Genomic DNA, 57,671 nt, shown 5'->3' with positions numbered 1-57,671 from the left:
TTTATTTACAAGGTCCACATCAAATCAGTGCTTTAGAAAATGACTGGGAATATCAGCATCACTATTACGCTGACACCATTTTCTATCTCATTTCCAATCAAACTACATCCAAAAGGATCTCAAATACAGAACGAACTAATCTAAATACCCAAGGCAGCTTATTTCAGATTCAAGTAAAAAAAGAAGAAAACACCAACCTTCTTTCATCAGGAAGGAATTGGTACGGTAATCCATTTTTTAGTGGTCAGGCATACAACCATGCTTTTACAATTGTAGCAGGACACACTGGGCAAGGGATGATCAAAACCAAGGTAATGGCCCAATCCCTACAAACAAGCCAATTCAATCTCCTGATCAATGGACAAAATAGAACAAACTTCACCATCCCTTCGATTCCCAATGCTATTTATGGAATCAAAGGACGTGAGGAAACAGTTAGGATTTCTCTGAATCCTGGAAATAGCTCTACAATCAATTTTCAGCTTAATTACCAAACTTCTGATGTAAATGGTGGGGGCTACATGGATTATGTTTCGTTGGCCATCCCCTACTCCAATAACAATCTGCCAAATGGTGTATTTTATCATTTGTCCAATGATCCTATTCCAATTTCTCCAGTTTCTGGAAAGAATATTTTCCTGCTGAAAGATATCTACCAAACAAAGTTTGTCTCAGAACCTACATTGATTCAAGCAGGTGAAAAAGCTATAGTATTTAGTTCTAGTGAGTCTAAATCAATTTCCCAATTCAAGCAAGCTAATTTGGATTTGAGGTCAAATCCAATTAATCAGTCTTTGGTGATCATCACTAACAATCAACTGAAACAAGAAGCTGACAGACTTGCCAACCATAAAAATAGCTTTGGAATTAGTACAAAAGTGGTGGTTTTACAGGACATCTTTGATGCTTTTGGGTATGGAACATATGACATCACAGCAATTCGCAATTTCCTCTCTTATCATTACAACGCAAGTGGTCAGGTTAGAAACGTACTGTTTTTTGGAAAGGGAACATTTGATTACAAAACAAAAATCACCGGAGGAAGACCAAACCTAGTCCCTTCTTACAGTTCTAGAAACAGCCTCAATCCCTTAGCTACCTATTCATCAGATGACTATTTTGGTTTCTTGGAACTAGGTCAAGGTGAATGGGAAGAGAGCAGCAATGGCGACGAAATCCTCAAAATTGGAGTTGGAAGAATCCCAGCTATCTCTATCTTGGAAGCAAAAGAAATGGTGGACAAAATCATTGCTTACGAGCTTAAATCCAACAATCCAGGAGAATGGAAAAGAAAGATTGCCTTATTTACAGATGATGCTGATAACAATATCCACCTCAATGACGCTGAAAGTCATGCAGCCTTTTTATCGAAAAATCATCCGGAGTATCTTTTAGAGAAAGTCTACTTAGATAGATTCGAGCAAATTAGATCTGCTGGAAGACAAACCTCTCCGCAAGCCAAAGAAGCCCTAACCCAAACTATTGAAGATGGGGTTTTGATCTTCAATTATATCGGCCATGGAAATGAAACCACCTTAACCGCCGAGCGCGTATTTCAGACATCAGACTTGAGAGATTGGATAGAAAATCCTCTGCTCCCCTTATTTGTAACTGCAACCTGTGAATTTGGAAGACATGACAGTCCATTTCTCAGATCAGGTGCTGAGGAAATGCTTTTTGCAGAAAGAAAAGGAGCTATTGGGCTTTTGACTACTGGCAGACCCGTATTTAGCAGTATCAATTTCGCCTTGAACAAAGCTTTTATAGAAAATGTCTTCCAAAAAGAAAATGGTGAAACGCTGGATCTTGGGGAGATTTTCAAAAGGACTAAAAACAACAGTCTCAATGGAGCCCTCAATAGAAATTTCTCCTTGCTTGGCGATCCCTCTATGAAACTCGCAACACCCGAGTTAGAAACTAAAATTGATGAAATTAAAGACATCGATTTTGAAATAGAAACAGATACCTTGAGAGCAATGGCAAAAGCGGTTATTCGTGGCAGAATAATCGATCCGCTCACCAATTCAGTTATCACAAATGCCTCGGGGATGTATAATGCAACTCTGTTTGATAAAAAAATACAAGTTAAAACTTTGGGAGACGAGAGTTCGCCGATAAACTTTATTGAAGAAGGAAATGTGCTTTATCAGGGCACCGGAGACATTACAGATGGTGTTTTTAAATTAGAACTTTTTATTCCCCAAAACATCAATTATGAATTTGGAGAGGGAATTATCAGGATATTCGCTGAACTCGAAGATGGGCAAGAAGGCATGGGGGCTGAGAAAATAATTGTTGGCGGGACAAACCCAACTGAAATTCTTGACACAGTTGGTCCTGAAATAGAATTGCTATTCGGAAATGAATACGGAGAGGATCTAGAAGTTTTTCAAGGTAGCAATATCAAATTACTTGCTAAGTTGAGTGATCAAAGTGGTATCAATATTTCTCCAAACAATATTGGGCAAGACATCCTTTTACGAATCAATGATAATGATCCAATCCCACTCAATAACTTGTATATTTCTACAGGAAATACTTTCACGAACGGGGAAATCAGAGTTCCAATAGAAGGTTTGCAGGAAGGTATAAATGTCATCTCTCTAGAGGCATGGGACAATGTGGGTAACAGCTCAATCTCAACAAAAGAAATTCTCGTAGATGGAAGCCAATCGGTTAAAATTTTAAAAAGTACTACCTACCCAAATCCTAGCGATAAGGTAAGTAACTTTAGGATAGAACATAACAGAGCTGGGGAAAACTTAATTTTATATTTGCGTGTTTTCTCAACATCGGGTCATGAAATATATCAAGCAAGCAAACGTTATGTGAGAGCTAATAATATACTAGACGATTTCGCATGGATTTTTTTCCATTCGAAAACCAAATATCCCGTAAAAGGAACTTATATTTACGAATTACAGCTCGTGTCAGAATTAGACAATACTTCAGATAAAAAGAGCGGCAAAATAATGATTAAATGAAAATATCGGTAAGCCATTCATTCAAAGCACTTTTTCTTCCCTTGGTATGTCTTTTGACTTACGAAGCGACAGCTCAAAACTCGACCATCATCTCAGGTCAAGACCCCAATAGACGTGTAATTACAACTGCTGTTCCTTTTTTAAATTTTGCTCCAGACAGTAGACATTCTGCCATGGGAGATGTTGGTGTAGCTACTTCACCTGATGCAAATTCTGCACATTGGAATGCAGGGAAACTTGCTTTTATCAAAGATGACATGGGCTTCTCCCTCTCTTATTCCCCTTGGCTAGGAAGATTAGTAAATGATATGTCAGTCAGTTACCTGACAGGCTATAAAAAAATAGATGAAAACTCAGCCTTTGGATTTGATCTTCGCTATTTCAATATGGGTGACATCCAATTGACTGACCAAAGAGGAGAAGAATTAGGAGAATTCAACCCAAGAGATATCGCTATTGGTGGTACCTACTCTAGAAGGTTGTCCGAAAATTTAGGCTTAGGTATCTCAGCAAGATTTATACATTCAAATTTATCAGGAAACATTTCTTCCTCAGGTGGCTCAGAAAGTAGACCTGGTGTAACTGTTGGTACCGATGTGGGATTATTTTACACCAAAGATGTACTTGCAGGAAGCAAAGAAGGAGTTTGGTCTTGGGGAGTGTCTATTACAAACATTGGCCCTAAGCTAACCTACAACAGTGCTGAAGACTTAGATTATATCCCAACCAATTTTAGAATTGGTACGGCCTATCAAATCAAAATGGATGAATTCAACTCTATCACATTTGCACTTGATTTCAATAAGTTGATGGTTCCAACGCCTCCTATTTACAGAACAAACGAAGATGGAACACTTTTCAGAGATTCAAATGGCAACTTAGAAGTTTCTGAAGGAAAAGATCCAAATAGACCCCTTATCGCAGGTATGTTTGGTTCATTTGCAGATGCACCGGGAGGGTTCAGTGAAGAAATGCAGGAAATGATGATTTCTTTTGGTGTTGAATATCTCTACAATGAGAAACTAGCATTGAGAACAGGATATTTCCACGAAAACATCAACAAAGGCGGTAGACGCTATTTCACCATGGGTGTTGGCTTCAACTATAAATCACTCGGATTCGACTTTTCTTACTTAGTTCCTCAAGTTCAAAACCATCCTCTTGCAGAGACACTTAGACTTTCTCTCGCATACAACATTTCAAAATAATGACATTAGACAGAAGTAAATCTCCTGAATTTCAAATTCCAGAAGATATTTCCTTACAAAACCCAATCAAGCGGACTCTTCAAAATGGAGTCCACTTGTATTTTATACCTACACCTGATATTGATGCCATTCGCTTAGAAATCAATACTGATACACAGAGATCATTAGGATTAGTGGATAAAAAGCTCACTTCCTTTTTTACACTTAACATGATAATGGAAGGGACAAACAACCTTTCTGCGTCAGAGTTGGACGATTTTTTTGACCACTATGCCAGCGAAGTAGATGTGAGTTCTGGGTTTGAGAACAATAGCATAGCACTTCTGACCACAAAAAAACATTTCTCTGAAGTACTTCCTGTATTCAGATCTTTGTTGACAGAAGCTACATTTCCGGAAAAAGAGCTTGCTAAGAGGAAATCACAAAAAGCCTTGAGCATAAGTCTTCAGAGAGAACAAAATGCAGCAAGGGCAAGTCAGCTATTCAGGAAGCAGCTTTTTGGAGAAGACCATCCTTATGGATTGATCTCTGAAGAATACGATGTTGAAATAATTGAAAGATCTGACCTAGTAGACTATTATCAAAACTCTCTTTGGTTCAATCCAGAAATATTTCTTACAGGAAATGTAGACGAAGTTGAATTGAATTTGATTGCTGATGCTTTGGGTTCTTTGGAGGCGAATTTTACCGAAAGAGAATTCCCTGCTTTTCAAAATGTGCCAAAAACCAGAGAATACGAAGAAAAAGAAAAGTCCCTTCAGTCTACAATTAGAATTGGCTGTCATTTGATCCCAAAAAGTCATCCTGACTATCATGCGCTTTCTGTTTTTAACACCATACTAGGTGGATATTTTGGTTCACGATTGATCAAAAACATTCGTGAAGAGAAAGGCCACACGTATGGGATATACAGCAGCATTGGGAGTTTGAAGAGTGCTGACTACTGGGTAGTCATGGCAGATGTTCAAAAGCAATATCTAGAAGAAGTCATCACTGAAATCTATAAGGAAATAGACCTTCTCAAAACTGAATTAGTCGGGATTGATGAATTGGAAACTGTCAGAAACTATATGATTGGAAACTTCCTTTCTAATTTCAGTTCTCCTTTTGATCTGATTGGAAGATTTAAGAGTATTCATCAGGCAGGTTTAGACCATTCATTCTATGAAGAAAAACTAGACTTCATCAGAAAATTCACTGCCCAAGATATTTTAGAAGTCGGCCAAAAATATTTGGATAAAGCTGATATGGTTGAGGTGATTGTCGGCTAATGTTGTCTTTTCAAGAACGTATAAATTCCTGATAAATTAACCTTTGATTTTGCCCAGAGTTTGAACAGGTTGTACTTAAACCCAGTATTTCCTAGCTCCTTGGCAAGATTTAAGAATCCTTGTGCCACCTCAAAGTTTGCAGACCAAAGTGCATGTTTAGCTTCAAACATGGCCCTAGAAAGCAAGGCTTGATTTTCTTCCTTTGTAAGATTCAATTCAAAGATTTTCTGACAAACCCGAAGTGTCGATGGTAACATTTTCGAAACTTTGGGTTGGTATTGCTGATAGGAAAATGAATCGGAATGAAGTCGTTTTTTGACTCCTATATGGTTTGAAAAAACTGCGGGAAATTTCCTTGAGAGCCTCACCAAAACATCAAAGTCTTCATAGACCAGTGACTCATCATACCCACCGATTCCCTTTAACTTTTCTCCATCAAAAATCAAGGACACTGATAAAATGGGATTCCCCTTGACGATTTCAATGTAAATATCACCCTCTTTTACCCTTTGGGTTAAAATGCCACTTTGATCCCTTTGATAAAAAGCCTCTGCTTTTTGACCTGCTTTAAATAACTCAACATCCGAAAAACAAAATCCTGAATCAGGGTTTTCGGCTAATCTTGCAACACTTTTTGTCAAATGCCCGGGTAAAATCAAATCATCTCCAGAAAGATCCATGATATACTTTCCCTGACTGATAGCGAGCCCTTTATTGAACATTTGGCAATAAGGCAATGGCGTTTTTTGATGAATCACCTTTATAGGTAAAGTTCCGTTTTCAGCAACCCATTTTTTGATCAACTTAGCAGAATCATCCTCACTCCCATTTTCGAGAATAATCAATTCGTAATTTTGATAGTCTTGATTTTTCACACTTTCCAAAGCCTCTACCACATAATCTTCCTGATTGAAAACTGTGCAAATGATTGAAACAAGAGAAGAAGTGTTCATACCTACAATTCCTTAGACCAAGTAGATTTATTTGACCAAGTGTCAGCAAATTTATTCTTAAAGTAAATCAACTTATGATTGGGCTTTCCCTCCAAATCTGAGGAGCCTAAATCAAGGAAAGAAACTTTCTTTTCCATTGCCAATTTGAGCAAATAGACCATAAGTAATTCTCCTGTCAAACGAAGCTGATTTTTGGGATTGATGGCTGAATAAAAATAATACAAACTATCAGAAGTCAATTTAACCGCAATAGCATGCGCAACTGCTTCCCCTTCATGGAGGATCGTAATCACAAAATATCGCTCAGGAAAATTAGAAACCTGCTGAATCAATTTATTCTCCTCGATAGAAACGTCATGTCCTCTGGTATTTTTCCATTTGGCTATATCCTCCAAAAAATTGAAGCTTTGAATATTTCCAGTTGTAACATTATATTTTTGTTCTTTTGCTTTTTTATTATATTTAGAATAAAGCTGATTGAAAGTATTCTTAATAGACTTTTTCCCGGCTAAAATCTGATGATTCAAGACTTTCGTAAGCACAAATCCTTGGCTGAACAACAAATATCCAATCAAGTCTGATTTGTTCCCATATACAGAAGGTGCCTGAGTAACTTTAAAATTCTTAACACCGATACTTCTTAAATTCTCTGTCAAAAAATTAATGAAATCGGAAATGACGTCTGAATGTATAGCTTCATCAATCCAAAATCCACCAAAGGGACTTTTGGGTAGAGACTCCGCTTGTCCATGGGCATCAATAGAAATGAAAATTTCTGCCTTGGTAATTTCTTTTTTTATCAGTTTTCCATACAAATAATTCACAGCATCTCCAGGAACAAAACTCTGTAAGAAATAATCATGGGAGCTTTGTTCGAAGGTATCAAGGGCGAAACTAACCTGACCGTCCATGTCTTTTTTAAAGTGCATCAAATTCATTTTTATCTCTGATATAATCACTTTCCGAAAATTTTCTATTCGATAATCCAAGGAGAACAGCTCCTTTACCAAATATAACTTCCGACCAATACATCGCAGGTAAAATCAATGCTTGATTTGGGGAGTTGAGTGAGAATGACAATACCTCTCCACTTTTTTCTAAACTCACTTCCAAGGCCCCCTGAAGTGCAATTAACACTTGCATCTCTTCTTTATGCGCATGAACACCCCGTTTTCCTCCTTCAGGAACACCTGTTATCCAAAAGGAACGTGCTATTGAAAAGGGAAATTCTCCACTTTCCTCTAAAAAATGAAGATCTCCCGAGTCGCTAATGACTCCCTTTAAAAGGATAATTTCAGGTTTTGAAAATTGATTCATGTCAATTCAAAATTAAAACAATATTTAAGATTAGTGCCTGTCTAAAATTTCTATTTTGTTAATTTTGGGTTAATTCAAAGAAAACGCACCAAGACACATCAATCTTGAGAGGAATAAAACTATGGAGGATACCTATCTCACCTTATCAAAAACTTCAGAAGGACTTTATAAAGAAAAGGGGAGTAAATTTTTAGCTTTTGCTTATCCTGTCAGTGATGAAGAAGGCGTAAAAGAAATATTGGATCAGCTCAGAAAACAATATTACGACGCTAGACATCATTGCTACGCCTATATTTTAGGAAAAAATCAAGAACAATATCGAGCAAATGATGACGGTGAACCAAATCACTCAGCGGGAGATCCAATCCTCGGTCAAATCCGGTCAAATGAATTGACAAATACGCTTATTGTAGTGATCCGCTATTTTGGAGGAACAAAACTGGGTGTTGGTGGATTGATCACAGCCTACAAAACCGCCGCAGCGGAGGCTATTGAGAACAATGAAATCATTGAAGCAATCGTCAAGAGAAAGATAATGCTAGAATTTGACTATTTGGCAATGAATGATGTAATGCGGCTTGTAAAAGACTTTGATTTGGAAATCATTGATCAATCATTCGATAATACTTGCCAGATGAATGTATTAGTAAGAGAAGGCGCTTATGAAAGCTTTAGTATCAAGATTGATGATATCGATCAAGCAAAGGAAATTAGCAATTAAACAGCTCGTCTAGATAACCTTGGTATTGAAGTTTTTTATAAATTTCTAGGCATACCCAAGCATCCGTTGCTGCATAGAGCATTTGTTTTTCTGTAAGTGTTGGCGCTTCCCAATTGGAAACTTGCTCTGATTTGGAGATTCTAATTTCCAAAACCATCGCCGCTAAATTTCTCACTCCGATATTCTGGAAACCAACCTTTTTTAATTGGTCATTCAAATCAAAAAAGCTTGCAGGTGTAAAATCCTCTGCATGCTTCCGCAATGCTCGTAAATCATCTAAAACTGCTGCACCGATTTTCAAAACCTTTGGGTTTTCCATGATTTTTTGAATCCCCTTTGGTAGTCCAATTTCATTCAACCTAATCAAAAACGCTACATCTGGGGTAGAAAGCTGAAGGAGAGAAACGTAATTATAAACTCCTTTTCGAAATGCTGGTTTGGTTTCTGTATCGAAACCAATCAAATCGTGCATTGACAATTCATCAATAACTTCTTGAACTTGATCCAAAGAATTCACTAAGACAATTTCTCCTTCAAATTGCCCTAATTCTAATTCATTCACTTGATCTTTTGTGATACTCTTCAAAATCATACAGAAAACTCCTTTTTGATCTCAATCATTTCTTCTTCAGAATAGTAATTTATGCCTAATTTCAAATAGCCATACATTATCGTCATGAATGGACTAATGATATTAAAAAAACAATAGGGTGCATAGGTCAAAGTAGCCACACCTAAAACAGATGCTTGAGTAGCTCCACATGTATTCCATGGAACAAGAACAGATGTCACTGTGGCACTATCTTCTAATGTCCTACTCAAATTCTCTGGCTTCAATCCTCTCTTTCTATAAATATCAGCATACATTCTACCTGGTACCAATATGGCTAAATATTGATCCGAGGTTGTCACATTGAAAAACATACAAGTAGCAGCTGTAGAAGCGACAAGTGATCCAACTGAATGTACTTTTCTTATGACAGCCTCAGCTAAGACAGAGAGCATCTTACTTTCTTCCATTATCCCACCAAAGATCATCGCACAAATGATCAGCCATATTGTATTGAGCATCCCAGACATACCGCCAGTGATCAAAAGCTCATTTACGATATCATTGGAGGTCACTATGCTGATATCTCCATAGAGTGCCATCATGACTGCTTTGAAAGAATTGTAAGCATAACCCATCCCTTCTTCCCCAGCGATTGTATAAATAATCTGTGGTTGGAAAATAATAGCAAAAACTCCACCTAGCAATGCTCCGACCAATAAAGCTGGAACTGCGGGTACTTTTTTGACAATTAATCCAATCACTACTAATGGTACCAAAAACAACCAACCTGAAATATTAAATTTCTCTGTAATTACATTTGAAATACCTTTGACTTGCTCTACAGAACCTTCAGCACCTGAAGTAAAACCTATAACTCCAAAAATCACCAAAGTGATTAAAATCGATGGAACAGTGGTTTTGGTCATGTGCCTAATATGCGTAAACAAATCTGTCCCCGCCATTGCAGGTGCCAGATTGGTAGTATCTGAGAGTGGGGACATTTTATCCCCAAAATATGCTCCAGAAATAATTGATCCTGCTATAATTCCTTCACTAAATCCTAGAGCCTTTCCAATTCCAAGTAGCGCTACACCAACTGTTGCCACAGTGGTCCAGCTCGAACCTGTTGCAATAGAAACCACTGCACTAACCAAACAAGCCGCAATCAAGAAAATCGTAGGGTTTAAAACTTGTAAGCCATAATATATCATAGCTGGAACAATACCACTCAACATCCACGTACCTGCCAATGAACCAATTAATAACAAAATTAGAATACTCGACATAGCGGCACTGATACTTTTTACAATACCATCTTGTAGAACTTCCCACTTGATATTCAGTCTGAAAACAGCAACCATTGCAGCTACAGCTGAGGAAATCACCAGAACTATTTGATTGGAGCCATCTAGACCATCAGTACCAAAAATCCAAATATTGATTACAAGTAAAATAATTAAAAATAGAATGGGAAATATCGATTCGAGGATCGTTGGTTCTTTACGTATCTTAGCCATTAAATACTTTTTGGAGTTTTTAGAAGTTTGAAATTAATAAAATTTTGGAACATTTCACCTCTTAAAAATGACTAAGCATCTCGGTGGCTGTCTCCCAGCCTATCGCAACTCCCATTCCTCCCAACCTCACTCCAATACAAACATCTTCTGCTAGCATTTTGACAATGGGTTGTTTTGTCTCGCCAAAAGCCATAATACCAGTCCATTCCATCTCTAATTCAAACTTTTGATTAGGTAAAATCTCTTTAGCAATTAAATCTAAGAGATAAGATTTGACCTTTGGATTGATTTCAAATTGATTCGTTTGTTCTCCTTCAAAATCAATATTTCTACCTCCTCCAATCATCAGTCTATTTCCATACACTTTTCTGAAATAGACATATCCCTTGTCATAATGAAATGAACCTGACCATGGAATTTCATTTTCTAATGGCTTACTGACCAAAATCAATCCTCGTCCAGGTTTGATGTCTAAATCAGGAACAAGAGTTTTTGTAAATGCATTGGTACAGATTGCAATTTGTTTAGCTTGGAAACTAATGAGCTTATTCTCTGAGAATGGACTTCCAACACGTATTGATTTTTCAATTTGATCGAGTTCTTTAACTTCTGCACCTGTAAGAATCTTTACTCCTAGTGCTTGTGATTTTTTCCAAAGAGAATCCAAAAACATCCCTGAATCTAATTCCCCTTCAAAATGATTCTTAACGATACATTTCACTCTTGGTCCAAACCCAAAGTCCTGGATTTTACTTATAATCTCAAATACATTCCTCTGAAAAATAGGAAAGAGTAATTGGTTGATGCTCTCAATTTTGGTTAGTGCATCAATTTCATTTTCAGTAATGAGTTCATATCCTCCGCTAGCTTGATAACCGAGCGATTCATCTCCAAAAAATTCTCTGATTGAATTTAAGCCCTTGAATCTCTTTTTTACCAATTCAGACACCTCAATCTCAGATAGAGTATTAAGATCATCAAGAATTTCAGTCAAACTACCGAAACAAGCAAAGCCAGCATTTTTGGTGCTTGCACCACTTGGAAAAAGACCTCTTTCCAGCACAAGAACCTTCTTTTCAGGATATTTATTTGCGTATTGCACCGCAACAGACAACCCCACAATTCCAGCACCAACTACTATTAGATCATATTTTAGAAAATGTTCACGTTCCCAGTAACTCAGCATTCTTCATTTTTTTTAAAGATAATTGAAGACTATTTATTAATTTAATCCTGATATTCCAACCGCCAATCCAGAAAGACAGCTTCTATGAGAAAAATCGATGCATTACTTCATGAATATGGGCTTAGCCACCAAAATGAAACAAACAAAACCATTCATTGGATTTGTGTGCCTGCTATCTTTTTTAGTATTGTTGGATTGATCTTCAGTATTCCCTCAGGGATTATTGAAAACTTTCTGCCATTCCTAGGAAGCTTTGCCAATTGGGCTACAATCGTATTAATAATCATTCTCTTTTATTACGTTTCCATCTCCCCTCCTTTGGCATTGGGCATGTTTTTCTTCTCCGCACTTTGTTTAGCTGTCGCCAACTTGATTTACTTGATTTCTCCAATACCACTTTGGATAATTTCAGTAGCTGTTTTTATCGTTGCTTGGGTATTCCAGTTTTATGGTCATAAGATAGAGGGGAAAAAACCATCATTTCTAAAAGATGTACAGTTTCTTTTAATCGGGCCAGCTTGGTTGATGTCATTCATTTACAAACGATTTGGGTTTGCATATTGATTTTATATTTTCATAAGATTAATATGAAATGAACCATGAGCTTTTATACGATTAAAATGCTTTAATTTTTATCTGGGTTAAGACTTACAAAAGCTGTATTTTTAACATCCGTATAATTGAAAATTAATCTGTTTTTATGAATTACTTCACGCTTGCCAGTGTAGAAATCCCACTTTTGTCAGACATAGTAGTCATTTTCGGTTTGGCTACTTTGGTTATCCTTCTCTTTATGAGATTGAAAATCCCGACCATTATTGGGTTTCTATTTACGGGAGCAATTGCAGGCCCATATGGGCTGTCTTTGGTCAATGCCTCGACAGCGGTGGAAGTCCTTTCTGAAATCGGAGTGATTCTTTTGCTTTTTGTAATTGGGATGGAATTTTCACTGAAAAGTCTCCTTTCCATCAAAAAAGCGGTTTTTATAGGAGGTTCGCTTCAAGTCGGATTAACTATTGGGGTTACGACTTTGCTTACTTACAGTTTTGGCTTTGATTGGAATGTCGCAGTGTTTTTCGGTTTCCTATTTGCCTTGAGTAGTACTGCGATTGTGCTCAAGCTACTCCAAGAGTATGGTCAAGTAAATACCATTCCTGGGAGAACTACGCTTGCGATATTGATCTTTCAGGATGTAATTATCGTACCCTTGATGCTCTTCACTCCAATGCTTGCTGGAGAATCGGATAATGTACTGCTTTCGCTTTTATACTTAGCATTAAAGGGAGCTTTAGTAATCTTACTTACAGTTGTCACTGCAAAATATATTATTCCACAACTTTTATTTAGAGTAACCAAAACAAGAAGCGAAGAGCTTTTCTTATTAAGTATCATTCTCACTTGTTTTGCAGTAGCGTATGTAACTTCTTTGTTAGGGTTATCTCTTGGTTTGGGTGCGTTCTTAGCAGGTTTGATCATCAGCGAGTCTGATTATAGTCATCATGCTACGGGAAAAATACTTCCCTTTAGAGAGATATTTTTAAGTTTCTTCTTTGTATCAGTGGGAATGCTTTTCGACATCACTTTCCTATACGAACATCTTTTTGTCATACTTGGACTTACTGCACTGACATTTGTGGTAAAATTTATCATTGTCGCAATATCAGTAAGAGCCATAGGGCAAGGATTCAAAGAAGCTTTTATGGTAGCCTTCTCCATTTTCCAAGTTGGGGAATTTTCTTTGCTTTTGGCTAAAGAAGGCCTGAAATACGACTTACTTGATCCCACCACATATCAGTACTTCCTTGCTATTTCTATTCTGACAATGACAATTACACCTTTTGTCTTGAAAAAAAGAGAAGATATAGCCTGTGGAATTTTAAATTTACCCCTACCAAGCAGACTCAATAGAAAATTTGGAAATGAAAGTACACCTAATATCGTACTTGACACCAAAGAGCTGAAAGATCATTTGGTAATCATTGGCTATGGACTCAATGGGAGAAACCTGTCAAAGGCAGCTAAATCAGCTAAAATCCCCTACTCCATCATAGAGACAAATCCAGAGACGGTTAAAGTAGAATCAAAAAATGGGGAACCCATCATGTTTGGTGATGCTGCAAACGATGCTGTTTTAGAACATGTAAATATTCATAAAGCAAGGGTAGCTGTAATCGCTATTTCCAATCCCGAGGCCACCAAAAGAATAATCTCTGCCATCAGACACATCACCCAAAATCCATACATCATTGTAAGAACGCGCTATTTGGGTGAAATGGAAGCTAATCTTAATCTTGGTGCAAACGAGGTGATCCCAGAGGAATTTGAAACATCAATTGAGATTTTCACTAGAGTTTTGGATAAATATCTTGTCCCAAAACATGACATTGAAGACTTCACTACGGAAGTGAGATCACACAATTATGAGATGTTCCGTAACCTATCGACTGAGATCAATTCTAAATTTAAAGTTGATCTGCCAGATATTAATTTTGTAAGTCTTAAAGTGGAAAAAGATTCTGGAACGCTGATTAATAAAACAATGAAAGAATCAAGAATCAGAGATACGTTTGGGGTGAATATTGTAGCCATTAAGCGAAAAAATACAACAATCTCGGAAATCACTGGAGATGAAAAATTGAAGTTGGGTGATATCGTCTATGCAGTGGGCAAACCAGAAGCTCTCGAGAAATTTGAAGCTGAAATCGAGATTGAATAAATTACTTATTCTTTACTCCAAAAAATCGAATGTCTCTAATTCGTTGAAGAGCCGCTTGGTTTGAAATGCTTTGTATATTATCAATTATTGACACCTTTTCCCGAGCTGTTAATCTCCAATTCAAAGAAGCTCTTTGAATTTCTTGTGCACTAGGATCAACCACTCCCACCGAATCTGTGAGTCCTCGGTCTCTGAGGAATTGACTTGTCGAATATTCAAATTCTATTTTCTCAATATCGAAATCCATACTTTCTTTGAACTGATTGTAAAGCACCTCGTTGTTCAAGGTTTGAATATTATCCCAATTAATCAGAATATTCTTTAGTGGAATTGATAACTTCTGAAAAATCGTGGGAAGGACTTTCTGATCGATTTCTGTGAATTTTTCTGAGTCTCGAATTGTGATCAGGGTTACTCCCGATGTGTTTTCCTCAATCCAATCTTGAAATACATACAAAAATCTCAATGCGTCCTGAATTCCAAAATTATCAGATAATCCTGCATCCATTGTCTCCATCTGTGGCAGTGACGGCAGTTGGATATGCGGAGTAATAAAGGGAAAAGTCGCTCCCATTCTTAAAGCACTAATAAACCTCAAATTCTCTGCATCTTGATTTCTAAAAAATCTCATGAAATCAATACTTTGACTTTTCTCCTTGACCCCCTCTGCTCTAGAAGCAGAGATCCCCATATAAGACATAGAATGGGGTGAGATGAACAACTTCCTCCCATCATTCGTGATCAACGGCGTAATGGGAAGCATTGGTATTTGACTCTCAAACTCAGGTATTTTATAAGCACTAAGAGGCTTGTCCATGATCTCTTTAGTATTGATATTTAATTGGTTTTCGAATGCAAAACCCCTGTCCTGAAGATATTTACGGCCATTATAAGTGTAGTATTGATTCCGGATAAAAAGATCATTTACCAAAAGGGTAAAGATAATTGGATTGAGATTATCAGAGGAAATTTGATCTAAATACTTTTTATCTAGATAATTAAAATCTGTATCCTTCAAATGTCTTAAATACAATTCACGAAAAAAAGCAGCTCCAACCACTCCTCCTGATGCACCAGTCACCATTTGAGTATGTTTGAAAACTTGACCTTGACTAGCTTCCTCAATATGTTGTAAAACATTCATCGTCCACAAAGCAGCTCTTTGCCCACCTCCACTCGTTGTGATAAAGATCATTCTTGGTTTTAATTCCGTTGGGAACTTAGCTTTCCAGTTTTCTAAAATTTGAATTGTATTAGATTTATCTTTTTCAACACTATCAGGGTGCAATATATTTTGAAGATTTTCTAAATTATATATTGCAGGTTTTGAATTGTAATCCATCCCAAATGCGGTGTGAGGACGATTTAGAAGAGCTGATTTGGATAGGAAATTGAAAATCAATAAAGCAATAATGATCACAGGAGCGAGCCACTCTCGCAACCAAAACGCTAATGCACCAACCAACATCATGATGATTGCAAAAAGTAAAGTTGCACTCATTGCAGCAGGAATCTGTAAAATCGGATATTCCCTAAAAAAACCCAAAAACAAAATTAAAATGATCAGAACTGATTGTATGATAATAAGATTCAGGTGATTTTGATCAAAAACTCTTAAAAGTTGTTGTCCTTCAAACCTCGCTAAATCCATTCTGACAGGCTCAAAACCACTTCTAATGTCCAAATAGAATAAAACCTTATTATTAGCCTTTTTACTTTCTTTAATTCTATTGAGCATATTTGCTCTAGGAATTCTTGTCTTTCTTAGCCTTTTCTCCACAGAATCTGCAAAAATCACAAACAAATCTTTGTTTGTCAATGCAAAATAGCTGAATATGATGGCATAAATCAGAATTGAACCTCCTGCAAACCCAAGGAAATATTCAAAAACTTCAAACTTGTCATCGTGCTCATTATCAAGTTGAAAATTTATAAAACTGTATAAATAAACCGTATAAAAAGCCAAGGGAATAATGCCATTATTGATACAAAACTGAATAAATGGCCTAGGAATCACTGCTAAAAACTTGAATTTAGCTCCATCCAAAATGTAAGTAGTCATGTGAAAAGCCATTGTAAATATTCCAAAAGCAATCCCCATCAAAAAGAACCCTTTCCATGACACTTCATTCAGATATTCAGGATCAAGAAACAAATATGGAATACCCAAAACAGTCCCAAAACTTTGTAAAATAATCAAAGTCAAGACAGCCCATAGCAGCAGCAAGGGGATATTTTTCTTCAAATGAAGAAAAAATAGTTGTATCGGAAAGCTATAATATACGTTTTTCCACATAGTTTGAAATGCAGAAGTAATATACAGCAATTTTATTCAGACAATCAAGACCAACTTCATTTTGAAGCAGAGGAGATTAAAATGACCCTTGATTTTGAATTAGAAAAAAAGGCAATCAGAAATCGATTATTTGATTGTGGCTTATGGCAATTAACATTACCTTCGCAAGCAAAATAAAAATTGAAATTATGAGAGTTTGGTTCTTGTGTAAAGTAAAGTATGCCAAGGAAAATGAAGAAGGTTTACTTAAAAATGTTTCCGAGCAATATTTAGTTGACGCCGTATCGTTTACTGAGGCAGAAGCAAGGATATACGACATGCTTGGCTCTGTCATTCGTGGAGATTTTCAAGTGACCAATATAAGTAAAAGTAATATCGTAGACGTATTCTTCTACGAGGACATTGACATCTGGCACAAATGTAAAATAACATATATTGTCACAGACGCTGATAGCGGAAAGGAAAAAAAAGTGACCCAATTCATGCTTGTTACTGCACATGACGTGAAAGAAGCTTTTGAAAGAATATTTGAAAGTCTAAATAATATGTTGGTAACTTTTAGAGTTCCTGAAGTTACTGAAAGTCCAATAGTCGAGATTTTCCCATATGAAAAAGATGATGAAGAATTACTTCCACAGCCGGGCGCAAATCTAAAACCTCTTAGTGAAGTAAAAGCTGATCAAGAACGTAGAGAAGAAGTGAGAAAGATCAATCAGCCAGTAGAGGAAGATGCTTTCGATCAGGAAGAAGAAGAAGAAATAGAGCTTAAACAATATGAAGAAGATAGGGACGAATAGTCCCTATTTTTTTATGACCGCAACTGATTTTCTATTACAAATTGAATCAATTCTTCGACTGAAATCTCTGCCCTTTCAGAAGCATCAGTTATATCATCTCTGCTCACCTGCGCCGCAAAACTTTTGTCCTTAAGTCTCTTTTTTACCCCTTTGATTTCCATCCCTTCATATCCCTGAGGTCGCATTAGGGAATACGCATGGACAAAACCTGATATTTCGTCAAAAGCATAAAGCATTTTATCCATTTCAGATTCTGGTTCTACACCAAAGTATCTAGGACCATGACTTGCAATCGCCTTAATAATTCTTGGGTCAATTTTTCGAGACTCTAGCTCCTCGATGATTTTTCTACAATGATCGTCAGGCCATTGATCCCAATCGGCATCATGAAGTAAGCCCGCCAAATACCATATATGCTGAACTTCATCTTCATATTCCTTTAATTCTGCAAATCGTTTCATCAAATGACCCACTTGCCGCATATGAAATAGAAGTTTGTCATTTTTCACCCAATCTTCCAATAACTCCATAGCTTCTGACTCAGACAAAACATTTCCTAAGTTTTCAGTTGAACCAAACTCTTTTCTATTCAAGGGATGTGACAATTCCATATTTAATTATTTATATTTAAAATTTTCAAATCAATTTAAATGTATTTCAAATTAATATTTTTGCTTTTTGTTAATAAATTATTAATTTAACTATTATTTTTGAACAATGAATACAGAAATAGATATGATTGGATATACCAATTCCTCAATTATGACCTCCAATTATTTTTACTTCATCAGACTTGATGCTCAGAGTAGGGTATTAGAAACCAATTCTAAATTCCACAGTCAATTATCTTTATTTGAAAATTCGCTAATTGGACAAATCTTTAGTGAGATACTATTTCCGAATGATTTTCTAAATTATCAAAAGCTACTGAAAAAAACACTAGACGGGGGCCTAAGAAATTTCAATATGGATCTAAGGAAAATCAATGAAGATGGTTCTGATTTTCACTGGACACGCTGGGAATTTTCAATTGATTCTGGAAATGAACAAGAGCTCTTTATAAATGGAATTGGTCATGATATTTTAAAAAATAACGAGAAAACTATAGAGTTTCCTGATTTTATTTATGAACATCAAATCAAAAATGAAATCATGGAAGGTCTTTTTGAAGATAATTTGATTGGGTTTTGGATTTGGGATATTGAAAATGATAATGATGTCCTCAGTGTATCACTAAGAACTATGCTAGGCTATGATTATGATGTTAAGAAAAAGAATGAAGTGAAATGGAAAAAACACATTCATCACCAAGACCAACAAAAAGTTTTTCAACAACTTGATCACCATTTTACAAGTTTTGGAAAAATCCCGTTTCATAGTGAAATGAGAGTTAGAACACTGATAGGAAAAGAAATCTGGTCGATTTGCTATGGAAAGGTGATTAAATGGAGTAATGAAGGCAAACCTTTAAGTATGGTTGGATGCTTTTTTGATGTTTCGGAAAAGAAAAAATCGGAGGTTATATTAGAAAAACAAAATCAATTTCTAAAAGAACTTACTTTCAATCAGTCCCATCTGATGAGATCAAAATTAGCAAATATTATGGGCATATTAGAGGTCATTCAACCAACACAAATCCCTGAAGAAGTACCTGAATTAATTGCATTACTCAAGGAGGAAGCTTTCAAATTGGACATTGCCCTTCAAGAAAGCATTCACTCCTCTAGTGCCTTTAATTCAGATAAATCAGATTAATTTTTGGTTTCTAGGTTTAAAACAAAGCCCTTGTTTTCCCAACTAAATTTTAATTCCCCTTTTTTTGAACTTGATTGGATCACGTCAAATCTCAATTGTTCAATCATTTCTTCCGGTTGGATATTTTCAGTCTCAAATCTTATCACATCCAATGATTCATCATAATCATCTGCTAGATGTTGCTCATAATTTGAATTCAAGATAACAGTCCAGCCAGTTTCCCTTGGTATCGTAAATAGCGCATATTTTCCAGCTGAAACCAATTCTCCCTCAATAATCAAATCTTCATTGAAAGAAATATTGGTGGCTGAATGTGCTCCCGTAACCCAAACCTCATCTAAAGCCACTAAGCCTCCAAATACTTGCCTTCCTCTAACACTCGGAGCAGAATAGTCCAAATGAACGTGATTAGAACCGATATTAGCCATAGCCGAAGTCCTAGGACTCTTAGAGGTTGCTGTTTCTGATGTTGCTGCATGGTCATGATTTGCATGTCCGTTTGAATCCTCTACTTTTCCCTCTTCTTTATTTGAAGAACAGGAAAGGATGATCAATGATGAAAGGATGATTAGATAATTTTTGGTTTTCATATTTTTAAGTTTGATTGTTTACTTTTTATAATAATATACTTCGTGAAATAAGATTGATATATACCTTCGGAGAAATAGGGGAAGTGAAATAAAGTTGAAATATACTTCGTGAAATATAATTGAAATATGCTTCGGGATAATTCAAACTCTTAACTGAGTTTAGCGATTAAACCCCTTAAATAGGACAAAGGTAAATCATCGAAATCTAAGCTTTGACCTAACCTCTATTTCAACCGTATTTCCAATATATTTCTATTTTATTTCTACAATATTTCAACCTATTTCCATTGTATTTCTACTGTATCCCCACCCTATTTCATTTAAAGATTAATGATTATGCCCCACGGGTATATCTGGTTTATTTCCAGATTCCGAAGTCACTCTTTTCCCTGGTTGATAAGTTTCTTTTACTTCACCACAAGTCAACATTTTATCACCAAAATAAGGGTTTCGAATTTCCTTTTCACTACTCAACCAATACGCCCCTTGATCTTTAAAAGCCATCGGACAATATTGTCTATAAACAGTGTTTTCCACTACTCCGAAATACTCAACTGCTTCAATCAGGTTGTCAGAAAGTGTTTCAAAATGCTTTCTTTGCTCCTCCACATCATTTGTCTGGGCAATTTTGTCCAAACTGTTTTGTATAGGTCTTAACAAATCCATCCAGATATCGTGAGCTTTGCTTTCTAATAGCTTCATATCCACTTTGCTCAAACTAGATTTAGCAGGGTTGATGGTGGATTGAGTAGCCTTCACATCTGTTTTCACTAAAGCTTCCTTAATAGGCAGATAGCTCTGAACAAATGCAGTCAACTGCTGTCTAAATGCTTCAGGTGTTTCTAAGGTCTTCACCTCAGGTCTGGTCATCATGCTGTAATTACCACTCAACTGTGCAGCAGCATCTATGGCAAACACTCCATTACTTACCACTTCTTCTCCTTCTTCCAAACCAGATAAAATAAGATAGTCCTCTCCCACTCTACCACCTATCTCGATCTCACGCATTTCAAATGCTGGTGCTTCGAGATTCCCTTTTTGAACATAAACAACAGACCGTGGACCTGTCCACAGAATAGCTGTTTTAGGAATCATCAAACCAGACTGACCAGCTTGAGAAGTCGAAATATTAGCTGAAACAAACATCTCGGGCTTCAACTCAAAATTACGGTTTACCGCCTCTGCTCGTATGCCAACTGTCCGTGTATCGGGATTAAGAACAGGATCGATATAAGTCACTTTTGCTTTAAAATCTCTACCAGGATACGCTGATACTTGAAAACTTAAATCATCACCTTTACTAATTGCACCCAAATCTGATTCGTAAGCATCCAACATCACCCACACATTGCTAAGATCCACAACTTCGAAAAGGGCAGACCCCCTGCTCACAAAATCGCCTACCGCAATATTTCTAGTTATGACAACTCCCGCAACATCTGCAAAAACATCAAATTGAGTATTCACTTGACCAGAACTCTCGATTGCAGCGATTTGCTTGTCTGAGATTCTCCATAATCTTAATTTTTCTTTCGTAGCCTCGTAAAGTGCAGGCTGTCGATCCTTGATTTTAGCTGTTTCTAAGAGTTCCTTTTGAGCGTTGACTAATTCTGGAGAGTAAAGCGTTGCTAACTTTTGACCTTTTTGAACTTCCTGTCCAGTGAAATTGATAAATAATTGATCGACTCTTCCAGCATAATTTGCTGTAAGGCTTTTAATACGCTGCTCATTAGCTTGGATTTTCCCCGTCAGGGTAAGTTTTCCAGAACCAGAACCTGATTTGACTCTAGTTGTCTGCACATTCGAAAGCGCAACAGCCTCAGGAGTTATTTCAAGTACATAAGGACTGGATTCTCCACTTTTTTTACTACTCACAGGTGTGAGGGCCATACCACAAAGTGGGCATTGGCCAGGTTCATTTTGACGTATTTGAGGATGCATCGAGCAGGTATATTCCACTCCATCTTCATCAAGATGTGTATGTTCTTCGGCAGGGTGTTCTTCCCCACCTCCACGGATCACCCAACCCGCCACAGCGCCAAAAAATAGGCAGCCGATAATGATGATAAGTATGTTATTTCTTTGTTTCATTTTTTCTTAGGTCTAAGATGTAAGACATGAAATTTGAGACTTGTCTCTACTCTCGGTACTTGCATCTGGTGTATAGCGTCTTAAATTTTATATATTCAAAATCCTACTAGCGTCTCAATCTTAGCAAAAGCAAGTTCCCTTTCAATCCTAGTATTCAAAGCATCTAGTCTAAATTGTAGTAGCTCTCTTTGAATATTAAGAATCTCTTCAAAAGAGCTTCCCTCGGTGGCATAAGATGTGACCGACAATTCCATAGTTTGTTCGGTGAGTTCGATTTGCTCGTTCAAGAGATTAATTTTCCTTTCCGCATCCTTGAGTGAGGCTAGGATATTTTCAAACTCAGTTTCTAGATTTCTTTGAAGATCCTCCTTTTGTCTTTCGTTGGCTTCCCAATAAAGCTTTGATTCAGTTTGCATGGCTTTGTATTTTTTTCGGTAAATCGGGAGGCTGACGGTTGCCATTGGCATCACCATATTGTTACCCATTCCTGCAGGCATATAGTCCATCCCATTCATTCCGCCAGGCACACCCATTTCAGGCCTCGAAGATAGAATCATGTAGTTCACACCTAAACCAAACATAGGCTTACCTTCCAACTTAGCCATTTCTCCCTGCTTTTGATAAGCTAGTCCTTCCTTTTCAAGCATGAGCAACATAGGATTGGTTTGTAAAATCTGCTCTAGCATGGTGATTTCCCAACCTATATCTTTTTGGGTGGAAATATCTGTTTCAATATTTACCAGTTCGTTTTTGTCCCTACCCAAAAGTTGGTTGAAACGAACCATTAACGGCCTCTTATCTACCTCCAGCTGGTGAAGGTCACTTTCCAAAGCCTTGATCTGAACCTGAAGTCTAAGGACATCTGTCAGCTTTCCTGATCCAGATCCAGAACCCATACTGGACATAGAAGAGCCACTTCCGGAAGATTGATTCATTCCCGAAGCACTGCTAGATCCGCCACTACTCATTCCCATACTATCTTCAGTCCCTCCCGAGCTTCTTCTGGAAGGTCTTTGGATTGCGGAAGAAACAGATGATACTGCATCAGTTGTATTTCCACCTTGGTATCGGATGATCGCCAACTTTTCCAGTGATTTCAAGATGTCCAAATTGGACTCCGTGATTTCAATTGTATTTTGCAATTGCTGCATTTGGAAATAGGTCTCCTTTACTTGATAGAGCAAAAGGTTACGCTGCTGCCGAAATTCCTCGTATTTAGCTTCGGCCATTAGAGTAACTTCATCCCTTTGCGTTTTCAGCATTCCAAACCAAGGAAACATCTGCATTATCGATGCCTCCGCCCGCTGATTTCCCATCAACAACTCCATTGGCCTGGTAAAGACTCCAATGTTTAATTGTGGATTATCTAAACTAACCTGATTTATTTTTTCAAGGCTAGCTTGGTACTGATTAAAGGAAGATTGAATTCCTGGGTTATTTTCTGTAGCTTCTTCCAAGTACTGATCTAATGTTTGGGAATTCCCATTAATACTTAACATCATAGTCAATACGAAGAGAGCTTTTTGGACATTATTCCCATTTTTCAAAATGAATTTAGAGAAATAGCCAATTATCTTATCAATTTGGTTAAAACCTTTCATATCAATTCCTTTTAATTTTAAATTCCTGATACTTCCCATAAAGTACAGGGACAATAAATAATGAAATCAATGCTACTGTCATTCCCCCAAAAGCTGGTATAGCCATAGGGATCATAATATCGGAACCTCTGCCTGAACTTGTAAGAACTGGTAATAGAGCAAGCAAAGTTGTAGCTGAGGTCATCAAGCAAGGTCTTACCCTTTTCAAACCTGCTTCTAAAACAGCTTTTCTAACTTCTTTTACATTTTCAGGCTGAAATTTCTCAAAACTCTGTTTGAGGTATGTCCCCATAACCACGCCATCATCTGTAGCGATACCAAAGAGGGCTATAAACCCTACCCAAGCAGCTACTGAAAGATTGAAGGTCCGCATTTGGAAGAGTTCACGCATGTTGGTCCCCATAAAATTGAAATCAAAGAACCAACCCTGACCATATAGCCAAAGCATCAAGAATCCTCCTGAAAATGCCATGGCAATGGCTGAGAAAATCATCAAAACCATGGCAGTTGACCTGAACTGGAAGTATAAAATCAAGAAAATCACAGCCAATGAAAGTGGAATTACAATGGCCAGACGCTTCTCTGCTCGAATCTGATTTTCGTAACTTCCAGAGAAAGTATAAGAAACCCCTGCAGGCACTTCTAATTCACCTGAGTTTATTTTTTGTAAAATAAAATCCTTGGCGTTGTCAACCACCGTGCCTTCAGCAAAGCCATCTCTTTTGTCAAACAATACATAGCCTACCAAGAAGGTATTTTCACCTCTAATCATCATAGGTCCGGGGCGATAATTGATGTCTGCCAATTGCCCTAAAGGTATTTGCGCACCTGTAGGTGTACTTACCAAAATACGTCTTAAAGCCTCAGGGTCATCTCTGTATTCTCTGGCATATCTAGCCCGAATAGCGTACCGTTCCCGACCTTCAACGGTAGTACTCAGTTTCATCCCTCCAATAGCTACTTCTATAAATTCCTGTACATCAGCAATATTGAGTCCGTATCGCCCCAACTGAGTTCTATCCAGATCAATTTCCATATATGGTTTACCCAATGAACGGTCAGCAAAAACAGCCTCGGCTTTCACAGAAGCCACTTCCTTCAATAAAGACTCTAGTTTGAGACTAAAATTTTCAATGGTTTCCAAATCTGGCCCATAGACTTTCATCCCCATAGGTGCACGCATGCCTGTCTGCAACATAACCAAGCGGGTTTCGATCGGCTGGAGTTTTGGCGGTGAGGTTACCCCAGGAATATTGGAAGTCCTTACTTGAATTTCATCCCAAATATCATCTGGAGTTTTAATCTCATCCCTCCACTGTCGAAAATATTGACCTCTTCTTTCATCTGTCACCAAATACTTAGCAATGTTTTTGATCACTGCCTTTCTTTGAGCTTCATCCATATAATTATCTTCATCATCCCATATGGCTCCATCGCGGCGATCATACCACCAGTATTTTTCATTGACAAGCACTTGATAATTTCCATCTCTATCCACCTCAAAACGAAGTTTTTTAGCATCTTCATTTTGGAGATATTCCGTTTTGTAGTTGATGATGTTTTCATACATGGACATGGGTGCAGGGTCAAGGGGACTTTCTGCCCTTCCTGCTTTTCCTACTACCATTTCCACCTCAGGAATTGCCTGTACCAACATATCCAATTGTTTCACAATTTGCATATTGGCCTCTACACCTGAATGTGGCATGGATGTAGGCATCAATAAAAATGATCCTTCATTCAAAGCAGGCATAAATTCCTTGCCCATTCCCGGTAAAGCATGAACAAGTCCTGACCAAGCCGAAGTGGTTCTGATATTCCAACCCACTTGATCAAAGCCTTTAGCGATAAATCCAAACACGGCATTGAAGCCCAACCAAATATTCACCGCAAAAAGAATGATCAAAACAGGAAGTAGGAAGAAAATCCTTGCATGTTCCAAGCACCATTTTAGCATATGAGAATAAAAGCGGATAAAAAGTGAAAACAAGCCCAACACAAAACCCAACACAAGACTGATAAAGAGAAAATTTACCAAAACTGATTGCGTCAAGCCAAGTGGTCTCCATTCTACAGCCAAAAGTACTGAAACCGACACAACTGCTATAAGCATAGAAATCTGTGTTTTGAATTTACCTTCTTTGGTATGCTGAGGGAAGAAATGATGAATCAACTGATTGGCTGCAAATGCCAACAAAACCCATCCTGCCCAAGGGAAATAAAACAGGAGAATAAAACCAGCAATAGCCATTGATACATTCAGAATGGTTCTGTAATTCTTGGATTTTATTTTTGTCCCAAAGACCCAGTGTGCGAAAGCTGGCATAAAGACCAATGTAAAGATCAAAGCCGCTATCAAGGCGAAAGTTTTGGTATAAGCCAAAGGTCCAAACAGTTTGCCCTCGGCTGCTTGTAGTGTGAATACTGGCAAAAAACTTACAATAGTAGTCATCACAGCAGTAAGAATCGCTGAACTTACCTCTGACGTGGCTTCATAAATAATTTGCAGTTTCATTTTTTTATCATCTGATTCTTCCAGGTGGCGTAGAATATTTTCATTCAGAATAATTCCCAAATCCACCATGGTTCCGATGGCAATAGCGATACCAGAAAGGGCAACAATATTAGCATCTACTCCGACATATTTCATCATGATAAAACACATCAATACCGCTAATGGTAATAGTGCTGAAATTAATAACGAAGCTCTAAGGTTATAAACCATCACCATAATTACGATAATAGTGATGAGAATCTGAAGGCTAATTGCCTCATTCAAAGTGCTCAAAGTCTCTTTAATAAGACCAGAACGATCATAAAAAGGTACAATGGTCACTTTTGAAACTGTGCCATCTTCCAAAGTCTTGGAAGGTAAACCAGGAGAAATTTCATCTATCTTGCCTTTAATTGCATCAATAACCTGTAGTGGATTATCTCCATAGCGAGCTACTACCACACCACCGACAGCTTCTGCTCCTCCTTTATCCAAAATGGCTCTCTCGGCACGACTTGCAGGCCCGATATTGACTTTTGCAATATCCTTGATGCGCAATGGAATATTGTCATTCACTTTGACTACAGCCTGCTCAATGTCTTCCAAAGACTTCACATAGCCAAGACCACGGACGATAAACTCCACCTGATTGATCTCCATGGTATTGGCACCAATATCCAAATTAGATTGTTTGATGGCGTTCATGACTTGCATCATAGAGACATTGTGAGCCTTCATAGCAACAGGGTCAAGATCTACTTGATACTCTTTGACATGTCCTCCAATACTTGCCACTTCGGCGACGCCTTCTGTGCCGGCTAGACCATAACGCACATAATAATCTTGAATACTTCTGAGTTCGTGTAAATCCCAACCACCGGCAGGATTACCTTTTTCGTCTCTTCCTTCTAATGTATAAAAATACACCTGACCTAATCCGGTAGCATCAGGACCTAATTTGGGTTGAACGCCCTCGGGTAGCAAATCAGAAGATAAAGAGTTGAGCTTTTCCAGAATCCGAGAACGGCTCCAGTAAAATTCAACATCCTCATCAAAAATGATGTAAATGGATGAAAAACCAAACATGGAAGTACTTCTGATAGACTTAACACCTGGCAAGCCTAATAAAGAGGTGGTTAACGGATAGGTAATCTGATCCTCCACATCCTGCGGAGAACGACCCATCCAATCAGTGAAGACAATTTGCTGGTTTTCACCGATATCAGGAATAGCGTCCACTGGAACAGGATCATTAGGTAAGAATCCAGTATTCCAATTAAATGGTGCAGTCACAATCCCCCACGCTACCACAAGAGCGAGGAGAATCACTGTAACTAGTTTGTTTTCGAGAAAAAACTTGATGATTTTGTTGAGCATGTTTTTAATGCTTTGTGTAATTTACTAATCTTCTAAATTAACTATTAATCAAACACTTGTATATACTATGATATAATTTGTGAATTGAATAAAGGATCAAACTTATAAGATGTCCTTAAAGTCGAGCTTAAAATATATACGACGGACTTAATTGAATGATTGAACTATTGGGAAACCAAAGGTTAAAAAGGAGTATTACGATTTAACCTTTTAAAACACGAAAAAATCAAATCAAAAAGACTTGATAAAAAATATAAATCGGTGTGTTTTGAAGTATTGGAGGAGACGAATCAGCGAAAGCTATGATCTCTGATAATTTAAAATCAAAAGGCAATAATTCATACTGAAAATCCGAAACCAAAAGGTCAATCCCAATTGCTTGAAGGTTATAAACATCTGAAATTTGCTGATCAGTATTTGGAAGTTCTAGACTGGAGACATCACCACAACAATCTGGCATTGGTATAGAAGACTCACAGCAGGATTTATAATCTGTTAAAACGTTAATTCTTTTGAAGTCATCTCCACAAAAATGCATGGAATAGCTTAGCCCTGCGTTGAAAAACACATAGAATACAAGCAGCGCTATTTTGATGGTTGACTTCACGTTGGATATTTACGCTTCAAATGTACGAAGGTTTTGATTGGTAAATGTATAGAATTTTTGTGGGAGTTTATATTCCTTTGTTTTTTAAGATTAAGCATGTCGTTATAAAAGGGGATTGCCTGTATATTTTTTACATGGTTAATAACTTTCTCCTATTTAAATTCAATAATGATTGCTTAAGTAGCATAGTAGTTATAAAACTTTAATGATTATCATATAAAGCAATAATTAATTATTCTCTGCTTCTTTTCACCAAAATTGCCACAAAATTTAATTTTTCAATATATTTAAACATTGAAAAATCATCCCAATTTTATGAAAAAACCATTACTCACATTAACGATCTTATTGATAGGCTTTTCAATTTCATCGAACTCATTTTGCCAAACAGAACAAGGTGCCCTCGATGCAACAGAAGCATATTTTACAGCCAAAATGTGTGATGATTATGAAACCTTACTGAACTTGACTTTACCCGATTTGATCGAGCAAGCTGGGGGAAGAGAAAGTATGCGAGCGACGCTTTCAAAAATCCATAATAATCAAAGATCAAAGGGAATAATTCTCCAAGACTACAAAATAAAACAAGAAATAAAACAAGCTAAAACCAAATTGGAAACCCATGTTTTGATTCCTATTGTGACAGTTAGCAAAGTACCTGGGGGAACGGTCACTTCTGAAAGTCATTTAATTGCAGTAGGATTAGAAGGAAATTCAAAATGGCACATCGTCGAAACTTCTTCACTAAATGAATATAATATTCATAAAGTAATCGCAAACTGGGACAACACGATTGTACTCCCTTACAAGAAAGCTCCAGTTTTTAAAGAGGATAAGTAGTTACAAATTCCAAGCAAAATGTTTTCGAATTAATTCATCTTTGTGTTCAATCAAATAATTTAAGTACATTTTAGCCACAGGAGAAAATTTCCTGCCCCGTAAATAAATCAGATTCCATTGAGTATTTAATGGAAATCCTTCCATAGGAATAATCTTCAGTTCTCCAGACTTAATCTCATCTTTGATCCCAATCAAAGGCATGATAGAACAACCCATTCCTGCCAAAACAGCTTGTTTGACCGCTTCATTGGATGTTAACTCTATTTTTTTCCTTATTGATACATTTTTACTACTCAGGTATTTTTCCATAGACAACCTCGTTCCTGATCCCTCTTCTCTGTAAATCAAGGTTAGCTCTTCAAGAAAGCCTTCATCATATTCATTATTTTTAAAAATAAAATCTCGATTCCCAACCAAGAAGAGTTGATTTGGCATCAACTTAACTCCATCAACTTGCATCTGCTCAGGGAGAATAGAAACCAAAGCGAAATCAACTTCATTAGCAGATAAACTTTCTAAGACTTTAGCCTTATTGGTGACATCTAATTTTAGATCCACCTCTGGATGTTCTTGTAGAAAGCTGGATAAAAAATACGGCATTACATATTTCCCCGTAGACACGACCGATATCTTAAGTTTACCAGACATTAGTCCCTTAAAAGCAGCCGTCTTATAATTTATCCCTTGAACCTCTTCGATTATTTTTTCTATCGCTGATGCTATTTCCCACCCAAAATCTGTAACTACCAGTTTCCTTCCAACGATTTCTGTCAAAGGAATATCAAATTGATCTTGGAGGTTTTTTAATTGAATGGAAACAGCAGGTTGAGTCAAGTGTAATTCCTCCGCAGCCTTGGTAATACTTTTCGTTTCAGTGATTTTTTGAAAAATCATTAATTGATGAAGGGTATAATTCATAAATATATTTTATGGATAATATAATAAATATAAATAAAAATATATGGGATTCACACATCAAATTTGCATTTAAATAAAGAAACAGAAATCATGAAAAAAATCTTATTCCTTGTTTGTCCTTTTAGCCAAAGCGAAGCTTTAATCAAAAAAACATTTACTGGATCACATCTCTATATGACAGGGATGGGAGGGTACCTAAACTTTCAAGACGAGAAATTTGCTGATGCTCTCACGAGAATCATCATTAAGGAAAAAATAGAGGCAATACATTTGGTTCAAAATACTGATTGCAGGTTTATCCATGAAGTGCTTTCTGAAAATAAAAACTTAGAATATCCTGTGCAGAATACCCTGAAAAAACTCCTTTCAGAAAATGAACCCCAAATTAAGAGCATGGATTCCAAACATCAGATGACAATCCATCTTGCATCACTTATGATTAAGGAAGTTTCGGCAAATATCCACAAAAGCGATCTCCTAAAAGAAACCATTGAAAACAAGAAAATAGAGATAAATGGAACGCTGATACAGCCAAAGGCAAATAAACTAAGCTCTTTCAATTTAAATCAGCCTAGCATACTAGCATGAACTTACAACTCCTAGTAGATAACCTCACCAACCCCGCTCTACTTTTTTTTATACTTGGAATCATAGCAGTTCGCCTAAAAAGTGACTTAGAAATACCCGCTAATTCTTCCAAATTCATCTCATTATATTTACTTTTTTCCATTGGTTTTAAGGGTGGGCAAGAACTTGCGCACAGTGAATTTGATTTAGTCATCATTTGGTCTGTTCTCTTTGGGATTTTAATCGCTTCTCTGATTCCCATTTATTCTTTTTTCATTATCAGAAAAAAGGTAGGCATAGAAAATGCCGGAGCAATAGCCGCAGCTTATGGATCTGTAAGTGCAGTGACATTCGTGACAGCTGTCACTTTTCTTGAGATACAAGAAATTGAATTCAGCGGCTATATGGTAGCTATTATGGCACTAATGGAAGCTCCAGCCATCATTATAGGGATGTTACTAATCAAAATCTATGGCTCTAAAAACGTTTTGGAAGTCAAACTCAAAAAAGTAATCAGTCATGCTTTCACCAATGGTTCAGTCGTGATGATATTGGGAAGTCTTCTGATAGGTTTTTTGGCAAATGACCATGAAGCTGAAGGGATAAAGCCTTTTACTACGGATATTTTTAAGGGGTTTCTAGCAATTTTCCTTTTAGATATGGGAATTTCTAGCGGTAAAAAGTTGAAAGCATTTTTAGATTCAGGAAAATCACTTGTAGTGTTTGCTATTATAATTCCTCTAATCAATGGTTCTTTAACCGCTTTGTTGAGCCAACTCATTACTAACAATACTGGCGACAGGTTTATGTTTGCGATTTTAGCAGCCTCAGCTTCGTACATTGCAGTCCCTGCTGCGATGAAGATAGCTGTTCCAAAAGCCAATCCGGGTCTTTTTCTTCCAATGGCACTCGCTGTTACTTTCCCAATAAACATTACTGTCGGTTTTCCAATATATTATATCATAGCAGGATTATAAAACAATCATTATAATCGATCTTATTTTTCATATCTCAAAAGCTTATGAAGGAAGCTCCTAAATGCAAAAAATCAGTCTTTCAACTGATTTTTTGCTTATTCAAAGATTTCTAATCTTCCATTTCGCCTTCAAATAGCCCCAAAGTAGTTTGGGGCTCATTGCTTTTTTCCCCTAGAAGCCTCCAGCATGTCCCACATTTCTTGAGGAATTGCCTCCAGATTATTGAATTCACCAGCTCCTTGGAGCCATTCTCCTCCGTCAATCGTGACTACCTCTCCATTGACATAAGCTGAATAATCAGACATTAGATATGCAGCCAAATTAGCTAACTCTTGATGTTCTCCAACTCGACCAACAGGAACTTTCTTAGCTGGATCAAATTTCTTTACCAAATCGCCAGGTAAAAGCCTACTCCAGGCGCCTTCTGTTGGAAAAGGGCCAGGAGCAATTGCATTTGTTCGAATATTATACTTTGCCCATTCCACTGCCAAGGACCTAGTCATCGCAAGCACTCCTGCTTTAGCCGCCGCACTAGGCACTACATATCCTGAACCTGTCCATGCGTAAGTGGTGACAATATTGAGAAAAGTCCCTGCTTGCTTAGCTGCGATCCATCTTTTTCCAGCAGTCATAGTGACATTAGCCGTACCCTTCAATACAATATCAATAACCGTATGAAAAGCATTGGTAGAAAGCCTTTCTGTTGGACTGATAAAATTTCCAGCAGCATTGTTCAACACACAATCTACTTTTCCAAAAATGGCATCAGCCTCATCAAATAATTTTTCAACCTGATCAATCTCTCGCACATCACAGGCGACAGCGAGAACTTTCCCACCCGTTTCTTTTTCCATTTCTTTGGCAGTCTCTTGTAGTACATCCAGTTTCCTTGATGTAATGACCAAATTGGCTCCTAATTTTAAAAAATATAATCCCATAGATTTACCAAGTCCGGTACCACCGCCTGTAACTATAATGGTTTTACCTTTCAGTGCACCATCTTTTAACATTCCTTCTGTATAGCTCATTGATTTTTTGGATTTAAGTGAATAAGATATCGATTCCAAAATAGAAAAGAAAGAAACTTAAGACCTTTTGGCATCATTTTTTTTAATGTATCAAAGAGACTAAATTCGCAAAACTAAACCGACTAATGAAAAACAATATTTTTATAATCGTTCCCCTTCTTTTGCTTAACGCTTGTGCCAATGATATTGAAAGGAATATTACCACAAATCTTCAGGTAGAAGCGAATGAAATATTTAAAACTTCATTGGCATTGGAAGAAAGTCTGAGGTATGTTTTTCTCAGTTTTGAGGAATATCAGAATGCTCAAACTGACTCTTTACCGGGCTGCCCTACGATTTTGATTGATGAGAATGAAAAAAAAGTTGAACTTCAATTTACTGATAACTCGAATTGCCCAAGTCAAAAATTAAATAGAAGTGGCAATCTCGTTTTAGATTTCAACACGATAAACTTGATAGATCAAGAAGTCCTCTTGTCTTATGAAAATTATAAAATTAAGGATTTTGAAATTAAAGGGAACCGTAGATTTACAAAATCAGCATCAATCAGCTCCTCAAATCTATGGCAGGAAAATTTTATGGATCTATTGATTGTAGATGAGTTTCAGAATAGCACAAAAATCTCAGGATCATACGATCATAGACTAGAAATAATCAATGATACTTTAATAAGTTTTACGAGCTCCGGAAATCTTGAAGGCAGAAACATCACGGGAAGACCATTAAAAATGACACAAATCACTCCAAGGCTATATCAAAATGTCTGTATAGAAGAAGGGCAAGTAATCGCAAGCTCTGGCGTAGAAACATGGGAGATTTTCAGAACTCCCACTAGGTCACTTGCACATACATTAACTTTTTCTTCAGATTCAACTTGTGTTTCAAAAGCCAGTCTTCAGCTTTCTGATGGGCGACTGATTATTTTTGAGCAATAAAAAAAGCTGGACAATAATTGCCCAGCTTTTCATTTTATTTTTGATCTCTCAATCTTAGTATCTGTAATATTCTGGCTTGTATGGTCCTTCTGGAGTCACACCAATATACTCAGCCTGATCTTCGGAAAGTGTATCTAACTCAACACCTAATTTAGAAAGGTGCAAAGCAGCAACTTTTTCATCCAAATGCTTCGGTAATACATAAACTCCCGGCTCATACTGATCTGTATTTGTCCAAAGTTCTAATTGCGCCAAAGTCTGATTTGTAAATGAATTAGACATTACAAATGATGGGTGACCTGTTGCACAGCCAAGGTTTACTAATCTACCTTCTGCCAACAAGATGATTTCTTTTCCATCTATGGTATATAGATCCACTTGTGGTTTGATCACATCTTTGGTATTGCCATAGTTTTTATTCAACCAAGCCATATCGATTTCATTATCGAAGTGTCCGATGTTACAAACAATCGCTTTATCTTTCATAGCTCTGAAATGACGCTCTGAAATAATGTCTTTGTTACCAGTAGCAGTCACTACGATGTCCGCTTCTTTCACAGCATCTACCATTTTCTTTACAGCAAAACCATCCATAGCTGCCTGAAGCGCACAAATCGGATCGATTTCAGTCACAATCACTCTTGCTCCTGCACCTCTCAAAGATGCTGCAGAACCTTTCCCTACATCACCATAACCAGCAACGACAGCAACTTTTCCAGCCATCATCACATCGGTTGCTCTTCTAATAGCATCTACCAAAGACTCTTTACAACCATATTTGTTGTCAAATTTAGATTTAGTAACAGAATCATTCACATTGATAGCAGGCATTGGAAGTGTGCCCTTTTTCATTCTTTCGTACAATCTGTGAACACCAGTAGTGGTTTCTTCAGAAAGACCTTTGATCCCAGATACCAATTCAGGATAGTTATCCAAGACCATATTAGTCAGGTCACCACCATCATCAAGAATCATGTTTAACGGCTGTCTCTCTTCTCCAAAGAAAATCGTCTGCTCAATACACCAGTCGAATTCTTCTTCTGTCAAACCTTTCCAAGCATAAACCGAAATTCCAGCAGCAGCGATAGCAGCAGCAGCATGATCTTGCGTAGAGAAAATATTACAAGAAGACCAAGTTACTTCAGCTCCAAGTGCAACTAGTGTTTCTATCAAAACAGCAGTTTGAATGGTCATGTGAAGACATCCTGCGATTCTAGCGCCTTTCAGCGGCTGTGCAGCACCGTATTCTTCTCTCAAAGCCATCAAACCTGGCATTTCAGCTTCTGCTAATTTAATTTCTTTTCTTCCCCATTCTGCTAGGGAGATATCCTTCACCTTATATTTGATGAATTTTTCGGATTTAATTTCAGACATATTATAAATATTAATAATTTAATTTCTAAATAGAAAATGCAAATTTACAGCTTTTTAGGTCAAATGAAAATCTCCAAATTATAAGAAACTAACCTCCTTGAAGTTGTAATAGTTTATTATCCCCTCTTTTTTTTGAATACCTAACTGTCCATAGTCATTGATTGCCACAATCTTTCCTTCAAACTCAATCGAATCTTTGTATCTATTCATTTGATCAAATTGATAAAGGTGATGCATGTAGTAATCTTTAAGGTTTTTTACATTCCCTCTCTTGAGTTCAAGGTAATTAGATTCTATTTTTTGAATTAATAATTTAAATATTTCCCATTTTTCTACTTCTCCACCTGACAATTTTGCTACGGAAGTGGCAGAAGAAATTTCAAATGTTAATTGATTCAAGTTTAAACCAATCCCTACTATAGAATATTCTATGCTATTTTGTCCAATAATATTTTCAATTAAAATTCCACCGAGTTTTCCATCTTCCTCATGTACAATATCGTTTGGCCATTTGATTTTCAACCCATGCACATATTGAGACAAAACCTCATGAATAGCTTTTGAAGCTACAATATTCAAATTAAACTGATCTAGAGGTTTTAAAAATTTAGGAGATAATATTAATGAAAATGTAAGATTTTTCCCCGCTTGAGTGTACCAAACATTTCCTCTCTGTCCTTTCCCTTTTGTTTGATTCTCTGTAACGACGATAGTACCCTCAGCTCCTTCTTTAGATTTGACTTTTGCCATAGCAATTTCATTAGTAGAATGACACTCTGGCAGATTAATGATATCTTTACCGAGAAATATGGTATTGGCAAGGATTTTATACATTTAAAATAGTTATTTTGTGTTTCTATAAAGATATCTATTATGTGTTCCTAACGACCTAATAGATTCAGTAAAATTAATTTAAAATTATGACAGCAGAAGAGCTGAGTAAAATTATTGTGAAAGGAATGGAGGATAGAAAAGCCTCCGATATTGTTATTATGGATTTGAGAGAAGTCAAAAATTCAATGACAGATTTTTTTGTGGTTTGTTCTGGAACATCTAACACACAAGTTGAAGCAATCGCTGATGCAATTGAGGAAGAAGTAATCAAAACGTGTAAGGAAAAACCGTGGAGAACTGAAGGAAAAAACAACAATCAATGGGTTTTGATGGACTATTTCAATGTCGTGACTCATATTTTCCTCAAAGACCAAAGAGAATTCTATGGGATAGAGGAACTTTGGGGCGACGCCAAATTCACTTACATAGATTAATCATAGAATTTGAACTTTCACCCCTTTATTTCGTTTTACAACAGTTAAAATAGAATTAAATATCAAGCGATGAGCGAAAATAATAAAAGCAAAAAATTCATTCCTAAACCCCCACAAAAACCAAACTTTCAACTTTGGTTGATCATCACTGCCGTTGTGGTTTTGATTGGAGTGACTTTGTTCCAACAAAGAACTAACGTAATAAACATCACAAAAAGCAAGTTCGAAGACATGTATCTCGCGAATGATGTTGAAAAAGTGATGATCATTCGTAATCAAAACAGAGTAGATATTACCCTGAACGAGTCAGCACTACAAAATGAAAGATATAAAGTAGAGCTTAATGACAAAGGTCCGTTTTTTAATCCGACTGGTCCTCATTATTCGGTGGAAGTTGCTAGTGCAGAAAAATTTGCTACTGATTTTGAAGAGTTAGAATCTAAAGTTCCTGAAGGACAAAGAATAGGTTATAATGTCAAAAATGAAGAAAGTTGGGGGAATTGGTTCTCTAGTTTCGGGTTTTTGATTATTCTATTTGTTCTCTTTTGGGTAATGATGAGAAGAATGGCTGGACCAAGTGGTCCTGGGGGTCAAATCTTCAATGTAGGTAAATCAAAAGCACAATTATTTGACGCTGAAAATAAAGTTAAGATCACATTTGATAATGTAGCAGGTCTTGATGAGGCAAAAGAAGAAGTCCAAGAAATTGTGGAATTTCTAAAAACACCTGCCAAGTTTACCAAATTAGGAGGGAAAATTCCAAAAGGTGCCTTATTAGTAGGACCTCCAGGAACAGGTAAAACCCTACTCGCTAAAGCTGTTGCAGGTGAAGCAGGAGTCCCTTTCTTTACACTTTCAGGATCTGATTTTGTGGAAATGTTTGTCGGTGTTGGTGCAGCAAGGGTAAGAGACCTTTTCAAGCAAGCAAAAGAAAAAGCTCCTTGTATCATATTTATTGATGAGATTGATGCGATTGGTAGATCTAGAGGAAAAGGTCAAATGCCAGGTTCCAACGATGAAAGAGAGAACACCCTAAATTCACTTCTTGTCGAAATGGATGGATTTGGAACTGACTCAGGCGTAATTGTCTTGGCAGCCACAAACAGACCTGATGTACTTGATAGTGCGTTATTGAGAGCGGGTAGATTTGATAGACAAATTAGTATTGATAAGCCTGATATAATCGGTAGAGAAGCAATTTTCAAAGTTCACTTAGAGCCGATAAAAACTGCTGATGACATTGATGCTAAAAAACTTGCAGCTCAAACACCAGGTTTTGCTGGAGCTGAGATTGCAAACGTATGTAATGAAGCCGCTTTGATTGCAGCAAGAAGAAATAAAGCTGCTGTTGATATGCAAGATTTCCAAGATGCTGTTGATAGAGTGATTGGTGGTCTTGAGAAGAAAAACAAAATCATTTCTCCTGAAGAAAAGAAAATTGTAGCATATCACGAAGCAGGCCACGCAGTGGCAGGTTGGTTCTTAGAACATGCCGATCCATTGGTAAAAGTAAGTATTGTACCTAGAGGTGTTGCTGCACTAGGTTATGCTCAATATTTACCAAAAGAACAGTTTCTATATCAAACAGAGCAGTTGATAGATGAAATGTGTATGACGCTAGGTGGAAGAGCGGCTGAAGAAATCATATTTGGAAAGATCTCCACAGGTGCTTTAAGTGATTTGGAAAGAATTACCAAAATGGCTTATTCAATTGTTTCCATCTATGGAATGAATGAAAAAATAGGAAACGTATCTTTCTACGACAGCAAAGCTTCTGAATACAGAACTACCAAGCCATATTCTGAAAAAACTTCCGAGACAATTGATGAAGAAGTAAGAAAGCTAATTGAGTTTGCTTATTTGAGAACAAAAGATTTGCTTACTGAAAAGAAACCTGAATTAGAAATACTTGCTCAGGAACTCTTAGAAAAAGAAATTCTTTTCCAAATGGACTTGGAAAGACTGATCGGTAAGCGTCCTTTTGAAAAGGAAACGACATACGAGGCCTTCACCAAGAAAGTAGATGCCAATGATAAGGCTGCTGCTGAAAAAAAGGTGAATGATGATCTTGAGAAAGTTAAGAAAGATACAACAGAAAGCGTTGATATCTCCACCGAAATAGGTGAGAACAAAGATTAGTAATCTATTCTGAACATATTAAAGTCCCTAGCCAAACCATTGGCTAGGGACTTTTTTTTTGAGATTGGAAAATTGATTCTCAACTCATAAAATGGATAATACAATTATCCAAAATGGCATCAGTTGGCCATTTTTTACTAGTTGTTTTCCGGATAATCGGTATTAAAAATTAGTCAATTTTTATAGGTACATCAATTGATTTAAAACACACCATTTTGTTTGGCTATTGGTGTAAAAGTGGAATTACATATATGATATGATTGCCTTCAATGACATTAGCATGTAAATATTTCATTTGTAAACAATCATGCGAAACATTGTCAGATATGGCGATATATGCCAACGAGGACAGGCATTACATAGTTGTAGCAGAGACCATAGCAATTCTTGATATAGTTTTACAATATTTAAAATAGCAACTCACAAAGCTACTTTTGTTCGCAATTCAAATTTATCAAATAGCTAGAACCCTATAAAATAAAAAGAGGAGAGAAAATGCTAAGCATCTTCCCTCCTCTTGTATGAACATTCTGATCCATAGAACTGAACCAGTTAGATATTATTTATCTGTAAGTTTTCCTTTAGAACTATCTGAACTTCCAGAATCATCACCTGCGATATTAGATCTCATCTCTGTATCTGACTTGATGTTTTCCATTCTGTAATAATCCATGATTCCAAGATTTCCTGATCTGAATGCTTCAGCAATTGCTTTTGGGATTTCAGCCTCAGCTTCAATTACTTTAGCTCTCATCTCTACAGACTTGGCTTTCATCTCTTGTTCTAAAGCTACCGCCATTGCTCTTCTTTCTTCCGCTCTAGCTTCTGCAACTTTCAAATCAGCAGATGCTTGATCTATCTGCAATTTTGCCCCAATGTTTGTTCCTACATCAATGTCAGCAATATCAATGGATAAGATCTCAAATGCAGTTCCCGCATCTAAACCTCTTTCAAGCACTAACTTTGATATCTTATCAGGATTTTCTAAAACACTCTTGTGATTCTGAGCAGAACCGATCGAAGTCACAATTCCTTCACCAACTCTTGCAAGGATTGTTTCTTCACCAGCACCACCTACAAGCTGAGCAATATTCGCTCTTACTGTAACCCTTGCTTTGGCGATCAACTGAATCCCATCTGCAGCAACTGCTGCCACGTTAGGTGTATTAATTACCTTTGGATTCACAGATATTTGAACTGCTTCAAAAACATCTCTACCAGCCAAATCAATTGCGGTGGCTTGTTTGAAACTCAAATTGATATTTGCTTTATCAGCTGAAATCAGTGCCCTGATTACATTGGGTACATTTCCACTAGCCAAATAATGTGTCTCAAGATCATTTGTAGTCAAATCCAAACCTGCCTTTGTGGCTGTAATCAAGGAATTTACTATAATACTTGGTGGTACTTTTCTGATTCTCATTCCAATCAACTCTCCAATACCAACCTTTACATTTGAAAAAATGGCAGTTATCCATAGATTCACTGGAACGAAGTACAAAAAGACAAAAAGAAGTATCAGCCCGGCAAAAGCTGCAAATAAAATAAATGCCGAATTAGTCATGTCCATAGTTTAATTTTTTACGATGATTCTATTATGTTCCAATTTAGTAATAAATACGGTTGTACCGACAGAAATAAATCCAGAATCTGATTTTACTTCATATATTTTATCTGAAAATTCAGCTTTGCCTATGGGCTTGATATCAGAAACAGCCTTACCCTCCATTTCGACTTCCAAGCCAATCAGTCTCCCATCAAATGATCTGCTAGTCATCGCTTCTTTCAAGGCAAACTTATTCCAGACTCCAGATTTAAAGCCATAAAATATAGCCATAAAGTTAGCTAAAAGGGCAAATCCTAAAATCACCCATGCGATAGAAGGATCAAATTTCAGAAAAGCATAATAAATTCCTGCTCCAGTAAAAATCAATCCCAAAATACCAATAATCGTAGTTCCGGGAACAAAAATGATCTCTGTAAGGATCAATATAAGACCAATAGAAAGAAGCGATAAAAGGATAAACCAAGTCATAATCAATGTTTTTTATGCTGATAGTAAACTTAATTCATTTTCCTTTAAATACTAAATGTGATTTACTACAATTTTGCCAAAAGGCAATCCCGACACATGAAATCATGTATTTAATAGTAATCAATATATTAGTTACCTATTGGATAAATGATAATAACAAATAAGCCCTTTGAAAGGGCTTATCTGTTTATTTTAATAATCTTATATCCATATCCTCTTTCACACCAGTAGCCAAGTAAAGTGATATGTTTTAGACAAATTGATGCGCTGATAACTAATCGACTAATAACCAATAACAATTATCCGCAGGAGCAATTGTTATAAATATGTATCCTGAGGTCATTGCGGATAATCCTATGATTTTAATAGGCTCTTGCAAATAGCACTCTTCCTTTTGAAGGGTTGCCAGTTAGAATGCATTTTCCTGATTCTTCTTTTTGATCTAGAGGAATACATCTGATAGTTGCCTTTGTCAACTCTTTGATTTTTTCTTCTGTTTCGGAAGTTCCATCCCAATGTGCAGACAAGAACCCTCCCTTGGTTTCAATTAAATCTAAAAACTCATCCCAAGTATTTGCTTCTGTTGTCATCTCAGTCCTGAAGTCAAATGCCTTTTGATAGATCGTCTTCTGAATTAAATCGAGCATCTCGGAGACATACTCTTCGATTTGAATTTGAGCAAGATCCACAGTCTCTTTAGTCAGGGTATCTCTACGCGCTACTTCTATCGTATTGTTTTCTAAGTCTCTCGGACCCATAGCTATTCTTAAAGGAACACCTTTCAATTCGTACTCTGCAAATTTCCATCCTGGCTTATGCGTGTCTCTTTTATCGAAATGAACGGAAATTCCTTTTGATTTAAGTTTAGCCGTTATTTCTTTAGCTTTTTCTGTTATTTGATCAAACTCTTCGTCAGTCTTGTAAATAGGTATGATTACAACCTGTATTGGAGCAAGCTTTGGAGGCAATACTAAGCCACTGTCATCAGAGTGCGCCATAATCAAAGCGCCCATGAGTCGTGTACTTACTCCCCATGAAGTACCCCAAACATGTTCCAAACCTCCTTCTTTAGTAGCAAACTTCACATCAAATGCTTTTGCAAAATTTTGTCCTAAGAAATGTGATGTACCTGCTTGGAGAGCCTTTCCATCTTGCATCATTGCCTCAATACAATACGTATCCTCAGCACCTGCAAATCTTTCATTTGCACTTTTAACACCTTTGACAACTGGAACAGCCATGAATGTTTCTGCAAATTCTGCATAGACATTTAGCATTTGAACTGTTTCATCTATGGCTTCCTGCCTCGTAGCATGGGCAGTATGACCTTCTTGCCAAAGAAACTCAGTTGTTCTTAAAAAAAGTCTGGTTCTCATTTCCCATCTAACCACATTCGCCCATTGATTGACTAAAAGTGGGAGATCTCTATAAGATTGAATCCAGTTTTTATAGGTGCTCCATATTACCGTCTCTGAAGTAGGTCTTACGATCAACTCTTCCTCGAGCTTTGCCTCAGGGTCTACAATGACACTTTTCCCATCCTCCGAATTCTTCAATCTATAATGCGTCACCACTGCGCATTCTTTTGCAAACCCTTCGATGTGGCTCGCTTCCTTCGAAAGAAATGATTTTGGGATAAATAAAGGGAAATATGCATTTGAATGACCTGTTTCCTTGAACATCAAATCGAGTTGTGCTTGCATTTTTTCCCAAATGGAATACCCATAAGGCTTGATTACCATGCATCCCCTTACTGCTGAATTTTCTGCGAGGTCAGCTCTTTTTACTAATTCGTTATACCACAAGGAGTAGTCTTCACTTCGTTTAGGTAATCCTTTGCTCATGATTTATTTGTTGATATCAAAATTCTAATTATATTCGTTGTCATCTCAAGATGGGCAAATATAAACCAAAATATTATAACCCTCTTAGAGATGACACGTATAATAGTACGAGAGATAGTAAACAACAAACCAATGAAACGATTAAATACATTCTTAACACTAGGTGCAAGTAGTCTTCTAATACTTTCATCATGTAGCACCAGCTATAATGCAATGCGCGGTGAGACTGATGATTTGTATTTTATGGCTTCTGACGCGAGAGTTGCAACAGAATTTGCTGTTAACAACAACAACGCTAGTAACTTCCAAAGATTAAATCAAACAACTCAGGATGAATTTCAGCAGGAAAATTTCTCTGCAAGAAATGTAAATCCTGAATATATAGCGAGATACCAAGCAGAATCTAACACTGCTGAGGAAGGCTCTGTATACTTTGATGATAATCAAGTAGCTGACAACAACCCAAATATTAACATATATAATAATTATTCTAGCAATGCTGGAAACAACTTCAACTCTGGATTTGGAAGTCCTTTCTTCAATCCTATGATGATGGGAGGTTTTTCTCCTTGGGGTATGGGTGGATTTTCGCCATGGGGAATGGGTATGTATGACCCTTTCTGGGGCGGAGGTTTCGGAATGATGCCAGGAATGGGATTCGGATTTAGACCTGGATTTAACTTATCAATCGGAATGGGATTCGGATTTGGAAATCGTTGGATGCGTCCAGGATTTGGATGGGGCGGTGGATTTTACGATCCATTCTTTGATCCATTCTTCCCAAGATTTGGAATGGGATTCGGAGGATTATACTCAGGATTTGGGTATGGTGGTTTAGTAAGACCAATCTACGTTCTACCAGGGTCTGAATTTAACAATAGACAAATAGTAAGAGGTGCAAGACCAACAAGAGGTTCTTCTTTAGCCCCTACTGGAGGTAGGTCAAACACATTAGCAGCTCCTACTAACTCTAGAGCTTCAGCAAGACGAGATGCTACATCAGGAAGAACTTTAACATCTACCCCTTCTAGTAGAAGTGCAAGGTCAGATTTTGGTTCTTCTCAAAATGATTATTACAACAGTGCTAACGGTAGAACAGGATCAAGTACGAGATCTGCTGTACCATCTTCTAGAAATGTAGGTTCTCCTGCTATGGATAGAGGTTCAAGCAGAGTTGGTAGTCAAAGTGCAGCCCCTTCTTACAGAACTGTAGCTCCAAATACTAGAAATTCAAGATCAACTATGGGAGCGACTCCAGCAGGAAGAACAGCTTCACCTAGTTATAATAGAAGTGCTAGTCCTTCATATAATAGTAGAACTGCACCATCAAGAGGTACTTACTCTGCACCAAGCAGAACAACTACACCAACAAGAAGTACACCTTCTTATTCTGCACCAAGCAGAAGCACAGGCGGTAGCGTTGGTGGTGGCGGCGGTGGCAGAAGTAGCAGCGGTGGCGCTAGTTCTGGTGGTTCAAGAGGAGGAAGAGGAGGTTGATTTTAGTCTCTCACAACAAATAGGGATACCTAGACTATTAAGTCTAGGTATTTTTATTTTATGCATATCCGCTTTCATACCAGTGGCCATTCAAAATAATATAATCATAAGATTTAGATCATCAGTTGATCGTTGTCCGCGCACTGTTGACAATTATCCGCTGTAATTCAGGTTTTAAACTTAGTTACTCGCGTAATTGCGGATAATCCTTTTTTATTTTTAGGAATACCAAATATTTTATCTTTCATTACTATCTTTTTTTCTATTCTTACGTTATTAAAACAGTGTATAAGTATCATATTTGTAAGGTGCTTTATTGATCAACCAAAAACGAATCTATGACTTTCATAAAAAAATTGTTGTTATGCGGGGTGATCACCTCCGGTTTATGTTTAAATAATACTTTTGGTCAGACTAGTTTTGTTGAAGATGCTCAACTATTCAGTCAATTCAGATCAACAGGTTCAGCTCGGATCAATGCTTTAGGAGGAGCTCAAATGTCCTTAGGTGGAGATATTTCAAATATTCATACCAATGCTGCAGGTCTTGGTTTTTTCAGAAGATCAGAATTTTCATTGACACCTTCCTTTGGAGCAAATCAAGCTGAATCCAATTTTCTTGGACAAATTCAGGATGACAGAACTCCTAATTTCTCCCTACCGAACTTAAGTTTGGTAATCAGTAGACCAAAAGGTGAATTACAGCCTGGTTCATTTCGTGGTGGGTCTTTTGGTATAAGTTTCAATAGAATCGCTGATTTCAACAATCAGTTTGGCTATTTCTCAGATATTCAGAATCAAAATTCCTTACTTGATTTCTATATCAATCAATACACTGCTTTTGGGGAACCTCCTTTAGGCGCTACTGACGGGCTTGTACTTGATATTGAGCTCGTACAAGGCAATCAGGCCTCCGGATACATTAAAGATCCTATTTATGCTACTGGCCGACCATTTGCTGATGAAACTATCATAACAGAAGGTGGAATTACTCAAACCTCTTTTTCTTATGGAGCAAACTTCGACAACAAGTTGTTTGTAGGTGCAGGCTTAGGAATTCAATCTGTCAGCTTTTTTCAAAATAGAATTTATGGTGAAGAGTTTTTCTACGATAATGGAATTACTTCTTCAATTTATTCAATTGAAGACAATACAAGAATTAATGGATTTGGAGCCAGCTTAAATATAGGCGTAATCTATAAACCTATAGAAACTGTGAATCTTGGATTAAATTTCCAAAGTCCTACTTGGTATAGATTAAACAAAGAGGTAGATGCTAATATCGTTGGTGAGTTTTTCAATCAACAAGGTGTAGTACAATTTGGAGGTCCTGTAAGAGAAAACAGTGACTTTTTTACAAGTACATCTAATCTCAGCACACCTTTGATTCTTAGCGCTGGTGGAACATTCTTTGTAGGTAAAAATGGATTCATAACGGCTGATATCGATTATGTAGACTATAGCCAAAATAGAATCAACTCTAGAGATTTTGATACGTCTTTTGATAATAGCGATATCAACGCACTTTTAGGAAGTACACTCAATTATAGAGTGGGTGGTGAATATAGATTTGATATATGGAGACTGAGGGCAGGGTATGCTTATTATGGTGACCCTACAACGGATGAGTCCTTCGACAGAAGTATGCAACGCATCTCAGGAGGTGTTGGAGTGAAATTGAGCAAAATGTACATAGACTTCACGTTAATCAACTCTACATCAGATAGAATCTATAATTCTTATTCCATCTTTAATAATGCGAATCAAAATGTAGGTCCATTTACTGAAATTAGAAATTCAATGACTCAAGGAATGGTGACTGTTGGATTTAATTTCTAAAAAAATCCATCAATTCGGACATCAAAAGCTCAGTGGAAGGATCTTCTCCACTGAGCTTTATTTTTGCCTGATCATAATATAAGCCTCTTATGGCCATCATATCTTTCAGTTTGAGGGTAATCTCTCCTGTATTCATACCCAAAAACAAAGGCCTTTGACTAGCAGAATCTTTAGTCAATCTTCTTTGCAGCTCCTCTAAAGGGACATCCAAAAAGACAGAAATGCCTTTTTCATTTATCAAATCCATGTTGTCATTGAAGCAGGGTGTTCCGCCTCCTGTGGACAGAACAAAACCCTCCACATTATCCAAGGCTTGATTGAGATAGTAAGTCTCTAAATTTCTAAACTTCCCTTCCCCTTCTTCTCCAAAAATATCTTTGATCAATCTCCTCTCCTCTTTCTCAATCAAGTGATCAAGATCGATAAAAACAAAATTCAGTTCCCGTGCTAACATTCTTCCGAAGGTTGACTTCCCCGAACCTGGCATTCCAACTAGTACGATCTTGAGTGGAGGTCTCATCTATTAGTATAAAGATTTGATGGTCTCAGCTGATGGTGTATTTCTAAAATGATACTTTTTCAAAACCGACCCTTCTTTCAAGAGCATTAATCCAGGATTAGAGCGCATGATTGTTTTCACCACGGTAGCATCTGCTTGATAACTAGTTATTTTCCAATTTCTCCCAGCTAGAAATGTTTGAATCTCTTCTTCAGACGAAGCCGCTACGAATACTACCTCTATGTTTGAGCTTTGTAAACCCGCTACCATTTCATCGAAAGCTTCAAGATAACTTGTATTGATTTTGGATAAATAAGTTACCAATATGACCGCCTTATTGCCAGAAAGAATTTCTGCTGTAAAATCACCCTCTTCATTCCATACAGCGAAATCAGATATTTTTGGAAGCGCATCCTCATTCTTCAGCTTCATATCGACAAATTCATAGCTTTCATCTGAGGGATATTGATCAAATACAAACTCCTGCCCATCCTTTGTCATGATATAACTGTACTCCAATGGAGCCGATGGCTGCATTGCTTGAGGAATGTTAACACCTTCTTTGTATGCTCTAAAATCTATAAATGGCAAATTCCTGATCGCGGTAATTGCTAATACTACAGAAAGAACAAGCGAAACTCTCACCGTCCATGCTGCCCATCCTTGTTCATTACTTTCCAGTTTGTTTCTGAAAATAAATAAGACTGCAATCAAAATTAATAAGACAATGTCCTTATAAAAAGATTCCCAAGGTGTCAATTTGATCGCATCGCCAAAGCATCCGCAATCTGTTACTTTATTGAAGTAGGCTGAATAGAAAGTCAGGAATGTAAAAAACAATATCATCAAGCTCAAAGCCCAAACAGTGAACTTCAAGCGTACTCCCAAGATTAGCATGATACCCAGTACTACTTCTGCGACGACCATCACCACTCCTATCTCGAGAGCAAAAGCTTTAAAATATTCAAAGAAAGGTGCAATATCATAAGAGAAAACATCAAAATATTCTTCTAGCTTGATTGCCGTACCTACGGGGTCATTTACCTTAATTAAACCCGAAAAGATAAACAGACCTCCAACTAAAAAGCGAATGATAAATAAAATGGTGTTTCTAAGCATGATAATTTAATTTGATTAGACAGAAAACCGCATAATTGATCATATCTTGATAATTAGCCTCTATTCCTTCTGATACAATTGTTTTTCCTTGATTGTCTTCTATTTGTTTGACACGATAAAGCTTCATCAAAATAATATCTGTGATTGAAGCCACACGCATGTCTCTCCAAGCCTCTCCATAATCATGATTTTTGTCTTCCAGCAAACTTCTTGTAGCATTGGCCCAATGATCATACAGCGGCTCTAACTCCTCCACTGCCAATTCGAGTCTTTCGTCATTTTTTAAAGAAATCTGAATCAAGGCTATAATGCAATAATTGATGATCCCAACAAACTCATCTGTTACAGGGTCATTTACCTTTTGATTTCCCTTTTCCTGAATTGATCGAATGCGCTGGGCTTTGATAAAAATCTGATCTGTGATAGAGGGTAATCGTAAAATTCTCCAAGCAGTCCCATAATCAATTGTTTTCTTCTTAAAAAGTTCTTTACAAAGGTGGATAACTTGATTATATTCGCTGACAGTTTGCGTTTTCAAAGCAATTTTGGTTTAATGAATACTAACTCACATTCTACTTCGGAAATCGAAGATAAATTATTTCCCTCAAAAATAACACTTCGCAGTACAGGAAAGCTACTTTTATTGGATAAGCCAATGGTCATGGGAATTTTGAATGTTACTCCTGATTCATTTTACGAAGGAAGCAGACTACTTTCTGACAATTCAAAGGTTCTAAAACTAAGTGAAAAAATGCTTCTCGAAGGAGCTGATATTCTAGACATTGGAGGCTATAGTAGTAGACCTGGAGCAGATGAAGTAAGTGAGGAAGAAGAGTTAGAAAGAGTGATTCCTGCGATAAATAAGATTCAAGCTGAATTTCCCAAAGCTATAATTTCTATAGACACCTTTCGTGCAAAAGTGGCTAAAGAAGCCATCCTAAATGGGGCTGCTATCGTAAATGATATCTCAGCAGGGTCATTAGATTCTGAAATGATTTCAACTGTAGGTAAGCTCAATGTTCCTTACATAGCAATGCATATGAAGGGAAATCCAAAAGTGATGCAGACTTTGACGGAATATGATGATGTTATCCTGGAAATGATGAAATATTTTTCAGAAAAACTGAACGAATGTAAGAAAGCTGGCATTAAAGATGTAATCATTGATCCAGGATTTGGATTTGCGAAAACAGTAGAGCAGAATTATTGGATTCTCAAAAATTTATCTTATTTTAAGACAATTCAAGCTCCGATCTTAGTGGGTGTATCTAGAAAGTCTATGATTTATAAAAAACTAGAGACTACAGCAGAAAACGCACTCAATGGAACAACCGCTTTAAATATGGTTGCCTTGATCAACGGAGCAAATATATTACGCGTACATGATGTTAAAGAAGCAATAGAAACAGTCAAATTATATAAACAACTCTACTCTTGAACTTACTTTTCAAAATAGGATTTTTGGAAATCTCCATCGTCAATATCATTGATATAACTTTGGTGAGTTTGCTATTATACCAAATTTACAAATTACTAAGAGGGAGTGTCGCGATCAAGATTTTCTTAGGGTTCCTATCTATCTATTTGGTTTACTTATTGGTAAGTGCGCTAAGGATGGAGCTTTTGTCCATCATCTTAGGACAGTTTATGGGCGTGGGTGTTATTGCAGCTATTATCATATTTGCGCCAGAAATTCGAAAATTTTTACTAATCATCGGCCGTTCTTCTATTCTTTCCAATGAAAATGTGTGGCAGGAATTGCTTTTTTGGAGAAAAAGGGAAACCCATGCTTTCAATATTAACCCCATTATAGAAGCTTCCAAAACCTTATCTGGTACTAACATGGGTGCTTTGATGGTGATTTCAAGAAGTACAGAACTGAAGTTTTATGCTGAAAGTGGTGATCTTATCGATGCCATTATATCTAAAAGATTGCTGATTTCGATCTTTAATAAGTACAGCCCACTCCATGATGGAGCGGTGATCATTTACAATGGGAAAGTCAAAGCGGCGAGATGTATTTTGCCTGTTACAGAAAGAGATGTTCCTGCGCAATTTGGTTTAAGACATCGAGCAGCCATAGGAATGTCAGAAGCAACAGACACTTTGATCTTAATTGTTTCTGAAGAAACAGGTCAAATTTCTCTGGCCAAAAATGGCAAAATTCTCCATAATTTATCTTTCCAAGAAGTTCGGGAATTCCTGAATGATTATCTCACAGGAGTTGATATTGATGAGAAATTCGAGCCCATCACGGTTTACGAAAGAAATCGATTTAAAGGAAGCCGCTCAGCATCGAGTGCGTCTTGATTGGAAAATTATAAAGTTGGAAAGTTAAAAAGTTGAAATGTTGAAAAGTTACGGAATGTGTAAGCAGGGCGGGCACTACTCTTGATACGGCTGATGCAATCTGGAGGACTAGTTTATTGGAAGATTGGAAAATTAAATATTGAAAGATTAAAAAATACAATAAGCTTCATACAATGTGGGATAGCTTCTGAAATAAAGAGGATTTCTATTATTTAATTAAAAAGGTCAAAGGGATTAATCCCTTTGACCTTTTTAATTACCAAAGCTTAATGCTATCTGCATCAATCAAGCTTTCATGATTTTCAATCCAGAGTTTTACCTCTTGAGTCTAATATTTTGTGTCTAAGCACTAAGAAATTACTCCTAACTCTTTTCCAACTTCAATAAATGCATTGATTGCAGTATCTAGTTGTTCTTGGTCATGTCCTGCGGAGATCTGAACACGGATACGTGCTTGACCTTTTGGCACTACAGGATAATAGAAACCGATTACATATACTCCTTTTTCGAGAAGCTTTTCAGCCATCTTTTGTGATAAAGTAGCTTCATAAAGCATAATTGGAACGATTGGGTGTTCACCAGGCTTAATATCAAAGCCAGCAGCAGTCATTTTTTCTCTGAAATATTTGGTGTTTGACTCGAGCTTGTCTCTCAATTCAGTTGTCTCAGAAAGTAAATCGAACACAGCTATCGAAGCTCCTGTGATAGAAGGTGCTAAAGTATTCGAGAACAAATATGGTCTTGATCTTTGTCTTAGGATTTCGATGATTTCTTTTTTTCCAGAGGTAAATCCTCCTGAGGCACCACCCAAGGCTTTTCCAAGCGTACCAGTGATAATATCCATTTTACCCATCACTCCTTTGAGCTCATGAACTCCACGACCTGTCTTGCCCATGAAGCCCGTAGAATGACATTCATCAGACATGACTAGCGCATTGTACTTTTCGGCTAGGGCTACAATTTTATCCAACTGCGCAATTGTGCCATCCATAGAGAAAACACCATCTGTAACGATGATTTTACTTTGTGCACCTTTGGCATCTGCATCTTGAAGCTGTTTTTCCAAGTCTTCCATGTCATTGTGCTGATAGCGGAATCGCATGGCTTTACAAAGCCTTACCCCGTCGATAATCGACGCATGATTTAAGGCATCTGAGATAATGGCATCTTCTGGGCCTAAGATAGGTTCAAATACTCCCCCATTTGCATCAAAGGCTGCTGCGTAAAGAATCGTGTCTTCCGTCCCTAAAAATTTGGAAATCTTTTCTTCCAGTTCCTTGTGAATATCCTGCGTTCCGCAGATAAACCTCACTGAGGACAAACCAAAACCGTGGCTATCGATAGCAGATTTAGCAGCTTCGATTACTTGCGGGTGGGAAGATAATCCCAAGTAATTGTTCGCACAGAAGTTCAATACTTTTTGACCACCAGCAATGGTAATTTCAGATGATTGTGGAGAAGTAATAACCCGCTCACTTTTGAATAAGCCAGCTTCTTTTATTTCTTTTAACTCTTTTTCTAATTTGGGTTTTAGAGAATCAAACATATTATTTTGTTTTAAATATGGAATGTAATCGACATCGATGGGAATTAAATAAGAATACTAAAATGAAATCCTTATTTTTGTCTCAATCAATACCCAAATATATCAAAAGCTAAAGGGTCTAGGAAACCTAATAGATTGAAAGTTTTAATAATGGACAGAATTCTTATCATCGGTGCAGCCGGACAACTTGGTTCGGAGCTCACACTTGCACTTACCCAACAGTACGGAGGCGATAATGTTATTGCAACCGATATCAATCCCAAATCCCTCGAAAAGTTTGACTATTGCAAAACTGCTGTTTTGGACATCATGAATCATGATGCAGTCACTAACTTGGTAAAGAAGGAAAATGTAAAGCAAATCTATCATCTCGCGGCAGTACTTTCCGCCACAGGAGAGAAAAATCCACTTTTTGCCTGGCAGCTGAATATGGATAGTCTTCTTTTTGTATTGGAACTTGCCAAGGAACATAAGATGGACAAGGTCTATTGGCCATCAAGTATTGCGGTATTTGGCCCAAATACTCCAAAAATCCATACGCCACAATATTGTGTCAAAGAACCTAATACAGTCTATGGCATTTCCAAACAAGCTGGAGAAAGATGGTGTGAATATTATTTCCAAAAGTTTGGCGTGGATGTGAGAAGCTTAAGGTATCCTGGACTTATCGGCTATAAATCTCTACCTGGCGGAGGCACGACGGATTATGCGGTAGATATCTATCATAAAGCCATTGCAGGAGAGCATTTTGTTTCATTCTTGAGAGAAGACAGTGCCCTCCCGATGATGTACATGCCTGACGCGATCAAGGCAACACTTGACCTGATGCATGCCCCAAAGGAGCAAGTGAAAATCCGATCTAGCTATAACCTTTCAGCAATCAGCTTTACCCCGCAAGAAATCTTCGAAAGTATCAAAATCCATTATCCTGATTTTAGTATTTCGTATGCACCTGACTTTAGACAGGCTATTGCCGACAGTTGGCCGGATAGTATTGATGATAGTAGTGCAAGAGCAGACTGGGGCTGGAAACATGATTATGATCTGAAAAAAATGACTGAGGATATTTTGGCGAATTTGCCGGAGTATCTGGTTAATTTTTAAATTGTCAACGGTCGACTGTCAACTGAAAAAAGGTAGTCAATTGGTTGATTGGTTATTGGTTAGGGGGATTAATTGATTGGAATAATGATGATGTAGGGAGGTTGATAAAGTTTAAATGTTGGAAAGTTAGAAAAGCTTGGCTGATTAGTGGAAAGGGAAAAGGTTAAAGGAAAAAGGGTGCTCCAGGAGAAATCTTAAAAAGTAGTAAGCAGTTTGAAAACTGCAAGATTTAAGGTCCAAGTCTATAGATTTGAACCAATTAGGGAAAAGGTTAAAGGAAAAAGGGTGCTCCAGGAGAAATCTTAAAAAGTAGTAGGTAGTTTGAAAACTGCAAGATTTAAGGTCCAAGTCTATAGACTTGAACCAATTGGTATAATAAGCCCCAGTTTGGGGCTTATTTATTTTAGGAATATTTGATTGATAAAGGAGATGGCGTCTTTGATTTTTTGTTGGTCTTCTGCCGTGTTGAGGTTAAGACCACAGAAAGTCCCATTGTTTGAAGCTGCGTGGAGTCCTAAGTAATAAAGTCCGGCAACATTGATTGCAGATACCGCCCGAAAATCTACAGCCTTTTCTTTGATTTCTGCCTTGGCTGCCTCAAAGAGATTTTCTCCTACCTCTTCTCGTTTTGCGATAAATGATTTCATCAATTCATTCTCTTCCGAAACACTCCACAACATTAATTTCTGGAATTGTTTGTCTTCCAAGACAGTATCAAATTGTTTGTGTAAGTAGTAATCTACTATTTGTCTGAAGGTAAAAGGGGCATCATTGGCCATCACTTCATTTAAAACACCTACACGAGTAGACCAATAATCTTTGTGGATAAAATAAGACTCCAATAATTTTTCGAAAGTCTCAAATCTTCTATAGATGTAAGTTTTGTCTACACCTGATTTTTTTGCTACTGCATTGACACCAAGTGCTGCGTATCCTTTTTTTGAGAAAAGCTCTTCAATGGCGAGAAATAATTTGAGTTCGTTAGCTTCTTTCATTCTATGAATTTTATATGATGTGTATAAATCAAATGACTTTTTCCTTAAAATCAAACTTACCTGCTCAAAAAGAGTTTTGGTTGTGTTTTAAACAATTGGTCTTCCTCTTACTTCCTTACCGAATTAATTTTTATTTAAAGATTAAAATCAAAATAGTGTCATTTTTTTAATTAATAATGGATATTTAAATAAATAAAATTATTTTTACAGATATAAAATAAAACTATGAGCGGAATATCTGAAACAGAGATCATTAAGTTTTTGATTGACAAAAGGAAATCATTGATCACTGAAATAGAAAAGATTGATGTGGCTTTGAGTGCCATTAAAGGAGTGGATTTTGCTGCTATTCCAAAAGATATCAGTTCTCTCGAAGAAGCATCTGTGCCTGACACCTATTCTTCAAAATTAAAGTTAGATAAGAAAATACTTTTTGTGATTCGCGAATTGAAATCAGGAGATAAAAGTGAGATTATTGATAAGATTAAAGAACTCGAGCCTGAAACTGATGTGGTGAAACTAGAAAAATCCATTTCAGTTAGGTTATCCTATTTAAAAAACAACAATCTAATTCAAGCCGATAAAAATGGGAGGAGTTTGAGGTATTTTTTGTAGGGTGTTTCATATAGTTTAAATTAAAAAAATCAGGGGAACAAAGCTCCCCTGATTAAATCAATTATTCACTCGTAATCTGGCTAATACTTGCCAGAACGGTACCCGCTGTTAATAAATAACCTGCTACGTTTGTCAGAACGATGGGTAAGGCTATAGGAACTGTTAGGATTGCTCCGCCAATTCCAGCTAGGATCAATCCGAGTTGACCCAGTTTTTGGAATAAAGGTGGCGTTGGTTTCTTCCACCTTGTCTTTAATTCAGAGATTAATTTGTTTACTTCCATTTTAATTTTAGAATTAAGATATTAGATTTTAGATTTTAGCCCCGATAGGAATCGGGGAGAATTAAGATTTAGTGATCTTGTGTTCTAAGGTTGTCTGCTTGGCTTTGAGCCAAATGCAGAGTTCTCTCAGGTCACCGTAATCTTTTCTGAGATCCCGGATATCCTGAACCAAAAGCTTGAGGAAATATGCGATGATGGAGAGGAGGAGTGACATCACCCCTCCAACTCCTAAGACTAGTAGACTAATCATCAGGCAAGAAATCTTGGATCCCTTCCGTCACCTCAAGCCATAATCTGTCACCTGATGCAAATACTTTTTCAAAAGCTTCGAATACTTTGAAAGTAGCCAACCTTGAGAACTTTGCTTTCCTATCCCAATGCAGGACAGGTGCTATTCCCAAAAGCGGTATAAACTTCCCTTTTTGTAATGGGCTAATGGTGTATTTGCTAGGCCCCCTATTGTCAAGTTCAAGGAACCATCCTCTGTTTTCATTGTGCTGAAGGAGGAGCTCGTACTTGCCTTCTTGGATACAGGTTTTTTTTGATGACTTGGTTTGCTCGATGGTCTTGGCAATCAATTTGCCTTCAGCCATCAAGTACCCTATAGTCATCTCTTTCCTGTATTTCCTAAAGAGCTGCACCGTCATGGCTTAGTCTTTTTCAGCGGTAATGATGGATGCAGCATTATGCGCACCATTGCTGAGCGCATAGTTCTGTCCATTTACAATTTGCAGAAACTCCACTCCCAGCAGGAAAACTTTGTGAGGATCCACCAAGGTTGCTTTAGGAATAGTCAGCGTCAGAGGAGCTGACACATCTCCAATTGGGAGTTCTGCCGAAGCTTCCATGATGAAGTTCCTTTCTGATGTTTGGAAATTGACCGATGCACCTACTGCGAATACTCTGAAGTGCGTGGCACCTTCAGGAATCATCAGAAAGTCGCTGGGCTGAAACTCCGGAACAGACACTGACCAATCCGCTGCTGAGTTGGCAAATGTGAGTTCTGGTTTGAGTACCGTCGCCAAGTTGGCTTTGATATTCATTTCCAGTCCCTGCATCATCAACCAGTCACCTTCGGCTACCTGTCGCTCACCTCTCACGTTGATTGGGTCAGTACGGAGGACTTCCAGCATTCTCTTGATCATTCTTTGATGCAGTCTAGGATCAGAGATTTTGATGATTGCCGGTCTGACTGTATCCTTTAGCAGTTTGACTGCTTCGGCATTGGTCTTGAACTCGGCGATATTTTCTCTGGTTCGTGCATATCGAGGATCCGTCATGATTCTGGATTTTGGGACCCCACCCTTTTCTCTGGCCTGGTAGCCATCGCGGTTTTTGAAGAAGTTCAGCTTTCCAATGTTACCGCTGAGGGGAATTATACCTGTTTGTTTTGCCATTTTGATATGGTTTTAAGTGAAACATGGTCAAATATGGCTGGTAGTCAGAGGGTTTGGAAATAGGTATGCGGATTGTGCGAGTTTTGCGGAAAAGGGGGTTATTTACCACAGATTAACACAAATGGACACGGTTGATTTTGGTATTGGTTGAATTAGTTTATTGGTTAACTGGGTAATTGAGGGATTGAATTATAGGGATTAAGAGGATAAAAGGGTTAATTGGATTGAATGAGGTTCCCGCCACGGCGGGCAAGAAAGGGAAAAGGAGAAAGGGTGTTAAAAAATTAGAATCTACTACTGTAATCAAGGAAATGAATGACCATGAAATGGTCAAACCTTTCAATAACCTCAGGTGAAACCTGGGGAAAGGAAGGATGGATGGATGACTCCACCTTACCGACCCTGAGGGGGTCGAACTTACTTTTTTTTCTTTTGAGGAGGTTGATTATGGGTGGTGAGAGAAAGTATTGGAGGTAAACAGATTATTTTCTCTTACTTTTTCTATCGATGAAAAAGTAACAAAAAATCTAGGCCTGAGGTGATGCTTTTAAATCAGGATTACGGATTTGTAAAGTATAGAAAATCTATACCCAATTTAATTTTAAGCTAATTTTTCCAACCTAAAAATGGGTGGAGATTGATTTTAGTGAGAGAAAGTTTTGCAGCAATTTATATTTCTTCCTCTTACTTTTTGCCTTGACGCAAAAAGTAACCAAAAAGTCAAGAATTTCGAATCCTTCCACGCTCTTGCCACCGCCCCCCCGGTCGAAATTCAGCCCGCCCGCATCAGACGCTTAGAGTGTGGTTTGAAGATTTCATTTTTAAAATCAGATTTAACTAGTTTGGTTCATTCAGACTAGGAGTTGTGAATCTACTCTAAAGAATATATCTAGTCAGGGAAAGCAGCCCCCGTAATTCTGCGGGGCAGGCTCTGAAAGGGCTGAACCATTAATAGCCCTGTACAAAGCACAGGAAAGAATCAATAGTCACCAATCTCGTTTTGTGCTGCCGTGCAGGGTGGAAAAGTGCGCACACCTGACCGGGAGTCCCGGCGGTGGGTATATTGGGAAGTAGAGGTATCTCTCGGGACGATAGGGAATGGATGAAATTAGGAGGTGGAAGATGGATTTTGAGTAGTGAGAGAATCGTTTTTTGGATAAATATATTTTTTTCTCTTACTTTTTCTCTCTGTTTGAAATGTAGAAATTCGACGCCTTTCAGGGTCGGTAATTTTAGCATAATTTAAGTTTGGTTATTCCCCGAGTTCCACTCGGGGTAAAATACCCTTGCGGATTTGAACACCTTTTGGTGTTCTTTATTGATATCACATGAAACACTTAGTTTAAGCTACTTCTGATTTTAAAAAATAAATTATTTCATGTCATAAAGAACAAATTGCACTGTTTCTAATTTTTTTTGTCTTGGAAAAATACAATATTGAAATAGTTATATGTTTTCTTGGTTTTTCTCCAAAAGTCGGCGAATGGTCGGGAGGCATACGGGACACGGTCGGAACGCGGACGGGAGGAAGACGGTGGAAATTGGCGTATTTTGGGAAATAAATATGATTATTTTATATTGAATTGTATTATTTTAATATAGAGAAATTGAGGAAATTTCAGGAAATTTGAGGTGAATACTTGGGTTTTTCGATTTATTACCAATAAACTAAATTGATTTTAGATTGGGTTAAATGGGTCTTTTTGTGACCTTTATTAAGTTTAACTTTGGAAAAAGATTCGATGTGGAATTTTTTCATAAAGTAAAATATGCTCTTACTATTATTTGTCGAGGTCGTAAATATATTCTTTGAACTGATTCGAAATTAAAGGAGCTTACATACGTATCAAAGAAATTTTTATTTAATAGGTTCTCTGCAAAAAGGCCAAATTCGATCTTTGTAAATTCAGGCTTCCATCGATAAGAAAAGTCTACAAACTGAGTCGAAATTCTTGTTGATTGACTAAGGTTTGCAGAATAGTTCTCTGATATATCTAAAGTGAAAAAATGCTGATTTGTTGGAAAATACTCTAATGTCAAATTTTGGTTTGCGAAATCAATTCTATTAAAAGTTTGATTACTGAAACCATTTTGAACCTGGTTATACCATAGATTGCAAAAAATGATGAAGTTGACCCCCTTCTGACGATTTAAATTGACCCCCAGCTGGTGATGCAAATTGACCCCCGGCTGGTGATGTAAACTGACCCCCGTCAAAAGTTATTTTTCTGGAATGGAATAGGAGGCTTTTAAGTCCTGTTAGGAGTGCAAACAATTAAGCATTCCCATGGCCAATCGCACTCTTACCATGAACAAGATCAAACAAATTTTACGAGGCCATTTTGATGGCCATGGCTCCAAGCAGCTCAGTAAATTGACGGGAGTCTCCCGCAATACTGTCAAGTCCTATCTTAAAAGATTTCAACAAACAGGCCTTTCCTTTGAAGAGGTTAATCAGCTTTCCGATGAAGGTTTAGCTGAATTAATATTAGGTCCACCAGCCCCTGTG

50 protein-coding genes (1 of these 50 only partly in view) are annotated in these 57,671 nt (G+C 37.2%); 21 read left to right on the top strand and 29 right to left on the bottom strand.

Going from position 1 to position 57,671, the window contains the following annotated elements; all coding sequences use genetic code 11:
- The 3 genes in view from porU to IEV57_RS05165 are tightly spaced (each overlapping or abutting the next) and all read left to right on the top strand, a layout consistent with a single transcriptional unit that may run on beyond the window.
- On the top strand, positions 1 to 2,984 hold the 3' portion of the coding sequence (porU, locus tag IEV57_RS05175; protein ID WP_188440346.1) for a type IX secretion system sortase PorU. It extends 283 nt beyond the left edge of the window; only the last 2,984 of its 3,267 coding nucleotides appear in the window; its start codon lies off the left edge, out of view; the stop codon is at positions 2,982 to 2,984.
- Positions 2,981 to 4,192: a type IX secretion system outer membrane channel protein PorV gene (gene porV, locus IEV57_RS05170; protein WP_188440344.1), complete on the top strand. Its 1,212-nt coding sequence runs from the start codon at positions 2,981 to 2,983 to the stop codon at positions 4,190 to 4,192. Before porU ends, porV begins: the two co-directional genes overlap by 4 nt.
- Positions 4,192 to 5,463, top strand: a complete 1,272-nt coding sequence (locus IEV57_RS05165; protein WP_188440342.1) for a M16 family metallopeptidase — start codon at positions 4,192 to 4,194, stop codon at positions 5,461 to 5,463. The genes porV and IEV57_RS05165 overlap by 1 nt, the downstream gene beginning before the upstream one ends.
- On the opposite strand, the gene IEV57_RS05160 is transcribed toward IEV57_RS05165, so the two are convergent.
- From IEV57_RS05160 to IEV57_RS05150, 3 genes are read right to left on the bottom strand one after another with little or no spacing between them, the layout of a single operon-like run.
- The gene (locus IEV57_RS05160; RefSeq protein WP_188440340.1) at positions 5,460 to 6,416 is read right to left on the bottom strand and encodes a glycosyltransferase; all 957 of its coding nucleotides are present in this window, start codon (positions 6,414 to 6,416) and stop codon (positions 5,460 to 5,462) included. The genes IEV57_RS05165 and IEV57_RS05160 overlap by 4 nt on opposite strands.
- Before the next feature lie 2 nt (positions 6,417 to 6,418).
- Positions 6,419 to 7,345, bottom strand: a complete 927-nt coding sequence (locus tag IEV57_RS05155) for a hypothetical protein (RefSeq protein WP_188440338.1) — start codon at positions 7,343 to 7,345, stop codon at positions 6,419 to 6,421.
- Complete coding sequence (locus IEV57_RS05150) at positions 7,335 to 7,733, bottom strand: sugar 3,4-ketoisomerase (RefSeq protein WP_188440336.1); 399 nt, start codon at positions 7,731 to 7,733, stop codon at positions 7,335 to 7,337. The genes IEV57_RS05155 and IEV57_RS05150 overlap by 11 nt, the downstream gene beginning before the upstream one ends.
- A 121-nt stretch (positions 7,734 to 7,854) precedes the next feature.
- Here IEV57_RS05150 and IEV57_RS05145 point away from each other — a divergent pair, with 121 nt between their 5' ends.
- Entirely contained in the window at positions 7,855 to 8,454 is a 600-nt protein-coding gene (locus IEV57_RS05145; protein WP_188440334.1) for a YigZ family protein, read from the top strand.
- Here IEV57_RS05145 and IEV57_RS05140 read toward each other — a convergent pair.
- The 3 genes from IEV57_RS05140 to IEV57_RS05130 all read right to left on the bottom strand — a co-directional run bounded on the left by IEV57_RS05140 (position 8,444) and on the right by IEV57_RS05130 (position 11,710).
- The gene (locus tag IEV57_RS05140; protein ID WP_188440332.1) at positions 8,444 to 9,046 is read right to left on the bottom strand and encodes a 3'-5' exonuclease; all 603 of its coding nucleotides are present in this window, start codon (positions 9,044 to 9,046) and stop codon (positions 8,444 to 8,446) included. The two genes, IEV57_RS05145 and IEV57_RS05140, sit on opposite strands and share 11 nt — an antisense overlap.
- Positions 9,043 to 10,524, bottom strand: coding sequence for a Na+/H+ antiporter NhaC (gene nhaC, locus IEV57_RS05135; protein ID WP_188440330.1), 1,482 nt, complete (start codon positions 10,522 to 10,524; stop codon positions 9,043 to 9,045). Before nhaC ends, IEV57_RS05140 begins: the two co-directional genes overlap by 4 nt.
- Before the next feature lie 61 nt (positions 10,525 to 10,585).
- A complete protein-coding gene (locus tag IEV57_RS05130; protein ID WP_188440328.1) occupies positions 10,586 to 11,710 on the bottom strand; it encodes an NAD(P)/FAD-dependent oxidoreductase in 1,125 nt (374 codons plus the stop codon).
- An 84-nt stretch (positions 11,711 to 11,794) separates the two neighbouring features.
- On the opposite strand from IEV57_RS05130, the gene IEV57_RS05125 reads away from it, so the two are divergent.
- Entirely contained in the window at positions 11,795 to 12,274 is a 480-nt protein-coding gene (locus tag IEV57_RS05125; protein ID WP_188440327.1) for an Mpo1 family 2-hydroxy fatty acid dioxygenase, read from the top strand.
- A 136-nt stretch (positions 12,275 to 12,410) separates the two neighbouring features.
- Complete coding sequence (locus IEV57_RS05120; protein WP_188440325.1) at positions 12,411 to 14,426, top strand: monovalent cation:proton antiporter family protein; 2,016 nt, start codon at positions 12,411 to 12,413, stop codon at positions 14,424 to 14,426.
- A gap of 1 nt (position 14,427) precedes the next feature.
- Here the strand turns inward: IEV57_RS05120 and IEV57_RS05115 are convergent, their stop codons facing one another.
- The gene (locus tag IEV57_RS05115) at positions 14,428 to 16,722 is read right to left on the bottom strand and encodes a patatin-like phospholipase family protein (protein WP_188440323.1); all 2,295 of its coding nucleotides are present in this window, start codon (positions 16,720 to 16,722) and stop codon (positions 14,428 to 14,430) included.
- A gap of 188 nt (positions 16,723 to 16,910) precedes the next feature.
- Here IEV57_RS05115 and IEV57_RS05110 point away from each other — a divergent pair, with 188 nt between their 5' ends.
- On the top strand, positions 16,911 to 17,519 hold the full coding sequence (locus IEV57_RS05110) for a DUF4494 domain-containing protein (protein WP_188440321.1): 609 nt from the start codon (positions 16,911 to 16,913) through the stop codon (positions 17,517 to 17,519).
- A gap of 11 nt (positions 17,520 to 17,530) precedes the next feature.
- Here the strand turns inward: IEV57_RS05110 and IEV57_RS05105 are convergent, their stop codons facing one another.
- Entirely contained in the window at positions 17,531 to 18,130 is a 600-nt protein-coding gene (locus tag IEV57_RS05105; protein WP_188440319.1) for an HD domain-containing protein, read from the bottom strand.
- Between the two features lie 106 nt (positions 18,131 to 18,236).
- On the opposite strand from IEV57_RS05105, the gene IEV57_RS05100 reads away from it, so the two are divergent.
- Positions 18,237 to 19,274, top strand: a complete 1,038-nt coding sequence (locus IEV57_RS05100) for a PAS domain-containing protein (protein WP_229744237.1) — start codon at positions 18,237 to 18,239, stop codon at positions 19,272 to 19,274.
- Here IEV57_RS05100 and IEV57_RS05095 read toward each other — a convergent pair.
- From IEV57_RS05095 to IEV57_RS05075, 5 genes are all read right to left on the bottom strand, one after another.
- Entirely contained in the window at positions 19,271 to 19,864 is a 594-nt protein-coding gene (locus IEV57_RS05095; protein WP_188440317.1) for a DUF2911 domain-containing protein, read from the bottom strand. The genes IEV57_RS05100 and IEV57_RS05095 overlap by 4 nt on opposite strands.
- A gap of 327 nt (positions 19,865 to 20,191) precedes the next feature.
- Positions 20,192 to 21,955 carry an efflux RND transporter periplasmic adaptor subunit gene (locus IEV57_RS05090; RefSeq protein ID WP_188440315.1) on the bottom strand — a complete coding sequence of 588 codons (1,764 nt, stop codon included), beginning with the start codon at positions 21,953 to 21,955 and terminating at the stop codon, positions 20,192 to 20,194.
- Positions 21,956 to 22,050: 95 nt separating this feature from the next.
- Positions 22,051 to 23,556 (bottom strand): TolC family protein, encoded by a 1,506-nt coding sequence (locus IEV57_RS05085; protein ID WP_188440313.1) that lies wholly within the window; start codon positions 23,554 to 23,556, stop codon positions 22,051 to 22,053.
- Position 23,557: 1 nt separating this feature from the next.
- Complete coding sequence (locus IEV57_RS05080) at positions 23,558 to 27,427, bottom strand: efflux RND transporter permease subunit (protein WP_188440311.1); 3,870 nt, start codon at positions 27,425 to 27,427, stop codon at positions 23,558 to 23,560.
- 226 nt (positions 27,428 to 27,653) lie between these two features.
- Positions 27,654 to 28,034, bottom strand: coding sequence for an HYC_CC_PP family protein (locus IEV57_RS05075; protein WP_188440309.1), 381 nt, complete (start codon positions 28,032 to 28,034; stop codon positions 27,654 to 27,656).
- A gap of 315 nt (positions 28,035 to 28,349) precedes the next feature.
- Between IEV57_RS05075 and IEV57_RS05070 the strand changes: the two genes are divergently transcribed.
- The gene (locus tag IEV57_RS05070) at positions 28,350 to 28,874 is read left to right on the top strand and encodes a hypothetical protein (RefSeq protein ID WP_188440307.1); all 525 of its coding nucleotides are present in this window, start codon (positions 28,350 to 28,352) and stop codon (positions 28,872 to 28,874) included.
- On the opposite strand, the gene IEV57_RS05065 is transcribed toward IEV57_RS05070, so the two are convergent.
- Positions 28,875 to 29,792, bottom strand: coding sequence for a LysR family transcriptional regulator (locus tag IEV57_RS05065; RefSeq protein ID WP_188440305.1), 918 nt, complete (start codon positions 29,790 to 29,792; stop codon positions 28,875 to 28,877).
- Between the two features lie 90 nt (positions 29,793 to 29,882).
- Between IEV57_RS05065 and IEV57_RS05060 the strand changes: the two genes are divergently transcribed.
- Both IEV57_RS05060 and IEV57_RS05055 read left to right on the top strand, forming a co-directional pair.
- Complete coding sequence (locus IEV57_RS05060) at positions 29,883 to 30,380, top strand: hypothetical protein (RefSeq protein WP_188440303.1); 498 nt, start codon at positions 29,883 to 29,885, stop codon at positions 30,378 to 30,380.
- A complete protein-coding gene (locus IEV57_RS05055) occupies positions 30,377 to 31,336 on the top strand; it encodes a sodium-dependent bicarbonate transport family permease (protein WP_188440301.1) in 960 nt (319 codons plus the stop codon). The genes IEV57_RS05060 and IEV57_RS05055 overlap by 4 nt, the downstream gene beginning before the upstream one ends.
- Positions 31,337 to 31,491: 155 nt before the next feature.
- Here IEV57_RS05055 and IEV57_RS05050 read toward each other — a convergent pair whose 3' ends face one another.
- On the bottom strand, positions 31,492 to 32,364 hold the full coding sequence (locus IEV57_RS05050) for an SDR family oxidoreductase (protein ID WP_188440299.1): 873 nt from the start codon (positions 32,362 to 32,364) through the stop codon (positions 31,492 to 31,494).
- A gap of 125 nt (positions 32,365 to 32,489) precedes the next feature.
- Between IEV57_RS05050 and IEV57_RS05045 the strand changes: the two genes are divergently transcribed.
- A complete protein-coding gene (locus tag IEV57_RS05045; RefSeq protein ID WP_188440297.1) occupies positions 32,490 to 33,299 on the top strand; it encodes a hypothetical protein in 810 nt (269 codons plus the stop codon).
- Between the two features lie 54 nt (positions 33,300 to 33,353).
- On the opposite strand, the gene ahcY is transcribed toward IEV57_RS05045, so the two are convergent.
- Positions 33,354 to 34,673 (bottom strand): adenosylhomocysteinase, encoded by a 1,320-nt coding sequence (ahcY, locus tag IEV57_RS05040; RefSeq protein WP_188440295.1) that lies wholly within the window; start codon positions 34,671 to 34,673, stop codon positions 33,354 to 33,356.
- A 78-nt stretch (positions 34,674 to 34,751) separates the two neighbouring features.
- Positions 34,752 to 35,507: a biotin--[acetyl-CoA-carboxylase] ligase gene (locus tag IEV57_RS05035; protein ID WP_188440293.1), complete on the bottom strand. Its 756-nt coding sequence runs from the start codon at positions 35,505 to 35,507 to the stop codon at positions 34,752 to 34,754.
- A gap of 86 nt (positions 35,508 to 35,593) precedes the next feature.
- On the opposite strand from IEV57_RS05035, the gene rsfS reads away from it, so the two are divergent.
- Both rsfS and ftsH read left to right on the top strand, forming a co-directional pair.
- Positions 35,594 to 35,941, top strand: coding sequence for a ribosome silencing factor (gene rsfS / locus IEV57_RS05030; protein WP_188440291.1), 348 nt, complete (start codon positions 35,594 to 35,596; stop codon positions 35,939 to 35,941).
- 69 nt (positions 35,942 to 36,010) lie between these two features.
- Positions 36,011 to 38,080, top strand: coding sequence for an ATP-dependent zinc metalloprotease FtsH (ftsH, locus tag IEV57_RS05025; RefSeq protein WP_188440289.1), 2,070 nt, complete (start codon positions 36,011 to 36,013; stop codon positions 38,078 to 38,080).
- A gap of 559 nt (positions 38,081 to 38,639) precedes the next feature.
- Here the strand turns inward: ftsH and floA are convergent.
- The 3 genes from floA to proS all read right to left on the bottom strand — a co-directional run bounded on the left by floA (position 38,640) and on the right by proS (position 41,959).
- Complete coding sequence (floA, locus tag IEV57_RS05020; RefSeq protein WP_308419867.1) at positions 38,640 to 39,650, bottom strand: flotillin-like protein FloA; 1,011 nt, start codon at positions 39,648 to 39,650, stop codon at positions 38,640 to 38,642.
- Positions 39,651 to 39,653: 3 nt separating this feature from the next.
- The gene (locus IEV57_RS05015) at positions 39,654 to 40,115 is read right to left on the bottom strand and encodes an NfeD family protein (RefSeq protein ID WP_188440287.1); all 462 of its coding nucleotides are present in this window, start codon (positions 40,113 to 40,115) and stop codon (positions 39,654 to 39,656) included.
- A gap of 362 nt (positions 40,116 to 40,477) precedes the next feature.
- Positions 40,478 to 41,959, bottom strand: a complete 1,482-nt coding sequence (proS, locus tag IEV57_RS05010; protein ID WP_188440285.1) for a proline--tRNA ligase — start codon at positions 41,957 to 41,959, stop codon at positions 40,478 to 40,480.
- Between the two features lie 132 nt (positions 41,960 to 42,091).
- Between proS and IEV57_RS05005 the strand changes: the two genes are divergently transcribed.
- Both IEV57_RS05005 and IEV57_RS05000 read left to right on the top strand, forming a co-directional pair.
- On the top strand, positions 42,092 to 43,456 hold the full coding sequence (locus IEV57_RS05005) for a hypothetical protein (protein WP_188440283.1): 1,365 nt from the start codon (positions 42,092 to 42,094) through the stop codon (positions 43,454 to 43,456).
- Positions 43,457 to 43,794: 338 nt separating this feature from the next.
- Positions 43,795 to 45,294, top strand: a complete 1,500-nt coding sequence (locus IEV57_RS05000; RefSeq protein WP_188440281.1) for an OmpP1/FadL family transporter — start codon at positions 43,795 to 43,797, stop codon at positions 45,292 to 45,294.
- Here the strand turns inward: IEV57_RS05000 and IEV57_RS04995 are convergent.
- The 3 genes from IEV57_RS04995 to IEV57_RS04985 are packed head-to-tail and all read right to left on the bottom strand — an operon-like array spanning position 45,284 to position 47,450.
- On the bottom strand, positions 45,284 to 45,814 hold the full coding sequence (locus IEV57_RS04995) for a shikimate kinase (protein ID WP_188440279.1): 531 nt from the start codon (positions 45,812 to 45,814) through the stop codon (positions 45,284 to 45,286). The genes IEV57_RS05000 and IEV57_RS04995 overlap by 11 nt on opposite strands.
- 3 nt (positions 45,815 to 45,817) lie before the next feature.
- Positions 45,818 to 46,912: a BT_3928 family protein gene (locus IEV57_RS04990; RefSeq protein WP_188440277.1), complete on the bottom strand. Its 1,095-nt coding sequence runs from the start codon at positions 46,910 to 46,912 to the stop codon at positions 45,818 to 45,820.
- Positions 46,905 to 47,450 (bottom strand): DUF1599 domain-containing protein, encoded by a 546-nt coding sequence (locus IEV57_RS04985; protein ID WP_188440275.1) that lies wholly within the window; start codon positions 47,448 to 47,450, stop codon positions 46,905 to 46,907. The genes IEV57_RS04990 and IEV57_RS04985 overlap by 8 nt, the downstream gene beginning before the upstream one ends.
- A gap of 15 nt (positions 47,451 to 47,465) precedes the next feature.
- On the opposite strand from IEV57_RS04985, the gene folP reads away from it, so the two are divergent.
- Together folP and cdaA are read left to right on the top strand one after the other, a co-directional pair.
- Positions 47,466 to 48,350, top strand: coding sequence for a dihydropteroate synthase (gene folP, locus IEV57_RS04980; RefSeq protein ID WP_188440273.1), 885 nt, complete (start codon positions 47,466 to 47,468; stop codon positions 48,348 to 48,350).
- Entirely contained in the window at positions 48,347 to 49,222 is an 876-nt protein-coding gene (gene cdaA / locus IEV57_RS04975) for a diadenylate cyclase CdaA (protein WP_188440271.1), read from the top strand. The genes folP and cdaA overlap by 4 nt, the downstream gene beginning before the upstream one ends.
- 349 nt (positions 49,223 to 49,571) lie before the next feature.
- Here the strand turns inward: cdaA and kbl are convergent, their stop codons facing one another.
- Positions 49,572 to 50,768 carry a glycine C-acetyltransferase gene (gene kbl / locus IEV57_RS04970; RefSeq protein ID WP_188440269.1) on the bottom strand — a complete coding sequence of 399 codons (1,197 nt, stop codon included), beginning with the start codon at positions 50,766 to 50,768 and terminating at the stop codon, positions 49,572 to 49,574.
- Between the two features lie 150 nt (positions 50,769 to 50,918).
- Here kbl and IEV57_RS04965 point away from each other — a divergent pair, with 150 nt between their 5' ends.
- Entirely contained in the window at positions 50,919 to 51,872 is a 954-nt protein-coding gene (locus IEV57_RS04965) for an NAD-dependent epimerase/dehydratase family protein (RefSeq protein WP_188440267.1), read from the top strand.
- 398 nt (positions 51,873 to 52,270) lie between these two features.
- On the opposite strand, the gene IEV57_RS04960 is transcribed toward IEV57_RS04965, so the two are convergent.
- Entirely contained in the window at positions 52,271 to 52,867 is a 597-nt protein-coding gene (locus IEV57_RS04960; protein WP_188440265.1) for a TetR/AcrR family transcriptional regulator, read from the bottom strand.
- A gap of 225 nt (positions 52,868 to 53,092) precedes the next feature.
- Here IEV57_RS04960 and IEV57_RS04955 point away from each other — a divergent pair, with 225 nt between their 5' ends.
- Complete coding sequence (locus IEV57_RS04955; protein WP_188440263.1) at positions 53,093 to 53,482, top strand: hypothetical protein; 390 nt, start codon at positions 53,093 to 53,095, stop codon at positions 53,480 to 53,482.
- 61 nt (positions 53,483 to 53,543) lie between these two features.
- On the opposite strand, the gene IEV57_RS04950 is transcribed toward IEV57_RS04955, so the two are convergent.
- The 4 genes from IEV57_RS04950 to IEV57_RS04935 all read right to left on the bottom strand — a co-directional run bounded on the left by IEV57_RS04950 (position 53,544) and on the right by IEV57_RS04935 (position 55,162).
- Entirely contained in the window at positions 53,544 to 53,765 is a 222-nt protein-coding gene (locus IEV57_RS04950; RefSeq protein ID WP_188440261.1) for a hypothetical protein, read from the bottom strand.
- A gap of 61 nt (positions 53,766 to 53,826) precedes the next feature.
- Positions 53,827 to 54,015: a hypothetical protein gene (locus IEV57_RS04945; RefSeq protein ID WP_229744236.1), complete on the bottom strand. Its 189-nt coding sequence runs from the start codon at positions 54,013 to 54,015 to the stop codon at positions 53,827 to 53,829.
- Positions 54,008 to 54,412, bottom strand: a complete 405-nt coding sequence (locus IEV57_RS04940; protein WP_188440259.1) for a DUF5675 family protein — start codon at positions 54,410 to 54,412, stop codon at positions 54,008 to 54,010. The genes IEV57_RS04945 and IEV57_RS04940 overlap by 8 nt, the downstream gene beginning before the upstream one ends.
- Positions 54,413 to 54,415: 3 nt before the next feature.
- Positions 54,416 to 55,162 carry a hypothetical protein gene (locus IEV57_RS04935; RefSeq protein WP_188440257.1) on the bottom strand — a complete coding sequence of 249 codons (747 nt, stop codon included), beginning with the start codon at positions 55,160 to 55,162 and terminating at the stop codon, positions 54,416 to 54,418.
- Positions 55,163 to 57,470: 2,308 nt separating this feature from the next.
- On the opposite strand from IEV57_RS04935, the gene IEV57_RS04930 reads away from it, so the two are divergent.
- The coding region (locus tag IEV57_RS04930; protein ID WP_229744235.1) for a helix-turn-helix domain-containing protein at positions 57,471 to 57,671 on the top strand (201 nt) is incomplete at its 3' end.

It is taken from the genome of Belliella aquatica (assembly GCF_014637795.1).
GTDB classification, from domain to species: Bacteria; Bacteroidota; Bacteroidia; order Cytophagales; family Cyclobacteriaceae; genus Belliella; species Belliella aquatica.
Note: the sequence above shows the minus strand (reverse complement) of the source record. Positions and strands in the feature narration are given on the sequence as shown.

Coding starts and splice junctions, on each gene's coding strand:
- porV (WP_188440344.1), top strand. CDS start 2,981: ATGAAAATATCGGTAAGCCATTCATTCAAAGCACTTTTTCTTCCCTTG.
- rsfS (WP_188440291.1), top strand. CDS start 35,594: ATGACAGCAGAAGAGCTGAGTAAAATTATTGTGAAAGGAATGGAGGAT.
- IEV57_RS04965 (WP_188440267.1), top strand. CDS start 50,919: ATGGACAGAATTCTTATCATCGGTGCAGCCGGACAACTTGGTTCGGAG.
- IEV57_RS05155 (WP_188440338.1), bottom strand. CDS start 7,345: ATGCACTTTAAAAAAGACATGGACGGTCAGGTTAGTTTCGCCCTTGAT.
- proS (WP_188440285.1), bottom strand. CDS start 41,959: ATGAGCAAAGGATTACCTAAACGAAGTGAAGACTACTCCTTGTGGTAT.
- nhaC (WP_188440330.1), bottom strand. CDS start 10,524: ATGGCTAAGATACGTAAAGAACCAACGATCCTCGAATCGATATTTCCC.
- IEV57_RS05120 (WP_188440325.1), top strand. CDS start 12,411: ATGAATTACTTCACGCTTGCCAGTGTAGAAATCCCACTTTTGTCAGAC.
- IEV57_RS05160 (WP_188440340.1), bottom strand. CDS start 6,416: ATGAACACTTCTTCTCTTGTTTCAATCATTTGCACAGTTTTCAATCAG.
- IEV57_RS05145 (WP_188440334.1), top strand. CDS start 7,855: ATGGAGGATACCTATCTCACCTTATCAAAAACTTCAGAAGGACTTTAT.
- IEV57_RS04935 (WP_188440257.1), bottom strand. CDS start 55,162: ATGGCAAAACAAACAGGTATAATTCCCCTCAGCGGTAACATTGGAAAG.
- IEV57_RS05065 (WP_188440305.1), bottom strand. CDS start 29,792: ATGAATTATACCCTTCATCAATTAATGATTTTTCAAAAAATCACTGAA.
- IEV57_RS05090 (WP_188440315.1), bottom strand. CDS start 21,955: ATGAAACAAAGAAATAACATACTTATCATCATTATCGGCTGCCTATTT.
- IEV57_RS05035 (WP_188440293.1), bottom strand. CDS start 35,507: ATGTATAAAATCCTTGCCAATACCATATTTCTCGGTAAAGATATCATT.
- IEV57_RS05115 (WP_188440323.1), bottom strand. CDS start 16,722: ATGTGGAAAAACGTATATTATAGCTTTCCGATACAACTATTTTTTCTT.
- IEV57_RS05060 (WP_188440303.1), top strand. CDS start 29,883: ATGAAAAAAATCTTATTCCTTGTTTGTCCTTTTAGCCAAAGCGAAGCT.
- folP (WP_188440273.1), top strand. CDS start 47,466: ATGAATACTAACTCACATTCTACTTCGGAAATCGAAGATAAATTATTT.
- IEV57_RS05095 (WP_188440317.1), bottom strand. CDS start 19,864: ATGAAAACCAAAAATTATCTAATCATCCTTTCATCATTGATCATCCTT.
- IEV57_RS05070 (WP_188440307.1), top strand. CDS start 28,350: ATGAAAAAACCATTACTCACATTAACGATCTTATTGATAGGCTTTTCA.
- IEV57_RS05140 (WP_188440332.1), bottom strand. CDS start 9,046: ATGATTTTGAAGAGTATCACAAAAGATCAAGTGAATGAATTAGAATTA.
- IEV57_RS04940 (WP_188440259.1), bottom strand. CDS start 54,412: ATGACGGTGCAGCTCTTTAGGAAATACAGGAAAGAGATGACTATAGGG.
- IEV57_RS05015 (WP_188440287.1), bottom strand. CDS start 40,115: ATGACTTGGTTTATCCTTTTATCGCTTCTTTCTATTGGTCTTATATTG.
- IEV57_RS05000 (WP_188440281.1), top strand. CDS start 43,795: ATGACTTTCATAAAAAAATTGTTGTTATGCGGGGTGATCACCTCCGGT.
- IEV57_RS05050 (WP_188440299.1), bottom strand. CDS start 32,364: ATGAGCTATACAGAAGGAATGTTAAAAGATGGTGCACTGAAAGGTAAA.
- IEV57_RS05055 (WP_188440301.1), top strand. CDS start 30,377: ATGAACTTACAACTCCTAGTAGATAACCTCACCAACCCCGCTCTACTT.
- IEV57_RS05100 (WP_229744237.1), top strand. CDS start 18,237: ATGAATACAGAAATAGATATGATTGGATATACCAATTCCTCAATTATG.
- IEV57_RS04960 (WP_188440265.1), bottom strand. CDS start 52,867: ATGAAAGAAGCTAACGAACTCAAATTATTTCTCGCCATTGAAGAGCTT.
- IEV57_RS04995 (WP_188440279.1), bottom strand. CDS start 45,814: ATGAGACCTCCACTCAAGATCGTACTAGTTGGAATGCCAGGTTCGGGG.
- IEV57_RS05080 (WP_188440311.1), bottom strand. CDS start 27,427: ATGCTCAACAAAATCATCAAGTTTTTTCTCGAAAACAAACTAGTTACA.
- IEV57_RS04990 (WP_188440277.1), bottom strand. CDS start 46,912: ATGCTTAGAAACACCATTTTATTTATCATTCGCTTTTTAGTTGGAGGT.
- IEV57_RS05105 (WP_188440319.1), bottom strand. CDS start 18,130: ATGGAATTGTCACATCCCTTGAATAGAAAAGAGTTTGGTTCAACTGAA.
- IEV57_RS04955 (WP_188440263.1), top strand. CDS start 53,093: ATGAGCGGAATATCTGAAACAGAGATCATTAAGTTTTTGATTGACAAA.
- IEV57_RS04950 (WP_188440261.1), bottom strand. CDS start 53,765: ATGGAAGTAAACAAATTAATCTCTGAATTAAAGACAAGGTGGAAGAAA.
- floA (WP_308419867.1), bottom strand. CDS start 39,650: ATGGACATGACTAATTCGGCATTTATTTTATTTGCAGCTTTTGCCGGG.
- ahcY (WP_188440295.1), bottom strand. CDS start 34,673: ATGTCTGAAATTAAATCCGAAAAATTCATCAAATATAAGGTGAAGGAT.
- IEV57_RS05165 (WP_188440342.1), top strand. CDS start 4,192: ATGACATTAGACAGAAGTAAATCTCCTGAATTTCAAATTCCAGAAGAT.
- IEV57_RS04945 (WP_229744236.1), bottom strand. CDS start 54,015: ATGATTAGTCTACTAGTCTTAGGAGTTGGAGGGGTGATGTCACTCCTC.
- IEV57_RS05045 (WP_188440297.1), top strand. CDS start 32,490: ATGAAAAACAATATTTTTATAATCGTTCCCCTTCTTTTGCTTAACGCT.
- IEV57_RS05005 (WP_188440283.1), top strand. CDS start 42,092: ATGAAACGATTAAATACATTCTTAACACTAGGTGCAAGTAGTCTTCTA.
- kbl (WP_188440269.1), bottom strand. CDS start 50,768: ATGTTTGATTCTCTAAAACCCAAATTAGAAAAAGAGTTAAAAGAAATA.
- IEV57_RS05150 (WP_188440336.1), bottom strand. CDS start 7,733: ATGAATCAATTTTCAAAACCTGAAATTATCCTTTTAAAGGGAGTCATT.
- IEV57_RS05125 (WP_188440327.1), top strand. CDS start 11,795: ATGAGAAAAATCGATGCATTACTTCATGAATATGGGCTTAGCCACCAA.
- ftsH (WP_188440289.1), top strand. CDS start 36,011: ATGAGCGAAAATAATAAAAGCAAAAAATTCATTCCTAAACCCCCACAA.
- IEV57_RS05085 (WP_188440313.1), bottom strand. CDS start 23,556: ATGAAAGGTTTTAACCAAATTGATAAGATAATTGGCTATTTCTCTAAA.
- IEV57_RS05110 (WP_188440321.1), top strand. CDS start 16,911: ATGAGAGTTTGGTTCTTGTGTAAAGTAAAGTATGCCAAGGAAAATGAA.
- IEV57_RS05130 (WP_188440328.1), bottom strand. CDS start 11,710: ATGCTGAGTTACTGGGAACGTGAACATTTTCTAAAATATGATCTAATA.